At 70.5% G+C, this 54,985-nt stretch carries 59 protein-coding genes, 1 pseudogene and 1 riboswitch (2 of these 61 only partly in view); of the genes and pseudogenes, 48 read left to right on the forward strand and 12 right to left on the reverse strand.

From position 1 onward, the window contains the following. The 32 genes from rplC to truA form a co-directional block, all read left to right on the forward strand. Nucleotides 1-424 carry the 3' portion of a 50S ribosomal protein L3 gene (rplC, locus tag ACIBEF_RS08585; protein WP_357206399.1) on the forward strand. 242 nt of this gene lie to the left of the window's left edge, so the window shows 424 of its 666 coding nt (coding positions 243-666); its start codon lies off the left edge, out of view; its stop codon occupies nt 422-424. Continuing rightward, entirely contained in the window at nt 421-1,071 is a 651-nt protein-coding gene (gene rplD, locus ACIBEF_RS08590) for a 50S ribosomal protein L4 (RefSeq protein WP_030489587.1), read from the forward strand. The genes rplC and rplD overlap by 4 nt, the downstream gene beginning before the upstream one ends. Continuing rightward, nucleotides 1,068-1,370 (forward strand): 50S ribosomal protein L23, encoded by a 303-nt coding sequence (gene rplW, locus ACIBEF_RS08595; protein ID WP_007465304.1) that lies wholly within the window; start codon nt 1,068-1,070, stop codon nt 1,368-1,370. The genes rplD and rplW overlap by 4 nt, the downstream gene beginning before the upstream one ends. 12 nt (nt 1,371-1,382) lie before the next feature. Next, the gene (rplB, locus tag ACIBEF_RS08600) at nt 1,383-2,222 is read left to right on the forward strand and encodes a 50S ribosomal protein L2 (RefSeq protein WP_053653944.1); all 840 of its coding nucleotides are present in this window, start codon (nt 1,383-1,385) and stop codon (nt 2,220-2,222) included. Nucleotides 2,223-2,234: 12 nt separating this feature from the next. Then, nucleotides 2,235-2,516 carry a 30S ribosomal protein S19 gene (rpsS, locus tag ACIBEF_RS08605; RefSeq protein WP_007465299.1) on the forward strand — a complete coding sequence of 94 codons (282 nt, stop codon included), beginning with the start codon at nt 2,235-2,237 and terminating at the stop codon, nt 2,514-2,516. A 42-nt stretch (nt 2,517-2,558) separates the two neighbouring features. Then, a complete protein-coding gene (gene rplV / locus ACIBEF_RS08610; protein WP_007465297.1) occupies nt 2,559-3,017 on the forward strand; it encodes a 50S ribosomal protein L22 in 459 nt (152 codons plus the stop codon). Continuing rightward, on the forward strand, nt 3,017-3,886 hold the full coding sequence (gene rpsC / locus ACIBEF_RS08615) for a 30S ribosomal protein S3 (RefSeq protein WP_091402401.1): 870 nt from the start codon (nt 3,017-3,019) through the stop codon (nt 3,884-3,886). The genes rplV and rpsC overlap by 1 nt, the downstream gene beginning before the upstream one ends. A 3-nt stretch (nt 3,887-3,889) precedes the next feature. Continuing rightward, nucleotides 3,890-4,315 (forward strand): 50S ribosomal protein L16, encoded by a 426-nt coding sequence (gene rplP, locus ACIBEF_RS08620; protein WP_053653940.1) that lies wholly within the window; start codon nt 3,890-3,892, stop codon nt 4,313-4,315. Beyond that, nucleotides 4,315-4,551, forward strand: a complete 237-nt coding sequence (gene rpmC, locus ACIBEF_RS08625; protein ID WP_007465283.1) for a 50S ribosomal protein L29 — start codon at nt 4,315-4,317, stop codon at nt 4,549-4,551. Before rplP ends, rpmC begins: the two co-directional genes overlap by 1 nt. Next, the gene (rpsQ, locus tag ACIBEF_RS08630) at nt 4,548-4,826 is read left to right on the forward strand and encodes a 30S ribosomal protein S17 (protein ID WP_030489590.1); all 279 of its coding nucleotides are present in this window, start codon (nt 4,548-4,550) and stop codon (nt 4,824-4,826) included. The genes rpmC and rpsQ overlap by 4 nt, the downstream gene beginning before the upstream one ends. Nucleotides 4,827-4,923: 97 nt before the next feature. Then, on the forward strand, nt 4,924-5,292 hold the full coding sequence (rplN, locus tag ACIBEF_RS08635) for a 50S ribosomal protein L14 (RefSeq protein WP_007465279.1): 369 nt from the start codon (nt 4,924-4,926) through the stop codon (nt 5,290-5,292). Next, nucleotides 5,289-5,609, forward strand: coding sequence for a 50S ribosomal protein L24 (gene rplX, locus ACIBEF_RS08640; protein ID WP_172899047.1), 321 nt, complete (start codon nt 5,289-5,291; stop codon nt 5,607-5,609). The genes rplN and rplX overlap by 4 nt, the downstream gene beginning before the upstream one ends. Then, nucleotides 5,609-6,175 (forward strand): 50S ribosomal protein L5, encoded by a 567-nt coding sequence (rplE, locus tag ACIBEF_RS08645; RefSeq protein WP_196919809.1) that lies wholly within the window; start codon nt 5,609-5,611, stop codon nt 6,173-6,175. The genes rplX and rplE overlap by 1 nt, the downstream gene beginning before the upstream one ends. A gap of 1 nt (nt 6,176) precedes the next feature. Next, a complete protein-coding gene (locus ACIBEF_RS08650) occupies nt 6,177-6,362 on the forward strand; it encodes a type Z 30S ribosomal protein S14 (protein ID WP_007465272.1) in 186 nt (61 codons plus the stop codon). A 116-nt stretch (nt 6,363-6,478) separates the two neighbouring features. Then, the gene (gene rpsH, locus ACIBEF_RS08655; RefSeq protein WP_007465270.1) at nt 6,479-6,886 is read left to right on the forward strand and encodes a 30S ribosomal protein S8; all 408 of its coding nucleotides are present in this window, start codon (nt 6,479-6,481) and stop codon (nt 6,884-6,886) included. A gap of 16 nt (nt 6,887-6,902) precedes the next feature. Continuing rightward, nucleotides 6,903-7,445 carry a 50S ribosomal protein L6 gene (gene rplF, locus ACIBEF_RS08660; protein ID WP_357206396.1) on the forward strand — a complete coding sequence of 181 codons (543 nt, stop codon included), beginning with the start codon at nt 6,903-6,905 and terminating at the stop codon, nt 7,443-7,445. Then, entirely contained in the window at nt 7,442-7,831 is a 390-nt protein-coding gene (gene rplR / locus ACIBEF_RS08665) for a 50S ribosomal protein L18 (protein WP_030329901.1), read from the forward strand. The genes rplF and rplR overlap by 4 nt, the downstream gene beginning before the upstream one ends. Nucleotides 7,832-7,864: 33 nt before the next feature. Further along, on the forward strand, nt 7,865-8,479 hold the full coding sequence (rpsE, locus tag ACIBEF_RS08670) for a 30S ribosomal protein S5 (RefSeq protein WP_357206394.1): 615 nt from the start codon (nt 7,865-7,867) through the stop codon (nt 8,477-8,479). Next, nucleotides 8,479-8,661, forward strand: coding sequence for a 50S ribosomal protein L30 (rpmD, locus tag ACIBEF_RS08675; RefSeq protein WP_007465262.1), 183 nt, complete (start codon nt 8,479-8,481; stop codon nt 8,659-8,661). The genes rpsE and rpmD overlap by 1 nt, the downstream gene beginning before the upstream one ends. Next, nucleotides 8,661-9,104 (forward strand): 50S ribosomal protein L15, encoded by a 444-nt coding sequence (gene rplO, locus ACIBEF_RS08680; protein WP_030329906.1) that lies wholly within the window; start codon nt 8,661-8,663, stop codon nt 9,102-9,104. Before rpmD ends, rplO begins: the two co-directional genes overlap by 1 nt. A 232-nt stretch (nt 9,105-9,336) precedes the next feature. Then, the gene (secY, locus tag ACIBEF_RS08685; protein ID WP_357207564.1) at nt 9,337-10,665 is read left to right on the forward strand and encodes a preprotein translocase subunit SecY; all 1,329 of its coding nucleotides are present in this window, start codon (nt 9,337-9,339) and stop codon (nt 10,663-10,665) included. Next, nucleotides 10,666-11,319 carry an adenylate kinase gene (locus ACIBEF_RS08690; RefSeq protein WP_088950228.1) on the forward strand — a complete coding sequence of 218 codons (654 nt, stop codon included), beginning with the start codon at nt 10,666-10,668 and terminating at the stop codon, nt 11,317-11,319. Nucleotides 11,320-11,406: 87 nt separating this feature from the next. Next, nucleotides 11,407-12,258: a type I methionyl aminopeptidase gene (map, locus tag ACIBEF_RS08695; RefSeq protein ID WP_396792369.1), complete on the forward strand. Its 852-nt coding sequence runs from the start codon at nt 11,407-11,409 to the stop codon at nt 12,256-12,258. 111 nt (nt 12,259-12,369) lie between these two features. Next, entirely contained in the window at nt 12,370-12,921 is a 552-nt protein-coding gene (locus ACIBEF_RS08700) for a DUF1707 domain-containing protein (RefSeq protein WP_396792371.1), read from the forward strand. Between the two features lie 339 nt (nt 12,922-13,260). Continuing rightward, nucleotides 13,261-13,482: a translation initiation factor IF-1 gene (infA, locus tag ACIBEF_RS08705; RefSeq protein WP_007073013.1), complete on the forward strand. Its 222-nt coding sequence runs from the start codon at nt 13,261-13,263 to the stop codon at nt 13,480-13,482. A gap of 91 nt (nt 13,483-13,573) precedes the next feature. Then, on the forward strand, nt 13,574-13,687 hold the full coding sequence (gene rpmJ, locus ACIBEF_RS08710) for a 50S ribosomal protein L36 (RefSeq protein ID WP_043965539.1): 114 nt from the start codon (nt 13,574-13,576) through the stop codon (nt 13,685-13,687). Nucleotides 13,688-13,953: 266 nt separating this feature from the next. Beyond that, a complete protein-coding gene (gene rpsM, locus ACIBEF_RS08715) occupies nt 13,954-14,334 on the forward strand; it encodes a 30S ribosomal protein S13 (RefSeq protein WP_030329917.1) in 381 nt (126 codons plus the stop codon). A gap of 87 nt (nt 14,335-14,421) precedes the next feature. Beyond that, nucleotides 14,422-14,829 carry a 30S ribosomal protein S11 gene (rpsK, locus tag ACIBEF_RS08720; RefSeq protein ID WP_030329919.1) on the forward strand — a complete coding sequence of 136 codons (408 nt, stop codon included), beginning with the start codon at nt 14,422-14,424 and terminating at the stop codon, nt 14,827-14,829. 13 nt (nt 14,830-14,842) lie between these two features. Then, entirely contained in the window at nt 14,843-15,469 is a 627-nt protein-coding gene (gene rpsD, locus ACIBEF_RS08725; protein WP_030329921.1) for a 30S ribosomal protein S4, read from the forward strand. A 98-nt stretch (nt 15,470-15,567) separates the two neighbouring features. Next, nucleotides 15,568-16,590 (forward strand): DNA-directed RNA polymerase subunit alpha, encoded by a 1,023-nt coding sequence (locus ACIBEF_RS08730; RefSeq protein WP_007465227.1) that lies wholly within the window; start codon nt 15,568-15,570, stop codon nt 16,588-16,590. 34 nt (nt 16,591-16,624) lie between these two features. Further along, entirely contained in the window at nt 16,625-17,182 is a 558-nt protein-coding gene (gene rplQ / locus ACIBEF_RS08735; RefSeq protein WP_053653920.1) for a 50S ribosomal protein L17, read from the forward strand. A gap of 68 nt (nt 17,183-17,250) precedes the next feature. Then, nucleotides 17,251-18,081 carry a tRNA pseudouridine(38-40) synthase TruA gene (gene truA, locus ACIBEF_RS08740; RefSeq protein ID WP_396792374.1) on the forward strand — a complete coding sequence of 277 codons (831 nt, stop codon included), beginning with the start codon at nt 17,251-17,253 and terminating at the stop codon, nt 18,079-18,081. Nucleotides 18,082-18,093: 12 nt separating this feature from the next. On the opposite strand, the gene ACIBEF_RS08745 is transcribed toward truA, so the two are convergent. Beyond that, on the reverse strand, nt 18,094-19,203 hold the full coding sequence (locus ACIBEF_RS08745) for a hypothetical protein (RefSeq protein ID WP_396792376.1): 1,110 nt from the start codon (nt 19,201-19,203) through the stop codon (nt 18,094-18,096). Between the two features lie 102 nt (nt 19,204-19,305). On the opposite strand from ACIBEF_RS08745, the gene ACIBEF_RS08750 reads away from it, so the two are divergent. The 3 genes from ACIBEF_RS08750 to ACIBEF_RS08760 are packed head-to-tail and all read left to right on the forward strand — an operon-like array spanning nt 19,306 to nt 22,631. Next, nucleotides 19,306-19,911: a class I SAM-dependent methyltransferase gene (locus ACIBEF_RS08750; protein WP_396792378.1), complete on the forward strand. Its 606-nt coding sequence runs from the start codon at nt 19,306-19,308 to the stop codon at nt 19,909-19,911. Between the two features lie 41 nt (nt 19,912-19,952). Beyond that, nucleotides 19,953-21,632, forward strand: coding sequence for an ABC-F family ATP-binding cassette domain-containing protein (locus ACIBEF_RS08755; protein ID WP_396792380.1), 1,680 nt, complete (start codon nt 19,953-19,955; stop codon nt 21,630-21,632). A 36-nt stretch (nt 21,633-21,668) separates the two neighbouring features. After that, complete coding sequence (locus ACIBEF_RS08760) at nt 21,669-22,631, forward strand: aldo/keto reductase (RefSeq protein WP_396792381.1); 963 nt, start codon at nt 21,669-21,671, stop codon at nt 22,629-22,631. Nucleotides 22,632-22,874: 243 nt separating this feature from the next. Here ACIBEF_RS08760 and ACIBEF_RS08765 read toward each other — a convergent pair whose 3' ends face one another. Together ACIBEF_RS08765 and ACIBEF_RS08770 are read right to left on the reverse strand one after the other, a co-directional pair. Then, complete coding sequence (locus ACIBEF_RS08765; RefSeq protein ID WP_396792383.1) at nt 22,875-23,534, reverse strand: hypothetical protein; 660 nt, start codon at nt 23,532-23,534, stop codon at nt 22,875-22,877. Nucleotides 23,535-23,600: 66 nt separating this feature from the next. Continuing rightward, the gene (locus ACIBEF_RS08770) at nt 23,601-29,432 is read right to left on the reverse strand and encodes a ThuA domain-containing protein (RefSeq protein ID WP_396792385.1); all 5,832 of its coding nucleotides are present in this window, start codon (nt 29,430-29,432) and stop codon (nt 23,601-23,603) included. Between the two features lie 312 nt (nt 29,433-29,744). Then, nucleotides 29,745-29,854, forward strand: a riboswitch (TPP riboswitch). Between ACIBEF_RS08770 and thiE the strand changes: the two genes are divergently transcribed. The 7 genes and pseudogenes from thiE (at nt 29,849) to thiC (ending at nt 35,767) form a co-directional block, all read left to right on the forward strand. Next, entirely contained in the window at nt 29,849-30,475 is a 627-nt protein-coding gene (thiE, locus tag ACIBEF_RS08775) for a thiamine phosphate synthase (RefSeq protein ID WP_396792387.1), read from the forward strand. It overlaps the preceding riboswitch by 6 nt. After that, on the forward strand, nt 30,469-31,635 hold the full coding sequence (thiO, locus tag ACIBEF_RS08780; protein ID WP_396792389.1) for a glycine oxidase ThiO: 1,167 nt from the start codon (nt 30,469-30,471) through the stop codon (nt 31,633-31,635). The genes thiE and thiO overlap by 7 nt, the downstream gene beginning before the upstream one ends. Then, nucleotides 31,626-31,826 carry a sulfur carrier protein ThiS gene (thiS, locus tag ACIBEF_RS08785; RefSeq protein WP_238667543.1) on the forward strand — a complete coding sequence of 67 codons (201 nt, stop codon included), beginning with the start codon at nt 31,626-31,628 and terminating at the stop codon, nt 31,824-31,826. Before thiO ends, thiS begins: the two co-directional genes overlap by 10 nt. Further along, on the forward strand, nt 31,823-32,602 hold the full coding sequence (locus tag ACIBEF_RS08790; RefSeq protein ID WP_396792391.1) for a thiazole synthase: 780 nt from the start codon (nt 31,823-31,825) through the stop codon (nt 32,600-32,602). The genes thiS and ACIBEF_RS08790 overlap by 4 nt, the downstream gene beginning before the upstream one ends. Then, nucleotides 32,599-33,177: pseudogene (locus ACIBEF_RS08795) on the forward strand (thiamine phosphate synthase); the annotation flags it as partial. The gene ACIBEF_RS08790 and the pseudogene ACIBEF_RS08795, both read left to right, overlap by 4 nt. Nucleotides 33,178-33,371: 194 nt before the next feature. Next, nucleotides 33,372-34,157, forward strand: a complete 786-nt coding sequence (gene thiD / locus ACIBEF_RS08800; RefSeq protein WP_396792392.1) for a bifunctional hydroxymethylpyrimidine kinase/phosphomethylpyrimidine kinase — start codon at nt 33,372-33,374, stop codon at nt 34,155-34,157. Nucleotides 34,158-34,174: 17 nt separating this feature from the next. Beyond that, on the forward strand, nt 34,175-35,767 hold the full coding sequence (gene thiC / locus ACIBEF_RS08805) for a phosphomethylpyrimidine synthase ThiC (RefSeq protein WP_396792395.1): 1,593 nt from the start codon (nt 34,175-34,177) through the stop codon (nt 35,765-35,767). A gap of 160 nt (nt 35,768-35,927) precedes the next feature. Here thiC and ACIBEF_RS08810 read toward each other — a convergent pair whose 3' ends face one another. From ACIBEF_RS08810 to ACIBEF_RS08825, 4 genes are all read right to left on the reverse strand, one after another. Continuing rightward, entirely contained in the window at nt 35,928-38,900 is a 2,973-nt protein-coding gene (locus ACIBEF_RS08810; protein ID WP_396792397.1) for a hypothetical protein, read from the reverse strand. Between the two features lie 76 nt (nt 38,901-38,976). After that, nucleotides 38,977-39,285, reverse strand: a complete 309-nt coding sequence (locus ACIBEF_RS08815; RefSeq protein WP_396792398.1) for a cupin — start codon at nt 39,283-39,285, stop codon at nt 38,977-38,979. After that, complete coding sequence (locus tag ACIBEF_RS08820) at nt 39,282-40,232, reverse strand: LLM class F420-dependent oxidoreductase (RefSeq protein WP_396792400.1); 951 nt, start codon at nt 40,230-40,232, stop codon at nt 39,282-39,284. Before ACIBEF_RS08820 ends, ACIBEF_RS08815 begins: the two co-directional genes overlap by 4 nt. 2 nt (nt 40,233-40,234) lie before the next feature. Beyond that, nucleotides 40,235-41,020: an ABC transporter ATP-binding protein gene (locus ACIBEF_RS08825; protein ID WP_238687817.1), complete on the reverse strand. Its 786-nt coding sequence runs from the start codon at nt 41,018-41,020 to the stop codon at nt 40,235-40,237. A gap of 270 nt (nt 41,021-41,290) precedes the next feature. Here ACIBEF_RS08825 and ACIBEF_RS08830 point away from each other — a divergent pair, with 270 nt between their 5' ends. Together ACIBEF_RS08830 and ACIBEF_RS08835 are read left to right on the forward strand one after the other, a co-directional pair. Continuing rightward, the gene (locus ACIBEF_RS08830; RefSeq protein WP_396792402.1) at nt 41,291-42,322 is read left to right on the forward strand and encodes an ABC transporter substrate-binding protein; all 1,032 of its coding nucleotides are present in this window, start codon (nt 41,291-41,293) and stop codon (nt 42,320-42,322) included. Nucleotides 42,323-42,425: 103 nt separating this feature from the next. Next, nucleotides 42,426-43,283 (forward strand): ABC transporter permease, encoded by an 858-nt coding sequence (locus tag ACIBEF_RS08835; protein WP_396792404.1) that lies wholly within the window; start codon nt 42,426-42,428, stop codon nt 43,281-43,283. A 137-nt stretch (nt 43,284-43,420) separates the two neighbouring features. Here ACIBEF_RS08835 and ACIBEF_RS08840 read toward each other — a convergent pair whose 3' ends face one another. Further along, nucleotides 43,421-44,599: an ABC transporter substrate-binding protein gene (locus ACIBEF_RS08840; RefSeq protein WP_396792406.1), complete on the reverse strand. Its 1,179-nt coding sequence runs from the start codon at nt 44,597-44,599 to the stop codon at nt 43,421-43,423. Nucleotides 44,600-45,043: 444 nt separating this feature from the next. On the opposite strand from ACIBEF_RS08840, the gene ACIBEF_RS08845 reads away from it, so the two are divergent. From ACIBEF_RS08845 to ACIBEF_RS08860, 4 genes are all read left to right on the forward strand, one after another. After that, nucleotides 45,044-48,166, forward strand: a complete 3,123-nt coding sequence (locus ACIBEF_RS08845) for a nitrate- and nitrite sensing domain-containing protein (RefSeq protein WP_396792408.1) — start codon at nt 45,044-45,046, stop codon at nt 48,164-48,166. Next, nucleotides 48,163-48,570, forward strand: a complete 408-nt coding sequence (locus ACIBEF_RS08850; RefSeq protein ID WP_007465177.1) for a roadblock/LC7 domain-containing protein — start codon at nt 48,163-48,165, stop codon at nt 48,568-48,570. The genes ACIBEF_RS08845 and ACIBEF_RS08850 overlap by 4 nt, the downstream gene beginning before the upstream one ends. Nucleotides 48,571-48,659: 89 nt before the next feature. After that, complete coding sequence (locus ACIBEF_RS08855) at nt 48,660-49,025, forward strand: DUF742 domain-containing protein (protein ID WP_007465174.1); 366 nt, start codon at nt 48,660-48,662, stop codon at nt 49,023-49,025. Next, a complete protein-coding gene (locus ACIBEF_RS08860) occupies nt 49,006-49,629 on the forward strand; it encodes an ATP/GTP-binding protein (RefSeq protein WP_030329978.1) in 624 nt (207 codons plus the stop codon). Before ACIBEF_RS08855 ends, ACIBEF_RS08860 begins: the two co-directional genes overlap by 20 nt. Nucleotides 49,630-49,673: 44 nt before the next feature. On the opposite strand, the gene ACIBEF_RS08865 is transcribed toward ACIBEF_RS08860, so the two are convergent. The 4 genes in view from ACIBEF_RS08865 to ACIBEF_RS08880 are tightly spaced (each overlapping or abutting the next) and all read right to left on the reverse strand, a layout consistent with a single transcriptional unit that may run on beyond the window. Further along, nucleotides 49,674-50,762, reverse strand: coding sequence for a uroporphyrinogen-III synthase (locus tag ACIBEF_RS08865; RefSeq protein WP_396792410.1), 1,089 nt, complete (start codon nt 50,760-50,762; stop codon nt 49,674-49,676). Then, nucleotides 50,762-51,109 (reverse strand): nitrite reductase small subunit NirD, encoded by a 348-nt coding sequence (gene nirD, locus ACIBEF_RS08870; RefSeq protein WP_396792412.1) that lies wholly within the window; start codon nt 51,107-51,109, stop codon nt 50,762-50,764. The genes ACIBEF_RS08865 and nirD overlap by 1 nt, the downstream gene beginning before the upstream one ends. Then, entirely contained in the window at nt 51,106-53,643 is a 2,538-nt protein-coding gene (nirB, locus tag ACIBEF_RS08875; protein ID WP_396792414.1) for a nitrite reductase large subunit NirB, read from the reverse strand. Before nirB ends, nirD begins: the two co-directional genes overlap by 4 nt. Further along, nucleotides 53,640-54,985 carry the 3' portion of an FAD-dependent oxidoreductase gene (locus tag ACIBEF_RS08880; RefSeq protein ID WP_396792416.1) on the reverse strand. 103 nt of this gene lie beyond the right edge of the window, so the window shows 1,346 of its 1,449 coding nt (coding positions 104-1,449); its start codon lies off the right edge, out of view; it ends in the stop codon at nt 53,640-53,642. The genes nirB and ACIBEF_RS08880 overlap by 4 nt, the downstream gene beginning before the upstream one ends.

Raw genomic sequence — 54,985 nt, forward strand, 5'->3', positions numbered from 1 at the left:
CATCGTCGAGCTGCGCACCACTGACGCCGGGGAATACTCGCTCGGGCAGGAAGTCACTGTCGAGGAGTTCCCGGCCGGCGTCATCATCGACGTCACCGGCAAGACCAAGGGCAAGGGCTACGCCGGCCCGATGAAGCGGCACGGCTTCCACGGCCTGGGCGCCGGGCACGGCGTCGAGCGCAAGCACCGCTCGCCCGGCTCCATCGGCGCCTGCGCCACTCCGGGGCGTGTCTTCAAGGGCACCCGGATGGCCGGCCGTATGGGTGGCGTTCGGTACACCGTGCAGAACCTCACCGTCCAGGCGGTCGACACCGAGAACAACCTGCTGCTCGTCCGGGGTGCCATTCCTGGTCCCAAGGGCGCGCTCGTTCTGGTCCGTACCGCGGCCAAGAGCAAGGTGAAGAAGGGCGGTGCGGCCAAGTGACCACCGTTGACGTGCGCACCGTCGAAGGCACCACCAGCGGCTCCGTGGAGCTGCCGGAGGACATCTTCGACGTGCAGGCCAACGTCGCGCTGATGCACCAGGTCGTGGTGGCCCAGCTCGCGGCGGCCCGACAGGGCACGCACAAGGCCAAGACCCGCGGCGAGGTCGCCGGTGGCGGCAAGAAGCCGTACAAGCAGAAGGGCACCGGTCGCGCCCGGCAGGGCTCGATCCGCGCGCCGCAGTTCGCCGGCGGTGGCGTCGTGCACGGTCCCGTGCCGCGCGACTACAGCCAGCGGACCCCGAAGAAGATGAAGGCCGCCGCTCTGCGGGGTGCCCTCTCCGACCGGGCCCGCGCCGGGCAGGTGCACGTCGTCGAGGCGTTCGTCTCGGGCGAGAAGCCGTCGACCAAGGCGGCCCTGGCCACGCTGACCAAGCTCACCGAGGCCCGTCGGGTCCTGGTCGTGCTGAGCAGCACCGACGAGCTGAACTGGGTGTCGCTGCGCAACGAGCCGCGGGTGCACCTGATCGAGTCCGGCCAGCTGAACACGTACGACGTGCTCGTGGCCGACGACGTGGTCTTCACCAAGGACGCCCTGGACGAGTTCCTGGGCGTGCCCGCCGAGACCACCGAGGAGGGTGGCAAGTGAGCACGATCGCCGACCCGCGCGACATCATCGTGGCGCCGGTCGTCTCGGAGAAGAGCTACAGCGAGCTGAACCGGAACTGGTACACCTTCCTGGTGCACCCGGACGCGAACAAGACCGAGATCAAGATCGCTATCCAGCAGATCTTCAACGTCCGCGTCCTGACGGTCAACACGCTCAACCGCCAGGGTAAGCGCAAGCGCACCAAGACCGGCTTCGGTCAGCGCAAGGCGACCAAGCGGGCGATCGTGAAGCTGGCTGACGGTGACCGTATCGAGGCCTTCGGCGGCCCGGTCAGCTGAGGGGTGTAGACAATGGCTATCCGTAAGTACAAGCCGACGACGCCGGGCCGACGTGGCTCGAGTGTCGCTGACTTCGCCGAGATCACCCGGTCCACGCCGGAGAAGTCGCTGCTGGCTCCGTTGCCGAAGAAGGGCGGGCGTAACGCCCACGGCCGGATCACCACGCGGCACCACGGTGGCGGTCACAAGCGTCAGTACCGTCTGATCGACTTCAAGCGGGTCGACAAGGACGGCGTGCCGGCGAAGGTCGCTCACATCGAGTACGACCCGAACCGCACGGCGCGCATCGCGCTGCTGCACTACGCCGACGGTGAGAAGCGCTACATCCTCGCGCCGAAGGACATGAAGCAGGGCGACCGCGTCGAGTCCGGTCCGGGCGCCGACATCAAGCCGGGTAACAACCTGCCGCTGCGCAACATCCCGGTCGGTACCACGATCCACAACGTGGAGCTGCGTCCGGGTGGCGGGGCCAAGCTGGCCCGTTCCGCCGGCGTCGGCATCCAGCTGCTCGGCCGCGAGGGCGCGTACGCGACCCTGCGTATGCCGTCCGGCGAGATCCGGCGCGTGGACGTGCGCTGCCGCGCGAGCGTCGGCGAGATCGGCAACGCCGATCAGTCGAACATCAACTGGGGTAAGGCCGGCCGGATGCGGTGGAAGGGCAAGCGCCCGACCGTCCGTGGTGTCGCCATGAACCCGGTCGACCACCCGCACGGTGGTGGTGAGGGTAAGACCTCCGGTGGTCGCCACCCGGTCAACCCGCAGGGTAAGCCCGAGGGCCGCACCCGCCGTAAGGGCCAGCCGAGTGACCGGCTGATCGTCCGCCGTCGCTACGCCACGCGTAAGCGCGGCTGAGGGAGATAAGACATGCCTCGCAGCCTGAAGAAGGGCCCGTTCGTAGACGACCACCTGCTCAAGAAGGTGGAAGTTCAGAACGACAAGGGCTCCAAGAACGTGATCAAGACCTGGTCGCGGCGCTCGACGATCATCCCCGAGATGCTGGGGCACACGATCGCCGTGCATGACGGACGCAAGCACGTCCCGGTGTTCGTGACCGAGGCGATGGTCGGGCACAAGCTCGGCGAGTTCGCGCTGACCCGCACGTTCAAGGGTCACGAGAAGGACGACCGGAAGAGCCGTCGGCGCTGACGCCGCCAGGCATACGGATAGAGGGAACAAGGGGTTACAGCGATGCCAGGAAAGGGCGACGCTCCGGTGCTTCCGGGCGCGCGGGCGGTTGCGCGGCACGTGCGCATCTCGCCGATGAAGGCGCGCCGGGTGGTCAACCTCGTCCGCGGCCTGCCCGCGAAGGAGGCGCTCACGGTGCTGCAGTTCGCGCCGCAGGCTGCGAGCGAGCAGGTGTACAAGGTGCTCGCTAGCGCGATCGCCAACGCGGAGAACAACGAGCGGCTGGACCCCGACGCGCTGCTCGTCAGCGAGGCCTTCGTGGACGAGGGCCCGACGATGAAGCGGTTCCAGCCGCGGGCGCAGGGTCGGGCGTACCGAATCCGCAAGCGCACCTGCCACATCACTGTGGCGGTCGAAGCGGTCGCGCCGGCAGCGCCGAGGAAGGCCGCGGCGAAGAAGGCCGCCCCGGCCACGGAGGCCGCACCGGCCGAAGCGCAGAGCAAGACGGAGGACGCCGAGTAATGGGTCAGAAGGTTCACCCCACTGGGTTCCGGCTCGGCATCTCGACCGACTGGAAGTCCCGCTGGTTCGCGGACAAGCTCTACAAGGACTACATCGGCGAGGATGTCAAGATCCGCCGCATGATGTCCAAGGGCCTCGAGCGTGCCGGGATTTCCAAGGTCGACATCGAGCGCACCCGCGACCGGGTCCGGGTCGACATCCACACCGCCCGGCCGGGCATCGTCATCGGCCGTAAGGGTGCGGAGGCCGACCGGATCCGTGGCGAGCTTGAGAAGCTCACCGGCAAGCAGGTTCAGCTGAACATCATCGAGGTGAAGAACCCCGAGTCGGACGCTCAGCTGGTCGCGCAGGGCGTGGCCGAGCAGCTGTCCAGCCGGGTCAGCTTCCGTCGGGCGATGCGCAAGGCCATGCAGTCGGCGATGAAGAACCCGGTCTGCAAGGGCATCCGGGTTCAGGTCTCGGGTCGCCTCGGCGGCGCCGAGATGAGCCGGACCGAGTTCTACCGTGAGGGCCGGGTTCCGCTGCACACGCTGCGGGCCAACATCGAGTACGGCTTCTTCGAGGCCCGTACCACGTTCGGTCGGATCGGTGTGAAGGTCTGGATCTACAAGGGCGACGCCGTCCCGGGCCGGGAAGCTCCGGCCGAGGCCGGTCCGTCCCGCCCGCGTCGTGGTGAGCGCGGCGACCGTCCCGAGCGTCCGCGCCGTGGCCGGTCGGGTTCGTCCGGCACCACGGCTGGTGGCACCGAGGCCGGTCGGGCTGCTGCGACCACCATCGCGCAGCAGGCCGAGACGCCGAGCGGCGAGCCGGTCGACAGCGCAGCTGTCGCCGCCACTGCTGCTCCGGCAGAAACGCAGCAGGAGGGCTGACAGATGCTGATGCCGCGCAAGCCCCCGAAGGGCTTCCGCAAGCCGCACCACCCGGACCGCAGTGGCGCGTCCAAGGGTGGTAACCGGGTGGTGTTCGGCGAGTTCGGGATCCAGGCTCTCGAGCCGGCGTACGTGACGAACCGGCAGATCGAGTCGGCACGTATCGCGATGACTCGCCACATCAAGCGTGGTGGCAAGGTCTGGATCACGATCTTCCCGGACCAGGCCCTCACCAAGAAGCCTGCCGAGACCCGGATGGGTTCCGGTAAGGGTTCGCCCGAGTGGTGGGTTGCCAACGTCAAGCCGGGGCGGGTCCTCTTCGAGATGTCCTTCCCCAACGAGCAGACCGCGCGAGAGGCCATGCGTCGCGCGATCCACAAGCTCCCGATGAAGTGCCGCATTGTTACGCGCGAAGTGGGTGAATCCTGATGGCAGCGGGCGTTAAGGCGACCGAGCTGCGTGAGCTCTCCGAAGAGGAGCTGGTCACGAAGCTGCGGGAGGCCAAGGCGGAGCTGTTCAACCTCCGCGTGCAGGCCGCAACCGGGCAGCTGGACAACAACCGGCGGTTGCAGGTCATCCGTCGGGAGATCGCCCGGATCTACACGATCATGCGTGAGCGCGAGCTGGGGCTCTCGGCCGCGCCGACTGAGGTGACTGCATCATGACCGAAGAGACCGCCACCGCCGCCGCGCGGTCGCGCCGCAAGGTCCGCGAGGGCCTGGTGATCAGCGACAAGATGGACAAGACCGTCGTTGTCGAGGTCGAGGACCGGGTTCGGCACGCGCTGTACGGCAAGATCATGCGCCGTACGGCCAAGCTGAAGGTGCACGACGAGCAGAACGCCGCTGGCACCGGTGACCGGGTTCTCATCATGGAGACCCGGCCGCTGAGCGCCACCAAGCGTTGGCGGATCGTGGAGATCCTGGAAAAGGCCAAGTAGCGAAGGCTCGAGCTCGCCCGGCGTTGCGTCGGGCGTTGGTTCCGCCAGGCTCCGGCCGCTACGGCGGCCGGAGAACCGGCAGACATAGGAGATAGACGTGATTCAGCAGGAGTCGCGACTGCGCGTCGCCGACAACACGGGTGCTCGGGAGATCCTGTGCATCCGGGTTCTCGGCGGCTCGGGTCGGCGCTACGCGAGTATCGGCGACGTCATCGTGGCCACGGTCAAGGACGCAATCCCGGGTGCCGGTGTGAAGAAGGGCGACGTCGTCAAGGCTGTCGTCGTTCGCACGGCCAAGGAGAGGCGGCGTCCGGACGGCTCGTACATCCGCTTCGACGAGAACGCCGCCGTCATCATCAAGGACGGCGGGGACCCGCGTGGAACCCGTATCTTCGGCCCGGTGGGCCGGGAGCTGCGGGACAAGCGGTTCATGAAGATTATTTCCCTCGCGCCGGAGGTGTTGTGACCGTGAAGGTCAAGAAGGGCGACACGGTCGTCGTCATCGCCGGCAAGGACAAGGGTGCCAAGGGCAAGGTCATTCAGGCCTACCCGCGGCAGGACAAGGTCCTGGTCGAGGGCGTGAACCGGGTCAAGAAGCACACCCGCATCAGCACCACCCAGCGTGGCGCCAAGACCGGCGGCATCGTCACCCAGGAGGCCCCGATCCACGTCTCGAACGTGCAGGTCCTGGACTCCGACGGCAAGCCGACCCGCGTCGGTTACCGGATCGACGACAACGGCCAGAAGGTCCGCATCGCGCGTAGCACCGGTAAGGACCTGTGATGACCACGGCTACCGAAAAGACCCTGCCGCGCCTCAAGGAGCGGTACCGCAACGAGATCGTGGCCCAGCTGCGTGAGCAGCACAGCTACGGCAACCCCATGCAGGTGCCGCGGCTGGTCAAGATCGTCGTCAACATGGGTGTCGGCGAGGCTGCTCGCGACGCCAAGCTGATCGACGGCGCGGTCCGCGACCTCGCCACGATCACCGGCCAGAAGCCGCAGGTGCGGCGGGCGACCAAGTCCATCGCGCAGTTCAAGCTCCGCGAGGGCATGCCGATCGGCGCGAAGGTCACCCTTCGCGGCGACCGGATGTGGGAGTTCATGGACCGGCTGCTCTCCATCGCGCTGCCGCGTATCCGCGACTTCCGCGGTCTGGACGGGCGCAAGCTGGACGGGCACGGCAACTACACGTTCGGTCTGACCGAGCAGTCGGTGTTCCACGAGATCGACCAGGACCGGATCGATCGCCAGCGGGGCATGGACATCACGGTGGTCACGACCGCCACGACCGACGACGAGGGCCGGGCGCTGCTCAAGCTCCTGGGCTTCCCGTTCAAGGAGAACTGAGATGGCCAAGAAGGCGCTGATCATCAAGGCGGCCGCGAAGCCGAAGTTCTCGGTTCGCGCGTACACCCGCTGCCAGCGGTGCGGGCGTCCGAAGGCGGTCTACCGCAAGTTCGGGCTCTGCCGGGTCTGCATCCGGGAGATGGCTCACCGCGGTGAGCTGCCGGGCGTGTCCAAGGCTTCCTGGTAAGGGCGACCGCGTCCCGGCCGTCGGCCGGGAACTCCTGCACCGATTAGGTATTGCTCTTCGCCGTAGGCCCGGGGCTGATGCCCCGGGAACCCCGGCGAGAAAGGCTGACGAAATCCATGACGATGACCGACCCGATCGCAGACATGCTCACGCGTCTGCGTAACGCCAACCAGGCGTACCACGATCAGGTGAAGATGCCCTACTCCAAGATCAAGGCGAACATCGCCGAGGTCTTGAAGGCCGAGGGTTACATCGCCACCTGGTCGGTCGAGGAGCCCGAGGAGGGCGCCGTCGGCAAGCGACTGGTCGTCGAGCTGAAGTACGGCCAGAACCGCGAGCGGAGCCTGGCCGGCATCAAGCGCGTGTCCAAGCCCGGTCTCCGGGTGTACGCCAAGTCGGACGGGCTCCCGCGGGTGCTCGGTGGGCTGGGCGTGGCGATCATTTCGACGTCCCAGGGGCTGCTGACCGACCGGCAGGCCCGCAAGCGGAGTGTTGGCGGGGAAGTCCTCGCCTTCGTCTGGTAACGGGAGACAGGTAGAAATGTCGCGAATTGGACGTAAGTCGATCCCGGTGCCAGCCGGCGTCGACATCACGATCGACGGGCAGACCATCAAGGTCAAGGGCCCCAAGGGCCAGCTCCAGCACACCCTCGCCGAGCCGATCACGGTCGAGCGGGCCGAGGATGGGCAGCTGAGCGTCAACCGGCCGAACGACGAGCGCAAGGCCAAGGAACTCCACGGCCTGAGCCGTACGCTGGTTGCCAACATGATCGTCGGGGTCACCGAGGGCTACCGCAAGAGCCTGGAGATCGCCGGCACCGGTTACCGGGTCACCGCCAAGGGTTCGGACCTCGAGTTCGCGCTCGGGTTCTCGCACCCGGTGGTCGTCCCCGCCCCGGCGGGCATCACCTTCACGGTGGAGCGGCCGACCCTGTTCCACGTGGCTGGCATCGACAAGCAGCAGGTCGGTGAGGTCGCCGCCAACATCCGGAAGATCCGCCCGCCGGAGCCCTACAAGGGCAAGGGCGTCAAGTACCAGGGCGAGGTCATCCGCCGCAAGGCTGGAAAGGCAGGTAAGAAGTGAGCGCCACGCTGCTCAAGCGCCGCCGCGGTGTCGCCGCCAAGCGCGCCGTCGGGCGTGCGCGTCGACACTTCCGCGTCCGCAAGAACGTCAGCGGTACGGCCGAGCGTCCGCGCCTGGTCGTCACCCGCTCGCTGCGGCACATGGTCGCCCAGATCGTCGACGACACCAAGGGTCACACCCTGGCGTCGGCGTCGACCCTGGACGCCTCGCTGCGCGGTGCGGAGGGCGACAAGAGCGCCCTGGCTGGCAAGGTGGGCGCGCTGCTCGCCGAGCGGGCCAAGGCCGCCGGCGTCTCCAAGGTCGTCTTCGACCGCGGCGGCAACCGGTACGCGGGGCGAGTCGCCGCGCTTGCCGACGCCGCCCGCGAAGCCGGGCTCGAGTTCTAACAACCCCGTCACGAGAGAGAAGGAAGGCTGCTGATGCCAGGTCAACAGCGCCGTGGCGGCGGGTCCGGTGGCAACGAGGGTGGTCGCCGCGACAACCGCCGTGAGGGCGGCCGCGGAAACGCGCCCGTCGAGAAGACCCCGCACCTTGAGCGGGTCGTCGCGATCAACCGCGTCGCCAAGGTCGTGAAGGGTGGTCGTCGCTTCAGCTTCACCGCCCTGGTGATCGTGGGCGACGGCGACGGCACGGTCGGCGTGGGCTACGGAAAGGCCAAGGAGGTGCCCGCGGCCATCGCCAAGGGTGTCGAGGAGGCCAAGAAGCACTTCTTCAAGGTCCCGCGGATCGGTCAGTCGATCCCGCACCCGGTGACGGGTGAGGACGCCGCTGGTGTGGTGCTGCTCAAGCCGGCCTCGGCCGGTACGGGTGTCATCGCCGGTGGACCGGTGCGTGCCGTGCTGGAGTGCGCTGGGATCCACGACGTGCTCTCCAAGAGCCTCGGTTCGTCGAACCCGATCAACATCGTGCACGCCACCGTGGCGGCCCTGAAGGGGCTTGAGTCCCCCGAGCAGGTCGCGGCGCGTCGTGGCCTGCCGGTGGAGGACGTCGCGCCGGCCGCCATGCTCGCGTCGCGTGCGGGGGTGGCGAACTGATGGCACGCCTGAAGGTCACCCAGCTCCGGTCCGGTATCGGGACCAAGCACAACCAGCGTGAGTCGCTGCGTTCGCTCGGTCTCAAGCGGATCAACGACGTGGTGGTCAAGGAGGACCGGCCCGAGATCCGCGGCATGATCTTCACTGTGAGCCACCTCGTGAAGGTCGAGGAGGTCGAGTAATGACGATCAAGGTGCATCACCTGCGCCCGGCGCCCGGTTCCAAGACCGCGAAGACCCGTGTGGGTCGCGGTGAGGGTTCCAAGGGCAAGACCGCTGGTCGCGGTACCAAGGGCTCCAAGGCCCGCAAGAACATCTCGGCGGCGTTCGAGGGTGGGCAGATGCCCATCCACATGCGCCTGCCGAAGATGAAGGGCTTCAAGAACAAGTTCAAGGTGGTCTTCCAGGTTGTCAACCTGGACCGACTCGCTGAGCTGTTCCCGAATGGTGGTCAGGTCGGCCCGCTGGAGCTTGTTGAGTCCGGCGCGGTCCGCAAGGGTCACCCGGTCAAGGTCCTCGGTACCGGGGACCTCGGCGGTGTGGCGCTCCAGGTGTCCGCGCACGCGTTCAGTGCGTCGGCCAAGGAGAAGATCGCTGCCGCCGGTGGCTCCGTCACCGAGCTGTAAGGCGTACGACCATGGCGCCCGTCCAGTTGAGAGCAACTGGCGGGCGCCATGGTCTGCCTGGGCCGTGAGCGCCCGGTAACATCGGAATCGATTTATGTAGTCGGGCACATCTGCCCGGACCGGGGTGAGGCTGTTAGAGTCCCATCCCAGCCATGGATTGCGGGCACTCGCCCGTGATCCACCCCGACCCGCCAGGGATCACCGGCGGCCCGCCTCGCGCAGGAGGAAGAAGTTGCTGTCCGCCTTTCTCAGTGCGTTCCGTACGCCTGACCTGCGCAAGAAGCTGCTGTTCACAGTAGGCATCATCGCGGTCTACCGGCTGGGTGCAACGCTCCCCAGCCCAGGCGTCTCGTACGGCAACGTGCAGAAGTGCCTCGACACCATCCAGGGTGACACCACCGGGGTGGTGAACCTTCTCAACCTCTTCTCCGGCGGAGCGCTGCTGCAGCTCTCGGTCTTCGCGCTGGGCATCATGCCCTACATCACCGCGTCGATCATCCTGCAGCTGCTGACCGTCGTGATCCCCCGCCTGGAGCAGCTCCGCAAGGAGGGCCAGGCCGGGCAGGCGAAGATCACCCAGTACACCCGCTACCTGACCCTCGGTCTCGGTGTGCTGCAGGCCTCGGCGTTCGTGGCGCTGGCCCGCTCGGGCCAGCTGTTCCAGAACCGCTGTGACCAGTTCCCGATCATCCCCACCGGCACCGGCATCCCGGACTGGCTGACCCTGACCATCCTGGTGATGACGATGACCGCCGGCACCGGCATGGTCATGTGGCTCGGTGAGCTGATCACCGACCGCGGCGTCGGCAACGGCATGTCCGTCCTGATCTTCACCTCGATCGCGGCGCGGCTGCCCAGCGAGGGCTGGCAGATCAAGACCAGCAAGGGCTGGGACATGTTCGCCCTGGTCATCGCGTTGGTCCTGGTGGTCATCACCGCTGTCACCTTCATCGAGCAGTCGCAGCGCCGGATCCCGGTGCAGTACGCCAAGCGGATGATCGGCCGGCGGATGTACGGCGGCACCTCGACCTACATCCCGCTCAAGGTCAACCAGGCGGGTGTGATCCCGGTCATCTTCGGCTCGTCGCTGCTCTACCTGCCGCAGTTGGCGCTGCAGTTCTTCGACCAGACCGACCCGGGCAAGACCCAGTCGTGGATCCAGAACAACCTGGTCAACCCGAGCAGCCCGATCTACATCGCGGTCTACTTCCTGCTGATCATCTTCTTCACGTACTTCTACGTCTCGATCACGTTCAACCCGACCGAGGTCGCGGACAACATGAAGAAGTACGGCGGGTTCGTGCCGGGTATCCGCCCGGGCAAGCCGACCGCCGACTACCTGGACTTCATCCTCAGCCGGATCACCCTGCCGGGCGCGCTCTACCTCGGCATCATCTCGATCCTGCCGAACTTCTTCTTCATCTGGCTGGACAACCAGCAGTACCAGAACTTCCCGTTCGGCGGCACCGCTGTGCTCATCATGGTCGGCGTCGGTCTGGAGACCGTGAAGCAGATCGAGAGCCAACTCATGCAGCGGAACTACGAAGGGTTCCTGCGGTAGATGAGACTCGTTCTGGTTGGCCCGCCGGGCGCGGGCAAGGGCACGCAGGCCGAGTTCATCGCCGCGCACCTCTCGGTGCCGAAGATTTCGACCGGAGACATCTTCCGGTCGAACGTCACCCAGGGCACGCCGCTCGGTGTCGAGGCGAAGCGGTACATGGATGCGGGCGAGCTGGTTCCGGACGAGGTCACCATCAACATGGTCCGGGACCGGCTGGCCGAGCCCGACGCCAGCGAGGGTTTCCTGCTCGACGGCTTCCCGCGGACGACTCCGCAGGCTGCCGCTCTGGACAAGCTCCTGGCCGATCTGGGCACCGCCCTGGATCTGGTCCTGGAGCTGGTCGTCGACGACGACGAGGTGATCCGGCGGCTCTCCGGCAGGCGCACCTGCCGGGGCTGCGGCAAGATCTGGCACGTCGAGTTCGACGCCACCACCCGGCCCGGCATCTGTGACCGGTGCGGCGCCGAGCTGTTTCAGCGCGACGACGACAAGCCGGAGACGATCGCCACGCGGCTCCGCGAATACAGCGAGAAGACCGCGCCCCTGGTCGACTACTACGGCGCTCAGGGCAAGCTGGTCGGGATCGACGCCACCGGGCCGGTGGAGGACGTCACCACCCGGGCCATCGACGCGCTGCGGTCGTACGGCGGCTGAGGTCCGGCCGGGCCACGGCGGATAGAGTGCGAACAGCGGGGTACGCGGTATGTGCCCCGCTGTTCGGCAACGAAAGGTAACCGCTCCATGCGTCGTCCCCAGCTGGACATCCAGCTGAAGACCCCTGACCAGATCGAGAAGATGCGGGCCGCCGGGCTGGTGGTGGCCGAGGCGTTGCGTCGTATGCGCGAGGCTGTCGCCCCCGGTGCGAGCACGGCCGATCTGGACGCCATCGCGGAGGCGACCATCCGCGAGGCGGGTGGTGTTCCGTCGTTCAAGGGCTACCACGGTTTTCCGGCGTCGATCTGCTCGTCGGTCAACGAGCAGATCGTGCACGCCATCCCGTCGCCGAAGCAGGTGCTCCAGGCCGGTGACCTGATCTCCATCGACTGCGGCGCGGTGCTGGACGGGTGGCACGGCGACTCCGCGATCACGGTCGGGGTCGGTGACGTCGATCCGGCGCTGCTGAAGATGGCCGAGGTCGCCGAGGACGCCATGTGGGCCGGTATCGCCGCCGCTGCGCGTGGTGCGGCCAGCGGCAAGGGCCGCCTCACCGACATCTCGCACGCTGTGGAGACCGCCGTCCGCAAGGGCGGCCGGTACGGCATCGTCGACGGCTACGGCGGTCATGGCATCGGCACCGAGATGCACCAGGACCCACACGTGCTCAACCATGGTCGGCCGGGCAAGGGCCCGCGACTGGTCACCGGGATGGCCCTGGCCATCGAGCCGATGATCACCATGGCGTCCCCGCGTACCGTCGAGTTGGCCGACGGGTGGACGGTCGTCACCCGGGACGGCTCGGTGGCCGCGCACGTCGAGCACTCGATGGCCCTGCTGCCGGACGGCGTCTGGGTGCTCACCGCGTTCGACGGTGGCCGGGCCCGCCTGGGTGACCTGGTGACCGCCCGCCAACCCGCGGCCACAAAGACTCTCTAGTCCGATCCCGGCCCGCGCGCCGCGCCGCGCCGTTGATCATGAAGTTGCAGCTCATGATCCACCGCTGTCGGGGGCGGGCGGGAGTGGCGCGACGGTGGCATGCTTGCCGGCATGGACGGGCGCGACGGGATGCGAGCCGCGGACTCGGACCGTGCGGCGGTGGCTGACCGGTTGCGGGTCGCCCTCGACGAGGGCCGACTGGATCTGCACGAGTACGACGAGCGGTTGCAGCAGGCTTACGCGGCACGCACGTACGCCGACCTCGAGGCCCTGCTGACCGACCTGCCGCCGGTGACGCCGGCGCAGCGGTCGGGCCTGGCGCCGGTCGCCGGGTCGACGATGAGCCCGCTGGGTGACCAGCTCGATCCGGCCCTCAGTAGGGGCGTGACCGCCCGCTGGTTGGCCGAGGTGTGGTTCCCGTACCTGCGGGTGATCGCCATCGTGGTGACCATCTGGGCGGTGACGTCGGTGCTCAGCAAGGACCTGCTCTACTTCTGGCCGGTCTGGGTGGCCGGGCCGTGGGGCGCGGTGCTGGTGGTCCGCACGGTCAGCGGGCTGGCTGCGAAGGAGCCCCAGCGCCAGGCCGTCAAGCGCCAACGCCGCCGGGAGCGCAAGCAGGCAAAGCGCGCCCTCGAATCCGACAACGACGAACCAACCCCCTGAACCCCACCAACCCCAACCCGCAGTCGGACCCGCCGCGATCCGTTGATCATGAAGTTGTCGCCGCCGAGCACGGCGTGTCGTGACAACAACTTCATGATCAACGGGGCTGAGGGTGGGGGTTCGGAGGGACTCGCGCCGGTTGGTGGGTGGTCGGTTTGGCGGGGGACTGCAGGCCGGCGTACACTTTCAGATCGGCGCACAGCGTCCACTCCGGCATGCCCACCCTGCGCTTCGGTGGGAGCTGGAGCCGCGGCTGGCGCGGGCTTCTGATTCTGATCAGATTTCCGTGTAAGACGTTGTGGGCCGCCCGGAGCAATCGACGTCAGGACAGCGGAGGACATGCCGAAAAAAGACGGAGCCATTGAGATCGAGGGTCGGGTCATCGAGCCCCTGCCGAACGCCATGTTCCGGGTGGAGCTCGCGAACGGCCACAAGGTGTTGGCTCACATCAGCGGGAAGATGCGGCAGCACTACATCCGTATCCTTCCGGAGGACCGGGTCGTCGTCGAACTTTCGCCGTACGACCTGACCCGCGGGCGCATCGTCTACCGCTACAAGTAGTCCTGACGACGGCCGGGAAGTCCCGTGTCCGTCTTCGACGTCCGGTGCCGCGCAGAGCGCGTGACCGGGCCAGATGGGAAGTAAGGCAACCGTGAAGGTCAAGCCGAGCGTCAAGAGGATCTGCAACAAGTGCCGGGTTATCCGCCGGCACGGCCGGGTCATGGTCATCTGCAGCGACCCGCGCCACAAGCAGCGCCAGGGCTGACTCAGCCCGTCCGGCCGGAGCACGGCCGGGTGGCGTTGGTCCAGGCAGATCCCCAGCGACACACACATCACACATGCTCGTCCCAGCCGCGAGCGGTACGCGAGACGTACCTCTGCGTGGCTGACCCCCGGTCGGAGGCCGGGGCCCGCTCGGGCAGCGACCGATCCCGGTCGCCGGCGCTCACCGCGTCGGAAGGACGGGACGGCCGGTAGCGGGGTGGGACGGGTCCACACCTCCGCCACACATCACGAGGAGTACGCCCGCACATGGCACGTCTAGTCGGCGTGGATCTCCCCCGCGAAAAGCGGTTGGAGATCGCGCTCACCTACATCTTCGGGGTCGGTCGCACCCGCGCCCTGGAGACACTCGCCGCCACCGGCATCTCGCCGGACAAGCGCGCTCGGGACCTCACGGACGAGGAGCTCGTGCAGCTCCGCGACCACATCGAGGGCAACTACAAGGTTGAAGGCGACCTGCGCCGCGAGGTCGCCGCTGACATCCGCCGCAAGGTTGAGATCGGCTGCTACGCCGGCATCCGGCACCGCCGGGGCCTGCCCGTGCGTGGCCAGCGGACCAAGACCAACGCCCGGACCCGCAAGGGCCCGAAGCGGACCGTCGCCGGCAAGAAGAAGCCCGGCAAGAAGTAGTTCTTAACCGGATGACGGGATCGGCCGCCGCCGAGGTGGGTCAGGCCGCAACCCAGTCCGGAAAGTCAACTAGGAGCGCACAGACTTATGCCACCGAAGGCTCGTGCCGGAGCCGCTGTAAAGAAGGTCCGGCGCAAGGAACGCAAGAACGTCGCCCACGGGCAGGCGCACATCAAGAGCACGTTCAACAACACCATCGTGTCCATCACGGACCCGACCGGTGCGGTCATCTCCTGGGCCTCCGCTGGCCAGGTCGGCTTCAAGGGCTCCCGCAAGTCGACTCCGTTCGCTGCGCAGCTGGCCGCCGAGGCTGCCGCGCGTCGCGCCATGGAGCACGGCATGCGCAAGGTCGACGTGTTCGTCAAGGGCCCCGGCTCCGGCCGGGAAACCGCCATCCGTTCGCTGCAGGCAGTGGGCCTCGAGGTCGGGCAGATCGCCGACGTCACCCCGCAGCCGCACAACGGGTGCCGTCCGCCGAAGCGTCGCCGGGTCTGAGAGGTAGAGAGAGATGGCTCGTTACACCGGTGCAGACTGCCGCCGTTGCCGGCGGGAGAAGATGAAGCTGTTCCTCAAGGGCAGCAAGTGCGATGGTCCGAAGTGCCCGTTCGAGTCCCGGCCGTTCCCGCCCGGGCAGCACGGCCGCGGCCGCACGAAGGAGACGGAGTACCTGCTCCAGCTCCGCGAGAAGCAGAAGGCCCGTCGGGTTTACGGCGTGCTGGAGAAGCAGTTCCGCGGTTACTACGAGGAAGCCGTTGGCAAGCAGGCCAAGACCGGTGAGGTCCTCCTGCAGATCCTCGAGTCGCGGCTGGACAACGTCGTTTACCGGGCCGGCTTCGCCCACTCGCGGGACATGGCCCGCCAGCTGGTCAAGCACGGTCACTTCACGGTGAACGGCAAGAAGGTCGATATCCCGTCGTACCGCGTCAAGGAGCACGACATCATCGAGGTTCGGGGCAAGAGCAAGGAGCTCACCCCGTTCATCGTCGCGCAGGCTCAGGCCGGCTCGAAGACGGTTCCGGCGTGGCTTGAGGCCATCCCGAGCCAGATGAAGGTGCTCGTGCACTCCCTCCCGGCCCGGCAGGTCATCGACACGCAGGTCCAGGAGCAGTTGATCGTCGAGCTCTACTCCAAGTAGTCCGAGCTCGTTCGGTGGCCCGCCCTTCGGGGCGGGCCACCGGAACAGTTTGTGTCGTGGGCGTCAAATAGCGGGCGCCCCGGAAGAGAAGAGAAAAGATGCTCATCAGCCAGCGACCCTCCCTCTCCGAGGAGTCGATCAACGAGACCCGTTCCCGGTTCGCCATCGAGCCGCTGGAGCCGGGCTTCGGCTACACCCTGGGCAACTCGCTGCGGCGTACGCTGCTGTCGTCGATCCCGGGCGCGGCCGTCACCTCGATCAAGATCGACGGTGTGCTGCACGAGTTCACCACGATCCCCGGTGTCAAGGAGGACGTGGTCGAGCTCGTCATGAACATCAAGGAGCTGTGCGTCAGCTCCGAGCACGACGAGCCGGTCAGCATGTACCTGCGTAAGCAGGGTCCGGGCGACGTGACCGCGGGCGACATCCAGCCCCCGGCCGGCGTCTCGGTGCACAACCCGGATCTCAAGCTCGCCACCCTGAACGGCAAGGGCCGGCTCGACATGGAGCTGACCGTCGAGCGGGGCCGGGGCTACGTGACGGCGGCGCAGAACAAGCAGTCCGGCGCCGAGATCGGCCGCATCCCGGTCGACTCGATCTACTCGCCGGTGCTGAAGGTGACCTACCGCGTCGAGGCGACCCGTGTCGAGCAGCGCACCGACTTCGACCGGCTGATCATCGACGTCGAGACCAAGCCGTCGATGGGTCCGCGTACCGCGCTGGCCTCCGCCGGTTCGACGCTGGTGGAGCTGTTCGGGCTCGCCCGGGAGCTGGACGAGACCGCCGAGGGCATCGACATCGGGCCGTCCCCGCAGGACGCCCAGCTGGCGGCGGACCTCGCTCTGCCGATCGAGGAGCTGGACCTCACCGTCCGCTCCTACAACTGCCTCAAGCGCGAGGGCATCAACTCCGTTGGTGAGCTCATCGGGCGTACCGAGGCCGACCTCCTCGACATTCGCAACTTCGGTCAGAAGTCGATCGACGAGGTCAAGATGAAGCTCGCCGGGATGGGTCTCGGGCTGAAGGACTCGGCTCCGAACTTCGACCCGGCGCACGTCGTGGACACCTTCGGCGAGGCCGACTACGACACCGACGACTACCGCGAGACCGAGCAGCTCTAGTCCGCGCTGCCGCCACAACTGAGGAGCACCAAAAATGCCCACGCCCACCAAGGGCCCCCGCCTCGGCGGCAGCCCCTCGCACGAGCGGCTGATGCTGGCCAACCTGGCGACCGCGCTGTTCCAGCACGGGAAGATCCAGACCACCGAGACGAAGGCCCGGCGGCTGCGCCCGCTGGCCGAGCAGCTCATCACCAAGGCCAAGCGCGGTGACCTCGCCTCGCGGCGTCGGGTGCTGGGTGTCGTCAAGGACAAGGACGTGGTCTACGCCCTGTTCGACCAGATCGCGCCCCGGTACTCCAACCGCCCCGGCGGTTACACCCGGATCGTGAAGACCGGTCCGCGCAAGGGTGACAACGCGCCGATGGCCATCATCGAGCTGGTGGAGGAGCTTCAGGTCGCCGAGCCGAAGGTGAACAAGAAGACCGCCGCCCGCAAGGCCGCGCAGCAGGACAAGGTCGAGGCGCTCGCCCCGGCCGACGAGGCCCCGAAGTCGGCTCCGGCCGACCAGGACTCCGAGGCGCCGGTGTCGGCGTCCGGTGACACCGACGCCGCCCGCGAGGACAGCGACGAGGCCACCGAGAACAAGGCCTGATCAAGGGCATCGTCGGGCCCGGCACCCCATCGGGGGTGCCGGGCCCGACCCGTAACAGGAGGTACGAGGTGGACGAGCGGATCCGGCTGCGGCTGGACGTCTCGTACGACGGCACCGACTTCTCCGGCTGGGCAGCCCAGCCGACCAGGCGCACCGTGGCGGGGGTGCTCGTCGAGACCCTGGACCTGGTCCTCGGCGTCGGTACCGCCACCGGGCTGACGGTGGCCGGGCGGACCGACGCGGGAGTGCACGCCACCGGTCAGGTCTGCCACGTGGACCTGCCCGTGGACGTGTGGCGCCAGCACGAGGGGCGGCTGCTGCGTCGCCTGGCCCGGCTGCTCCCCACCGACGTGCGGGTACGGGCGATGACCGAGGTGCCGGCCGACTTCGACGCCCGGTTCTCGGCCACCTTCCGGCGCTACGAGTACCGGGTCACCGACGCGCCCTTCGGCGCCGAGCCGCTGCGCCGCCACGAGGTGCTGGCCTGGCCGAAGCCGTTGGACCTGGCCGCGCTGAACGCCGCCGCCACCGGGCTGGTGGGGGAGCACGACTTCGCCGCGTACTGCCGGCGCAAGGAGCACGCCACCACACTGCGCGAGGTGACCCGGCTGGACTGGCATCGCGACCCGGACGGCATCCTGGTCGCCACCGTGCAGGCGGACGCGTTCTGTCAGGCGATGGTGCGCAGCCTGGTGGGGGCCATGCTGGTGGCCGGGGACGGCCGCCGCCCGGTCGAGTGGCCGGGAACTCTGCTCACCCAGCGGGAGCGGTCCAGCGAGGTGACGGTGGCCCCCGCGCGTGGGCTGACCCTGGTCGCCGTCGGCTACCCGGCAGATCCGGCCGAGTACGCCCAGCGGGCGACCCTCACCCGCCGGTTGCGGGTCCCGATCGAGGGTTGACCGTCCGCGGGGTCAGTCGCCGGGCAGATCGCCCTGGTTGGCGTTGCTGCCGGTAGGTGCCGCCGTCGGTTGCGAGGCGGTGCCACCGTCGGCCCGGCTCTGGAGTACGCCCCGGCTGAGGTGCAACTCGATCATGTCGAACAGGATCTCGCGGACCTTGGCGTCTCCCGCCTTGACCGCCGCCCCGTCCTTGCGAACCACCAGCGCGTACGCCAGGTAGTGGCCACGGACCTGCCAGCCGACGCGTGCCGGGGCGTTGGCCAGGACATCGGTGCCGTCGCCGTCGTCGGCGGTGAGGCCACGGAAACGGCCCTGCCGCTCGTCGAGCAGTTGCCGGAGCCGGTCTCGGGCCCGTTCCGCGCTGACCTTGTCGGTGAGGTTGAACAGGCCGGCGGTGACCAGGTGGTCGCCGCCGGGCGTGCTCAGCGTGCCCCGGACGACCTGGTTGCAGCCGAGTAGGACCAGCAGGTCAGCGACCTCGTCCGTGGCGGCGACCGCGCAACTGCCGCTGGACTGTGTCTTGAGCACCTGGTAGCTCGGTTGGCCGCTGGTGAGCTTCAGTTCTTTGGTGGGGAAGAGTTCCTTGGCGGTGAGCGGGGCCCGGTCGGACTCCCGGGAGTCGAGGGCCAGCCGTTCCGCCGGTGCCGACGTCGGGGCGGCGTTCGGCTGGTACGTCGGGTTGCTCTGCGGCTGCTCGCCGCGGTCGATGAGCAGCGCGGCGGCGCCGAGGCCACAGAGGGCGAGCAGCACCAGGACGGCTGCGCCGCCGATCAGTGCCTGCCACAGTCGACCGCCGCCGCGCCGGGCGGGCGGCTCCGCCGCCGTCGCCGAGGTGTAGATCTGGCTGCGCGGCGGTGCGGGTGGGATGTCGGCGCGTGTCGGCTCTGCCTGCGGCGCATCGGTGTGAGAGGCCGGCCCGAGCTGTGGCACCCCGGCACGAGCCGGTGCCGGCTGCGACGAGGGCAGCGAGAGCTGGTTCGGGCGGGGCAGCGACGGCGTGGGGAAGCGTGACGGAGAGGGCCCGGCCGCCGGGGGCGGACCGGCGCCGAGCACCGACAGGTCGGACCCGGGCTCCGGGTACTCCTCGAAAGCATCCTCATCGGACTGGTACCGATACACCATGTCGCCCAGAGTAGGAGTCATTGTCCCTTTAGGTGGTAATTTCGGGGAAATGTACGTGCGGGCCGTGTCAGGTCCGCCCCGGACCGGTGCGAGAATTGTCGGGTGACCGGCGACCACTACTTCACCGCTCAGCCCACCGGCGACGCCCCGACGCGCGAGGTCGAGTTCACCGTCGCCGACCGCGACTACCGGCTCACCTCGGCCGGCGGGGTGTTCTCCGCCAGCCGGCTCGACCCGGGCACCGCGGTGCTGCTGCGCAAGGCCGAGTTGCCCGCCGACGACACCACCGGTGACCTGCTCGACCTCGGCTGCGGGTTCGGGCCGATCAGCTGCGTACTGGCCGACCTCGCGCCCACCAGCACCATCTGGGCCGTCGACGTCAACGCCCGGGCCCGCGAACTGACCGCCGCCAACGCGGCTCGGGTGGGTGCCGCCGACCGGGTCCGGGTCAGCGCGCCGGACGACGTTCCGGACGACGTCCGCTTCGCCCAGATCTGGTCGAACCCGCCCATCCGGATCGGCAAGGATGGCCTGCACGACCTGTTGCTGCGCTGGCTGCCCCGACTCGCCCCGGACGGCGTCGGCTGGTTGGTCGTCGCCCGACACCTCGGCGGCGACTCGCTGCAACGCTGGCTCACCGAGCAGAGCTGGCAGGTCGAGCGGTACGCCAGCCAGAAAGGCTTCCGGGTGCTGCGCGTCACCCGGTAATTGGATGTACCCCCCCACCCTCACTGGGGCAGGATCCCGGCGTGGGATACGTGGACGTGGCAGCGGTCGGGCACATCCTGCCCGACGGTCGGGAACTCTTCGCCGACGTGTCGTTCCGGGTCGGGGAGGGCAGCAAGGTCGCCCTGGTCGGGCCGAACGGCGCGGGAAAGACGACGCTGCTGAGGATGGTCGCCGGCGACCTGCCGGTGCGCAGCGGCGTCGTCGCGCGGGCCGGCGGGCTGGGTGTGATGCGCCAGTTCATCGGCATGATCGGTGACGAGTCGACCCTCGCCGACCTGGCGTTGTCGCTGGCCCCTCCGGTGCTTCGCGACGCCGGCCGGCGGCTCGGCGAGACCGAGGCGGCCATGCGGGCGGCCGAGGCCCTCGGCAAGTTCAGCAACGCCGCGGGCAAGGCCCAGCTGGCGTACGCCGATGCGCTCGGCGCCTGGGGCGAGGCCGGCGGGTACGACGCCGAGGTGCTCTTCGACACCGTCGCGACCATCGTCCTCGGTAAGCCGTGGGACGCCGTGCGGGACCGTCCGGTGCGTACCCTCTCCGGCGGCCAGCAGAAGCGCTTCGCCCTGGAGTTGCTGCTGCGCGGCCCGGACGAGGTTCTGCTGCTCGACGAACCCGACAACTTCCTCGACGTGCCCGGCAAGCGCTGGCTGGAGGCGCGACTGCGCGAGTCGACGAAGTCGGTGCTCTACGTCTCGCACGACCGCGAGCTGCTGGCCCAGAGCGCCGACCGGGTGGTCGCCGTCGAGGGTGGCAGTGCCTGGGTGCACCCGGGCGGCTTCGCCAGCTGGTACGAGGCTCGGGTGGCTCGGCACGCCCGCCTCGACGAGCTGCGCCGACGCTGGGACGAGGAGCACCAGAAGCTCCGCGAGCTGATGCTGATGTACAAGCAGAAGGCCGCGTACAACGACGGGTTGGCCTCGCGTTACCAGGCCGCGCAGACCCGGTTGCGCAAGTTCGAGGAGGCCGGGCCGCCGCCCGTACCGCCGAAGGACCAGGACATCCGGATGCGGCTCAGCGGCGGGCGGACCGGCAAGCGCGCGGTCGTCTGCGAGCAGCTGGAGCTCGACGGCCTGACATTCCCCTTCGACCTGGAGATCTGGTACGGCGACCGGGTGGCGGTGCTCGGTGCCAACGGCACCGGCAAGTCGCACTTCCTGCGGCTGCTGGCCCGCGGCGGCACCGACCCGGACCCGGCGAACGGCCCGGTCGACGGCGCGGGCGCGCTCGCTCCGGTGATGCACGAGGGGTCGGCCCGCCTCGGTGCCCGGGTCCGCCCCGGACACTTCTCCCAGACTCACGACCGGCCGGAGCTGATGTCGAAGACGCTTGTCGAGATCCTCTGGCGGGGCGACGAGCACCGCACCGGGATGGACCGGCACGCGGCGATGGGTGTGCTCAGTCGCTACGAGCTGGCCGCGCAGGGCGACCAGCGCTTCGGCACGCTCTCCGGTGGGCAGCAGGCCCGGTTCCTGGTGCTGCTGCTGGAGCTGTCCGGGGCGACCCTGCTGCTGCTCGACGAGCCCACCGACAACCTCGACCTGGCCAGCGCGGAAGCTCTCGAAACGGGCCTGAACGCCTTCGAGGGGACGGTGATCGCTGTCACCCACGACCGCTGGTTCACCCGCTCCTTCGACAGGTTCGTGCTGTTTCGAGGCGACAGCGAGGTGGTGGAGACTCCGGAACCGGTCTGGGACGTGGGGTGAGCGGTCCTCGGCGGCGGTGCGTCCGGCCGGCATAGGGTGGATCGCGTGACTGAAATGACCTATCGCCGGCTGGGCGACTCCGGGCTCGTGGTGTCCGTGGTCGGCATCGGCTGCAACAACTTCGGCCGTAAGTTGGACCTCGACGGCACCCGGGCGGTGGTGGACGCGGCCCTGGACGCCGGGATCACCCTGTTCGACACCGCCGACATCTACGGCGAGCCGCAGGGCGGCTCCGAGGAACTGCTCGGGCAGGCGCTCAAGGGCCGCCGGGACGACGTGGTGGTGGCCACCAAGTTCGGCATGGACATGTTCGGTCTCAACGGACCGGACTACGGCGCGCGGGGTGCGCGGCGCTACATCGCCCGCGCGGTGGAGGCGTCGCTGCGCCGGCTCGGCACCGACCACATCGACCTGTACCAGATGCACGAGCCCGACCCGGGCACCCCGATCGACGAGACCCTCGCCGCCCTGGACGACCTGGTCCGTGACGGCAAGGTGCGCTACCTGGGCAACTCCAACTTCGCCGGCTGGCAGATCGCGGACGCGGACTGGGTCGCCTCGTCCAACGGCCGGTCCCGCTTCATCAGCGCGCAGAACCACTACAGCCTGGTGGAGCGGTCCGTGGAGGCCGAGGTGATCCCGGCGTGTGAGCGGTTCGGCCTCGGCATGCTGCCGTTCTTCCCGCTCGCCAACGGCCTGCTCACCGGCAAGTACAAGCGGGAGGGTCAGCCGCCGGCCGGCAGCCGGCTCTCCGGTGGTGGCCGGTACGCGGAGCGGCTCGCCGCAGCCGACTGGGACACCATCGAGGCGATCGAGGCGTACGCGGCCGAGCGGGGTCTGACGATGCTCCAGGTGGCGATCGGCGGGCTGGCCGCCCAGCCGGCGGTGACCTCGGTGATCGCCGGTGCCACCACGCCCGAGCAGGTGCGTGCCAACGCCGCCGCTGGCGTCTGGGAGCCCAGCGACGACGATCTGGCGGCGCTGCGCGCCATCCTCTGAGCGCGGGGCGTCGCGTGCGGGGCGTCGCGTGCGGGGCGTCGCGTGCGGGGCGCGCGCCACGCATGATCCACTCGCGTTCCTTGAAGCCGGGGTGACCTGCGGTCCGGGAAGCCCCGACTTCAAGGATGCCGAGTCGATCACCAGGCGATCGAACGACACCGGGCCGGGCCGCTCGTCGCGGCCCGGCCCGGTCCTGTGCATGGGCGCCGGAGCGCCCGTCGGTCAGCTGGTGCGCTGGTCGGTCTAGCTGGTGCGGCGGCGGCCGAACAGCATGGCCACCCCCATCGCGACGGCGACGAGCACGAGACCGGCCGCCGCGAACGGCCACCAGGCGGCGCTGCCGGCGTCGTCCGTCGGCGTGGTCACCGCGACCGGCGCGGGCGCCGGCGGCGACTGCGCCGCCTTGGCCTGCACCGTGGCGGTGGCCTTGCCCGCCAGGGGAGCGGGGGAGTTCACCGACACCTTCCAGGTTCCGGTGGAGAGCACCGGGCCGCTGCTGTAGAAACCCTGCCCCTCAGGCTGCGGTTCGAGCTGCACCGGCCCGACCCGCTGCCCGTCCGGACCGGTCGCGGTGAGGACCAGCCGCACCACCTGCTCCAGCCGGCGGCCATCGGCGTAGGTGGCCTGGATGGTGACGCCCTGAGCCCCGTCGCCCGCCACAGTGAGTTTGAGCTTGTCGGCCTGCGCCGCCGGGGCGGCCTGGGCTGCTTGCGCCGCCGGGGCGGCCTGCGCTGCTTGCGCCGCCGGGGCGGCCTGCGCGGCCTGCGCCGCCGGGGCGGCCTGCGCGGCCTGCGCCGCCGGGGCGGCCTGCGCGGCCTGCGCCGCCGGGGCGGCGGCGGACAGGGTCAGGGCCAGCCCGACGAACACGGCGGCCAACGCCTTGCGGATACCGGTCACGGACATCTCCCTTCCTACCGATGAGGGAGGCCCCTCCCCGACGCCGCAGCGCCGGGGAGGGGCCTCGTCGGATCAGAGCTGGCGACCGGGTGCCAGCCGGGTGGCGTCGCCACCAAGCCGTCCGGTGCCCTTGACCGAGTCACCGTCGTTCGCCTTGACCCCGGCCTTGCTGGCCGCGCCGCCGAGCCGAACGATCATGGCATCGGCGTCCCGGATCAGGACGTCCCGGACCTCCGCCTCGCCCACCAGCGCGGTGTCGGAGGCGAGCGTCCGGAACGCGGTCAGCTGCCGGACAGCCGCCTTGTCGTCGCCGGCCGCCTCGGACGCACGGACAGCGTCGAGCTTGTTCGACAGCTGCTTGTGCGCCTTGGTCGAGAGCCGCCCCGTCGCCTTGAACCGGTCCAGCAGACTCTGCATGTCCCGGAACGAGGTGGTGACGAAGAACCGGACCGTCGAGGTGGTCTTGTTGCCCGCCTTGTCGGTCGCGGTGACGGTCAGCTCGTGCAGGCCGAGCGACAGGTCGTACATGGCCTGCAGGGTGCCACTGGTGTACGCCTGGCCGTCGAGCTGACCGACCACGCTCGCGATACCCGAGCTCGGGTCAACGGCCTGCCAGGCCACCCGGACGTCCTGGCTGTCGCCGTAGAGCTGGCCGTCGGCCAGCCCGGACACCAGCAGCGTCGGCTTGGTGCCGTCGATGCGCAGCACCGCCGACTTCAGCGTCTCGACGTTGCCCGCCTTGTCCGCCGAACGGAACAGCAGCTCGTGCTGCCCGTCGCCGGTCACCTCGATCGGCGTCGAGTACGGCGCCCACGCGCCACCGTCGAGCGACCACTCCACCGTCTTGACGCCGGAACCGGCGTCGGTGGCGGCCAGCACGACCGGGATGGTCCCGTTGTGCCAACCGGCGTCGTTCGCCGGAGCGAACGTCGCCGAGGTCACCGGCGCGGTGGCGTCGATCTTGACCGAGACGGTCCTGGTCGCCTCCACGTTGCCGGCCTCGTCCGTCGAGCGGAACCGGAGCTCGTGCTCGCCGTCCCCGCTGACCGCCACCGGAGCGGTGTACGCCGTCCAGGTGGTGGCCCCGTCCAGCTGGTACTCCGTACCGGCGAGCCCGCTACCGCCGGCCTCGTCGGCACCGGTGAGCGTGATCGTCACCGGCCCGGTGTGCCACCCGTCGGTCGGGGTGCCGGAAACCGCCGCGGTGGTCACCGGTGCCGTCTCGTCGGCCACCTTCGTGCTGAGCCGGAAGTAGTCGAACGAGGCGGTCTTCGACGCCGTCTGGTTGGCGCCGAGGGTGAACAGCCCGACCTTCGGGGTTGCCCCGACGGCGCTGTTGGTCAGCGCCGTCAACGCGGTCCAGGTCGTGCCGTCGGCCGAGTACGACGCGGTGAACGTGTCGCCCGTGCGGGCCAGCCGCAGGTGCCACACCGCCGAGGTCAGGTTGCCCGCCTCGGGCTGCGGGTTCTGGACCGCCCCGGCGATCTCGCTGCGGAACTCGATCCGCCGCGTCACCGCCTGGCCGGCCTGGTTGTCCGCGATGAAGTCGAGCTTCAGGTAGTTGTCGTCGTCCGCCTGCACGAGCAGACCGGCCTGCTGGTACTGCTCGTTCAGCAGACTGCCGTCGACCTTCGTCTCCAGGGTCCAGTCGCCCGACGGCGCGGTCTGGAGGATGAAGTTCTTCGGCCCGGTGTTGTCGGTGCCGTAGATGTCACCGTTGGGCACGTCGATGCGCAGCGCGCCACCGGTGACCCGGTAACCGTTCGGGTCCTCCCGAAGGATCGCGTCCCACCGGCACTTGTTTAGCGTGCTGCCGGTGAACTCGTCCGACGGGTCGACCGGCCCGGCCGGGGCGTCCGGCGTCACCTGGAACGAGTCGAAGGCCGCGTCGACAACGGGTGCCTCAGTGCCACCGTTGAGCGCGAAGACCCCGATCCGCGGGTTGGTGATGCCGGCGAGCGCGGCCGAACGGCCAACCGGGGTGAACGTCTGACCGTCGCCCGAGGCGGACGCGGTCAGGTTCGTCCCGTCGCTGGTGATCCGCAGGTACACGGTGTCACCGGCAGGTGCGTTGGTGGCGTCGGCGGCCTCGTTGCGAGGAGTGGCCGCCGTCTCCCGGATGAACTCCACCCGACGGCTGCCGTTGTACAGCAGGTCCACCTTGGCGTAGTTGTCGTCGTCGCCGTACACCAGCAGGCCTGCCTGCTGGTAGTTGGCCGTCACCGGCAGGGTGACCTTGGTGGTCATCTCCCACGCGCCGGTCGGGGCCGCCTGGAGCACCAGGTTCGTGGCGTCGTTGCGAGCGCCGTAGAGGTCACCAACGCCAGTGGGCAGCCGGAGCGCGCCGCCACTGAGCGAGTAGAGCTGGTTCTCCCGGATCACGCTGGTCCAGCGGGCCTTGTCGAGGCTGTTGCCGTTGAAGTCGTCCGAACGCGCCCCGAAGCAGGACGTGTCCGGAGCGTCGACCCGCACCGGCACCGTGGCGTACGACTTGGCGCCCTTGCTGTCGGTCACCGTGAGGGTGGCCGTGAAGGTGCCCGCGGTGGTGTAGGTGTGGCTGGCGTCCACTGTGGTCGCCGTGCCTCCGTCACCGAAGTCCCAGGCGTACGTGAGCGGGGTGTCGCCCTCGGCGTCGGTGGCCGTGCCGTCGAAGGCGACGGTGACCGGTGCGGTGCCGGTGCCCGGGGTGGCCGTGGCGCTGACCACCGGCGGCCCGTTCTCGGTGACACCGCGGCCGACGAAGTCCATCCAGTTGACGTTGAACAGCGAACCACTTCCGCCGTTCGGATCGCGCGCCACGAAGTACAGCGAACCGCTCGCGGCACCGGTGACCGGCGCGCTCACGTCCGTGTACGTCTGCCACGCCCCGGTCGACGGTACGACGGCCGTGGCGACCACCGGTCCGTCGACAGCACCGGCGCGCACCTCGATCCGACCGCCAGCGGCGGCGGAGGCGGCCCGGAACCGGATCTCGGTGATGTTGGTCAGGTTCGCCGGGGCGACCGACCACCAGTCGCCGTCCTCGATGAAGGCGATGTTCTGACCGCCACCGGCGGTGTCGGCGCCGGCCTCGCGCTGCACGCCGGGGTCTCCACCGCCGGTGCTCACCGGGGCGCGCCCGGTGGCGGTGAAGTACTCGGCCTGCTTCTGCTTCGGCTGCAGGACCTCGATCTGCCGGCCGGTCAGGGCACCGGAGCCACCGGCACCACCCTCGTCGGTGTAGGTGGCCTCGAAGACCGCGAAGACGTTCGCCTCGGCGCCGTGCCCGGAGGCGAGCGACGTCTGGACGGTGCCGGTGCAGCCGGTGTGCTGCTCCAGCGGGTGGGCGTGCTCGTCGTGACCGAGCAGCACCTGCAGCCCGACCCGGGAGCAGTCGATCTCCCCGTCCTCGGGGTCGGTCACCTTGATGGTGTACCGGACCTGGTCACCCCAGTTGAAGAAGCCACCGTCCGGCGGGAACTCGATGGTGACCGTCGGGGCGGTGTTGCCGACCGTCACCGGCACGTTCGCCACCGCGGTACGGCCCTTGGGGTTGGTGACGGTGAGCTGGGCGGTGTAGTTGCCCGCCGTGGCGTACGTGTGGGTCGGGTTGGCCTCGGTCGAGGTCTGCCCGTCGCCGAACGTCCAGGCGTAGGTGAGCGTGCCACCGTCCGGGTCCCGGGAGCCGGCGCTGGAGAACGTGACGGCCAACGGGGCCGGACCCGAGGTCGGGTTGGCGGACGCCGCCGCGATGGGCGCACGGTCACCGGCGGTGTAGTCGATCCGGTAGACGCCGGAGTTGTCGTTGTTGCCACCGAAGCCGCTGCCCCACTCGATCAGGTACAGCGCGCCGTCCGGGCCGAACTCGAAGTCCATCGGCCGGATCATGCTCATGCCGGTGAGCAACTGGTTGATGTCCACAAGCGACTTGCCGTCGGGGGTCACCTGCATGGTGTACATCTTGTTCTGGTTCCACTCACCGAGCAGAGCCTTGCCGTCGTAGTACGCCGGCCACTTGCGGTTCGAGTTCAGGTCGGCGTCGTAGCGGTAGACCGGGCCACCCATCGGGGCGCCGCCGCCGCCGATCTCCGGGTAGCGCGCGTCACCGGCGTACCCGTAGTCGACGGTCGCCGGGACCACCGGCGGGAGGTTGGTCAGGCCGGTGTTGTTCGGCGAGTTGTTCACCGGTGCGGCGCAGTCGAACTTCGGGCCACTCGGACCGGACGGGAACGTGTAGTCGTTGTACGCCTCGTTCGTGCCCGTGCAGTACGGCCAGCCGTAGTTGCCCGGAGTGACGATGTTCCACTCGACCAGACCGCGGGGGCCACGGTTCGGGTTGTCGGTGTTGGCGTCCGGCCCGTAGTCCGCCACGTACAGCGTGTTGGTCTTCGGGTCGGTGCCGATCCGGAACGGGTTACGGAAGCCCATCGCGTAGATCTCGGGACGGGTCTTCTCGGTGCCCGCCGCGAAGAGGTTGCCGGTCGGAACCGTGTACGTTCCGTCGTCCTCGGGGTGGATCCGGATCACCTTGCCGCGCAGGTCGTTGGTGTTCGCGGAGGTGCGCTGCGCGTCGTAGTCCTGGCGGCCCGCCCGCTCGTCGAGCGGCGAGTACGAGTTCGACTCGAACGGGTTGGTGTTGTCACCGGTGGCCAGGTACAGGTTGCCGTCGCCGTCGAAGGCCATGCTGCCGCCGGCGTGGCAACAGGTGTTGCGCTGGGTGTCGACCCGGAGCACCTGCTTCTCGCTGGCCAGGCTGATGGTGTCGCCAGTGACCGTGAAGCGGGACAGCAGGTTGCGGGTGACCCCGTCGTTCGGGGCGTAGTACAGGTACACCCAGTTGTTCGTGGCGAAGTCCGGGTCGAGCCGGATGCCGATGAGACCGTCCTCGTTGCCGGTGAAGACGTCCAGGTCGACGGCGGTGACGGTGTTGCCGGTGTCCGGCTTCACGATCTGCACGCGACCGTCACGCTCGATGTAGAAGACCCGCCCGTCGGGGGCGATGTCCAGCTCCATCGGGTTGCTGGTGTTGCTGTCCAGCGTGACCTTCTCGAAGTTCGAGGTCTTCGAGGCGCCGCAGTCGGCGTTCTCGACGCCGGCCGCGGTGCGGATGCCGCCGAGCAGGTGGGACAGGAACTCGGGCTCGGCGTACGACTCCCGGGTGTGGCCCAGGCCGGTGTACCAGGAGCGGCCACCGTCGTAGTCCTGACACCAGGCGACCGGGTGGTCCGCACCCATCGCGCCAGCGCCGGGGGTGTAGCTCTTCTCGTCCAGGCTGGCCAGCACGTGCACGTCCGGCCGGGGGTTGCTCTGGTAGTTGTACCACTCGTCGAACCGGGACCACCGGTCCGGCAACCCGGCCGTGGACGGGTGGGCGTGGTCTTCCACCTTGACGGTGGCCGTCTGGTTCTGCGGGTGGTTGGCGAAGTACGCGCCGACCAGGTCGCCGTACCAGGCCCAGCTGTACTCGGTGTCCGACGCGGCGTGGATGCCGACGTAGCCGCCGCCGGCCTTCACGTAGCGCTCGAACGCCGCCTGCTGGTCGGCGTTGAGCACGTCACCGGTGGTGGAGAGCCAGATCACCGCCTTGTACTTCGCCAGGTTGGCGTCGTTGAATGCTGCGCCGTCCTCGGAGTTGTCCACGGTGAATCCGTTGGCGGCGCCGAGCTGCTGGATGGCGGCGATGCCGGTGGGGATCGAGTCGTGCCGGAAGCCGGCGGTCTTGGAGAAGATCAGGACGGAGAAGGGATCGGCCGCGGCCTTTGGCGCCTTCGGCGCCACCTGGCTGACCGGGGCTGCGGCTTTCACATCCCGTGGGGGAACCTGGGCGGCCGCCTGCGCGGGCGCGCCGAACAGGGTGGTCGAGGCCATGGCCAGGGAGATCAGGGTTGCGGTGATTGGTACGCGGGCACGACGAGAACGGGACACGCCGCCTCCTGTGTCGTAGTGACAGGGCTCGCGGGAGTCGGCTCGCCGAAGGCCGTCCCTGATGGAGCCGGTGGTCACACCGTGCCAAGGTGCCCCCACCGACATTTTGTCGAATCGCTGAACAAATTAATTCGGCTGGTTCGATGTCGGGCAAGATGCGGACGGGTAACGGTTCTGCAACGGGGGGCGACATTCCGAACAGGACCGTATGAAGTGCCCCATTGGATCTCGGTCGTTTTGACGCGCCGGCCCGGCCGGCCACCGCCGACCCCGCGCCTTGGCAGGCCGACGGATCTGTCGTACGGTGACACGCAAGTAACCCACGGGAGCCCGGTGTACCGGGCTGAGAGGGGGGCTGACAGCCCCCGACCGTCGAACCTGATCCGGATAATGCCGGCGCAGGGAGGAGCGTTGCCGTGCCGTCCCTGGGGCGATTGCATCTCATCACCGACACCCGACCCGGTCGCGACCCACTCGCCGTGGTCCGCGCCGCCCTCACCGTGGCCCACGCCGACCTGGTGGTGCAGGTCCGGGTCGAGGATTCCGCCACCGACCGCGAGGCGTACGACCTGACCGGGCGGGTGTTGGCGCTCTGCGCGCCGTACCGGGCGACCTGCCTGGTCAACGACCGGTTGCACGTGGCGCTGGCGCTCGGCGCGACAGGTGGACACGTCGGCGCCGACGACCTGCCGGTCGCCGCCGCCCGCCGGGTGCTCGGCCCCACCGGTGTGCTGGGCGCCACCGCTCGCGCGCCGGGCCCGGCGGCCGAGGCCGTCGTGGCGGGCGCCAGTTACCTGGGCGTCGGTCCGTGCCACGCCACCAGCACCAAGACCGGCCTGCCGGACCCCATCGGGCCCGCCGGAGTACGCGCCGTCGTCGACGCCGTCGACGTTCCGGTCATCGCGATCGGCGGAGTGACCGCGGCCCGGGTGCCGGCGCTGCGGGCCGCCGGGGCGTACGGGGTGGCGGTGGTCGGTGCCGTCTCCTCCGCCGCCGACCCGGCACGGGCAACCGCCGAGCTGATCGAGGCCCTGACGTGCTGACCGGCCGGTCCCCGTCACCGCCGTCGAGCGACCGGGTCCGGCCGAACGTGGCAGTGGTGGGGGCGGGGCCGATCGGGCTGGCCATCGCCTGGCGTTGCGCCGCTCGCGGACTGCGGGTGGTGGTGCACGATCCAGCACCCGGCTCGGGGGCGTCGGCGGTGGCCGCCGGCATGCTCTCCCCGGTCGCCGAGGCGTACTTCGGTGAGCGGCAGCTGACCGGGTTGTTGCTGGCATCCGCTGCCCGCTGGCCGGCGTTCGCCGCCGAGTTGACCGAGACGACCAGGGTCGAGATCGGCTACCGGACCGAGGGCACCCTGATGGTCGGGCTCACCGGCGACGACCTCGCCGAGGCGCGCCGGCTGTGGGCGTACCAGCAGGGGCTGGGCCTGCCCGTGACGCCGCTGCGCCCCAGCGAGCTGCGCGACAGCGAACCGGCGCTCGCCCCACGGGTGCGCGGCGGCGCGCTCGCGCCCACCGACCACCAGGTCGACCCCCGGCTGCTGGTGCCGGCGCTGCGCACGGCCGCGCAGCGGGCCGGCGCGGTGCTCGTGCCCCGGCCGGTCCGGGTCCTGTCCGATGTGGACGCGACGGTCACCGTTGTCGCCGCCGGCTGCGGGGCCACAGCGCTCACCGGCCTGCCCGTGCGGCCGGTGAAAGGTCAGATCCTCCGGCTCCGCGCGCCCGACGGCGTCACGCCGGGCTTCCGGCACGTGATCCGGGGGTACGCCGACGGCGAGCACGTCTACCTGGTGCCCCGCGCCGACGGTGAGGTGGTGCTCGGCGCGACGGTCGAGGAGCGCTCGGACACCACTGTCACCGCCGGCGCTGTGCAACGGCTGCTGCGCGCCGGGGTCGACCTGCTGCCCGAGCTGGCCGAGTACGACCTGGTCGAGGCGGTCGCCGGGCTGCGTCCGGGCACCCCGGACAACGCGCCGATCCTCGGGCCGCTGCCCGACCGACCGGACGTCCTGGTCGCCACCGGGCACCACCGGCACGGCATCGTGCTCACCCCGATCACCGCCGACCTGATCGCCGACCTGGTGCTCGGCGGCGTACCCGACCCGCTGCTCGCGCACTTCCGGGCCGACCGCTTCGGCGGTGCCACGGTGGCCGCGTCGGACGGACCGGAACCGAGTGTGGAGGGGGACCTGTGGAGTTGACAGTGAACGGGGCCGGGCGCAGCGTCGCCGCCGGCGCGTCAGTGGCGGACCTGGTCCGCGACATCGTGGCGCACCCACGTGGGGTGGCGGTCGCGGTCAACGGCGAGGTGGTGCCCCGGACCGGCTGGCCGGCCCGGGCACTGCGCGACGGTGACCGGGTCGAGGTGCTCACCGCGGCGCAGGGCGGGTGAGTGGCGTGCCGTTCGAGCTGGGTGGGGAGACCTTCACCTCACGGCTGATCCTCGGCACCGGCGGTGCCGCGAACCTGTACGTCCTGGAGCAGGCGATCCGGGCGTCCGGCACCGAGCTGGTCACAGTGGCGCTGCGCCGGGTGGGCACGGCACCGGGCTCCACAGGTGGGCTGCTGGAGTTGCTGGACCGGTGCGGCGTACGCCTGCTGCCGAACACTGCCGGCTGCCACACCGCGACCGAGGCGGTGAAGGTGGCCCGGTTGGCCCGGGACGCGTTCGACACCGACTGGGTCAAGCTGGAGGTGATCGGTGACGAGCGGACGCTCCTGCCCGACGGGGTGGAGCTGCTCCGCGCCGCCGAGGAGTTGGTCGCCGACGGTTTCACAGTGCTGCCGTACACCAGCGACGACCCGGTGCTCGCCCGCCGCCTCGCCGACGTGGGCTGCGCCGCGGTGATGCCGGCCGGCTCCCCGATCGGCTCGGGGCTCGGCATCGGCAATCCGCACCACATTCGACTCATCCGGCAGGGTGTGGACGTGCCGGTGATCCTCGACGCCGGCATCGGCACCGCGTCCGACGCGGCGCTGGCCATGGAGCTGGGCTGTGACGGGGTGCTGCTGGCGAGCGCTGTCACCCGGGCGGCCGACCCGGTGGCGATGGCCACCGCGATGCGGTACGCCGTCGAGGCGGGCCGGCTGGCGGCCCGGGCCGGCCGGATCGAGCGCCGCTTCCACGCGCTCGCCTCCACCCCGGACGAGGGAAGACCCGAGCTGTGACACCGCCGTCCGGGGTTGTCGTGTTGACCGATCGGCTCGTCGCGCGGGAAGGGCTCGACCGGGTCGTGGCGGGAGCCGTGGCCGGGGGAGTGCGCTGGGTGGTGCTGCGGGAGAAGGACCTGCCCCGCGCCGAACGCGCCGCTCTCGCCGCCGATCTGCGCGCGATGCTCGCCGACGTCGGCGGAACCCTCATCGTGGCCGGCCCCGACCCGCTCGGCGGCGACGCCGTGCACCTGCCCGCCGCCGGCCCGTACCCGCCGCCAACCCACAACCTGGTCGGCCGTTCCTGCCACAACCGAGCCGAGCTGAACCGCCTGACCACCGAGCACTACGCCACCATCTCCCCGGTATGGCCCACGAAGACCAAACCGGGCTACGGCCCACCGTTGCTCGTTGCAGGCCTGGGCGGCCTGGTTCGGGCCAGCCCGGTGCCCCTGCTGGCCCTCGGCGGAGTCGAAACCCCACAACAGGTAACCGCCTGCGTCCAAGCGGGAGCCGCCGGAGTGGCAGTGCTGGGCGCACTAATGCGAGCGAAAGACCCCACCGAACCAGCGGCGAGCCTGACCAGCGCTTTCCAAGAGGCGGTCACCCCTGAGCTGACCCAAACCCGGCGCGGGGTCACCCAGGTCCCCACGTCAGGGCTGCGGCCGACCGTGCCCACGCAGGGATCAAGCCTGACCGCCCGGAGTGGGCACGGTCGGCCGCAGCCCCCAACCGCAACCAGCAACGGCCCACCGCAGCCCCCAACCGCAACCAAAGAGGAGGAGAAGTGACCCCGAGCACCATCCTCACCATTGCCGGCTCGGACTCCGGCGGCGGCGCCGGCATCCAGGCCGACCTCAAGGTCTTCGCCGCGCTGGGCGCGTACGGCACCAGCGTCCTCACGGCCGTCACCGCGCAGAACACCCGGGGTGTCGACGCGGTGCTGCCGCTGCCTCCGCGCACCGTCACCGAGCAGTTGGACAGCGTGCTCACCGATTTCACCGTCTGCGCCGTGAAGACGGGGATGCTCGGCACGCCGGCGATCGCCGACGTGGTGGCCAAGGCCGCCCGGGACGACCGGCTGCCCCAACTCGTCGTCGACCCGGTGCTGGTCGCCACGAGCGGTCACCGGCTCGGCGTGGTGGGCGCGGTGGAGCGGCTGCTGCCCTACGCCACCGTGGCGACCCCGAACTGCGCGGAGGCCGCGGCGATCACCGGACGCCCGGTGGACGACGTGGCCGCGATGGTCGTGGCCGCCGAGGCCCTGGTGGCCGGCGGCCCGGAGTACGTGGTGGTCACCGGCGGTGACCTGGACGGGGGCGAGGCGGTCGACGTGCTGCACGGCGGCGGCGTCACCACCGTGTTGCGCGCACCCCGGGTGAGCACCCGGCACACCCACGGCACCGGGTGCTCGTTCTCGGCGGCGATCGCTGTGCGGCTCGGTCTCGGCGACCCGGTGCCGGACGCCGTGGGGGCCGCCAAGGAGTACGTGCTCCGTGCGCTGACCGGCGCGCGGGGCTGGGAGCTGGGCGCGGGACGCGGGCCGCTGAACCACTTCGGCTGGTCCGCTTGATCACCAGGGAGGCTGTCATGCACGCACGAGGCAAGGTGTACGTCGAGGGTTCACGGCCGGATGTCCGGGTGCCGTTCGCGGAGGTGGGGCTGACCGGTGACCTGCCGCCGGTGCGGCTCTACGACACGTCCGGCCCAGGGTCGGACCCGTTGGTGGGGTTGCCCGCACTGCGGGGCCGGTGGATCGCCGAGCGGGGTGACGTGGCGCCCGTACGGGGTGCGGGTACCCCGCTGGCCGGGGTGGGCAATCGCCGACCCACCCAGTTGGCGTACGCGCGGGCCGGCGTGGTGACGCCGGAGATGGAGTTCGTGGCGATCCGGGAGAACGTCGAACCGGAACTCGTGCGGTCCGAGATCGCCGCCGGTCGGGCGGTGCTCCCGCTCAACGTCAACCACCCGGAGTGCGAGCCGGCGATCATTGGCAAGGCGTTCCTGGTCAAGGTGAACGCCAACATCGGCACCTCGGCGGTCAGCTCGTCGGTCGCGGAGGAGGTGGAGAAGCTGACCTGGGCCACCCGCTGGGGCGCGGACACCGTGATGGACCTGTCCACGGGTAAGCGGATCCACGAGACCCGGGAGGCGATCGTACGGAATTCGCCGGTGCCGATCGGGACGGTGCCGATCTACCAGGCGCTGGAGAAGGTCGGCGGCGACCCGGTGAAGTTGAGCTGGGAGGTGTTCCGGGAGACAGTCATCGAGCAGGCCGAGCAGGGCGTCGACTACATGACCGTGCACGCCGGGGTGCTCCTGCCGTACGTGCCGTTGGCCGTGGACCGGGTGACCGGGATCGTGTCCCGAGGCGGTTCGATCATGGCGGCGTGGTGCCTGGCGCACCACGAGGAGAACTTCCTCTACACCAACTTCGAGGAGCTGTGCGCGCTGCTCGCGCGTTACGACGTGACGTTCTCCCTCGGCGACGGGCTGCGCCCCGGGTCGATCGCCGACGCCAACGACGAGGCGCAGTTCGCCGAGCTGCGCACCCTCGGTGAGCTGACGAAGATCGCCTGGGCGTACGACGTCCAGGTGATGATCGAGGGCCCCGGCCACGTACCGATGCACAAGATCAAGGAGAACGTGGACCTTCAGCAGGAGTGGTGCCACGAGGCGCCCTTCTACACGCTCGGTCCGCTGACCACCGACATCGCGCCCGCGTACGACCACATCACCTCGGCGATCGGCGCCGCGATGATCGGCATGTTCGGCACCGCGATGCTCTGCTACGTCACCCCGAAGGAGCACCTCGGCCTGCCGGACCGCGACGACGTCAAGGCAGGCGTGATCGCGTACAAGATCGCGGCACACGCGGCGGACCTGGCCAAGGGGCACCCGGGCGCGCAGGCCTGGGACGACGCTCTGTCGAAGGCGCGGTTCGAGTTCCGCTGGGAGGATCAGTTCAACCTCTCGCTGGATCCGGAGACCGCGCGCTCGTACCACGACGCGACACTGCCGGCGGAGCCGGCGAAGACCGCGCACTTCTGCTCGATGTGTGGCCCGAAGTTCTGCTCCATGAAGATCACCCAAGAGCTCAAGGAGTACGCGGCGCGCGGCATGAAGGACAAGTCGGAGGAGTTCGTCTCCGGCGGGAGCCGGGTCTACCTGCCGCTCGCCTGACCTCCCTGCGGGCGTAGGCCGTCCCTGTGGCGCCCCGGTGTGACGAGGCGCCACAGGGATGGCCCGCGTGGCCCGGTGTCGGCCGGCGCGGCCCGCCGCGTGGGGAGTCGCAGGGTCGGTCAGACGACCGGTCGGTGCGTCTGCGCACTGCGTGGTGGAGTCATTCGCGGTGGTGTCGACCGGTGGAGCGCAACGACCGGCGGCTGTTCTCCTGCTCGGGCTCGTTGTCCGACACCGGCTTGCTCAGACCGGCGACCCAGTCGACGAATTCCTCGTCCTGGGACGCCAGCGGCTCCGCTTCCTCCGACGTCTTCGGGCTCTCCTCGTCGGCGCGGGAGCGGTTGCGGCGGAACAGCCCACCGAGCCGCCCTCGCCGGGAGGGCTGCTCTGCCACCTTCGGCTGCGTCGGTTCTGCCGACGTGGTGTCGGAGGGCGTCAGATCACCGGTGCCGGTGCCGGTGGCGGCACTGGCGGGCGCGCCCTCCGGCCGGCCCGGGTGTTCGGCCGGAGCGCTCTCGCCGGCTTCGGTTGGCGCTGTCCGTGCCGTCGAGCTGTCCTGCGGTTCCGCGGACCCGCGGCGTCGAGAGGTGTCGAACGCGTTCCAGGTGCCGGCCCGGCTCAGGTCCGGCAACGGTGCCCGATGCCGGGGCCTCGGCGTCGGCCCGGTCGGCGCGTCAGCACTGCTCGACCCCTCCGATGCCGTTGCGCCCGGCTCGGAGGCCTGCGGTGGCACCGTCCACGTCGAGGTGACCGGCCAGGCCGCCGGCGCGGGCGTCCACCGGCCCGTGTCCGGGTCGTTGGCGGCGGTGGCCGCGAACAACCCGGCGGTGGGAACGTCCTCGGCGGCGGACCGCGCGCTGTCGGTGCCACGAGCCCCGGCGATCGCGGAATCGCTGGTCGCGTCGGCCGCTGCTGCCTTGCTGCCCGTACCGGCGTTCGGGACGCGCGGGGTGTCTTCCGCGCCAACCTGGCCGGCCGTGGTGGTCGGTGCTGGTGTCGCTCCGGTCCCGGTGGTCGGGGTCTGTGTGGCGTCGGTCGGCGTGCTGGGGGACTCCGGGTTGGCCGGCACCTGCGTCGCGCCGGTTTCGGCGGTCGTGGACGCGGCCGGTGCTCGCTTCGTGCCGGTGCCGGAGGTGGCCGGTGCTCGCTTCGCGCCGGTAGCGGTGGTCCGGGCTGCGGCCGTGCCGGGGGCAACAGCCGAGGCGACCTCGGAGGTTGAACTCGACAGCTCACCCAGACTTCCCTGGCTGGGCGCCGGAGTGTCGGTGGCGGTGCTGTCGGCGGACCTGCCCGGCCGGGTGCCCTTCGTGGCGCGGCCGGTGGTCGTCGCGGGGGTGGCCGTCGCGTCGGTGGTCGTTTCGCGAGCGGTCGTCTTGCTCGCGGTCGTCGCGTCGGTGGTCGTCGCGTCGGTGGTCGTCTCGCTGGGGGTTGCCGAACCGGCAGAGGAGGTGTCGTCGGCCACGCCGGAGGCGGTGGCGTCCGGGTTGGCTTTCGGCTTGCGGCTGCGTCGCGGCTTGATCGTCAGCGGCGCGTCAGGCGTGCCCTGGTCAGGCGTGCCAGCGGTGCTCGGGGCTGGCCCCGTACCCGTCGAGGCCGTGGCGTCGGGACTGGGGGCGTCAGTGTCAGGCGACGCCGTGCTGGTCGCCTCGGTGCCGCTGCCCGCGCTGGTCGGGCCGGAACCGGGTGCGCCCGTGGCGCTCGCCGTGTCGGCGGACCTGCGGGTGGTGCGTCCACCGGTCGGCCTGCCACTGGTCGACGTGCTGCCGCTCGGGTCCGTCGCCGTGCTGCTGGTCGGCTCGTCGACAGCCCGGCCGCCCGCCGGGGTCGCGGCGTCGGCGCGTCCGGCCGTCGTGCCGGTCGCGGTGGCGTCGGTGACGGCCGAGGGCTCGGTCGTCGCCAGGACGTCATCCTGACGCGGGGGCGTCTGCCCAGCGGCGGTGAACTCACCGGTCGGCGCGGTCAGCCAGGCCGCGGGCTGAGCCGGTGCGGTGGCAGTAGCCGGTGCGGCGGGAGCCGGACCGTGCTGTCCGCTCGCTGTGGTCTCCGGCCAGTCCCAGTGGGCCGGGACGGTGCGTACGGCATCGGGATCGCCCGTCGCCCACGGACCCGCAACGACGCCGGCGGGCTTCGTGCGGGTGGCCAGCTCCGTGTCGGCGTCCTCGGCGCTGTCCCGGTCGTTCGCCGCGCTGTCAGTATCGTTCGGCGCGCTGGTCAGCGCCGGGCCGGCGGACAGCGGGCGCAGGATGGCGGTGGGCTCGATCGCCTGCGAATCGGTGGTACGGGTGCCCATCGGCCAGCGCAGCAGCGCGGCGGCGGCCGCGCCGAGCGCTCCGGCGAGGATCGCGATCAACGAGCCGTAGTAGGGGGCGGTCTGGTAGCGGTCCACCGCGTCGCCCGGACCGGCGGTCAGGTAGGCGAACGCCACCAGCACCGGACCGGCCACCCCGGTGGCTCCGCTGACCAGTGGAGCCTGACCCCGCGAGCGAGCCAGCCCGGCGGTCGCCGCGCCGGCCAGCAGCGCCACGATGGGCAGCAGGAGCATCGCCAGCCGCTGTGCGGCAGCGTCGTCGAGCCAACTCGGCTCCAGTACGCCGAGCCGGACGGTCGGCAGTGGGCCAGCCGTGCCGAGCGACGGTAGGACGGAGATCAGCGCCAGCAGCCAGACCGTGCCGGCCACGGCCGCCATGTTCCACCCCAGCTCGGGCCGGAACAGGACGGCGATCGCCGCGCCCGCCCCGATCACCGCACCGACCATGGCGCAGATGCCCACCGCCCAGACCGGGTCAACGGAGATCAGTTCCGCAGCGCGGGCGGGCTGCATGCAGAGCGGGGCGATGACCGTGGCACCGAGCGCCGCCGCGCCGCCGACCGCCAACTGCCGGCCGGTGCTGGCCGCCGGAGCGTCACGGCGAGCGAGGCGTCCGGTCAGGACGGCACCGGCGACCGCTGCGTTGGCGGCGAACCAGCCCACCCAGACCAGCTGGGCCGGCCACTGGTTGACTGTCGTACCGGTGAATGCGCCGGTCAGGCGGACGATGCCGAAACCGTATGCGACGCCGAGCTGGCCGGCTCCGGCCAGCACGCTCACCCCGAGCGCCGTGAGCAGCAGTCTGCCCCAGGTCCGAAAGGCCATGTCCGGCACGTTACGCACCCGGTACACCCGATAGCCAACGGCGCGCCGCGCGGCACGCCGGTGGCCATCGGCGGGTCTACTTGAGTTCGACCAGCCGAGCCAGGTAAGTCGTATCCCCGACATTGGTCAGCATGTGCACCGCGCCCGGGTCCCGGTAGACGACTCCACCGGTGGGCTCGTCGGCGTCGATCAGGGTGCCGTCGATGGTCTGCACGACGTTCTTGGCGCCCTCGATCGCCACCACCAGGTAGGGGTGGTCGTGCCGGTGCAGCGGTTGCCGCTCGCCCGGCTCGAGGCGGATGTGCCAGACCCGGACCCGGTCGTTCTCGTACACGATCTCCTGGCCCACCGGTCCGAGGTCGGTCCCGTCGATCACGTCGGTCATCGTGCTCCGTCCAGTTGGGGCAGCACCTCGGCGGCGATCAGCTCAAGGTGGTCGAGATCATCGAAGTCGATCAGGCGCAGGTTGACCCGGGTGGTACCGATCGCGGCGAACTCGCCGAGCCGCTGCGCGAGCTGCGCGGGGGAGCCGACCACCGGGTCCTCCGGTGGCAGAGCGCTCTTCTCGTGCAGAGGGGCGGCCCGACGCTGGGCCTCCGCGTCGGTCCGGCCAATGGCGACGACGATCCCGGCGGACAGCACCAACGGGGCGCGCCCGGACTCTGTCCGTCCGGTGCGCTCACACGTCTCGCGCACCCGGTCGTACGCCGCGGCGGTGGCGGCCACGGACTTGAACGGCATGTTGAACTCGTCGGCGTACCGGGCGGCCAGTTCGGGTGTGCGCTTGGGGCCACGCCCGCCCACGATGATCGGCGGACCGGGCACCTGCACCGGCTTGGGCAGGGCGGGAGCGTCCACCAGCCGGTAGTGGTCGCCGGTGAAGCTGTAGGTCTCGCCGGGTGGGGTTCCCCACAGCCCGGTGATCACCTCAAGCTGCTCGGCCAGCCGGTCGAAACGCTCGCCGACCGCCGGGAACGGGATGCCGTACGAGGTGTGCTCGCGCTCGTACCAGCCGGCGCCGATGCCGAGGTCGACCCGGCCACCACTCATCTGGTCGACCTGCGCGACCATCACCGCGAGGGGGCCGGGCAGGCGGAACGTGGCCGACGTCACCAGGGTGCCGAGTCGGATCCGCTCGGTTTCCCGGGCCAGCGCGGCGAGGGTCAGCCAGGCGTCGGTGGGGCCGGGCAGGCCCGGGTCCGCGCCCATCGACTGGTAGTGGTCGGCGCGGAGGAAACCTTCGTAGCCGCAGGCCTCGACCAGCCGGGCGAACCGGAGCTGGGTGTCGTAGCTGGCGCCACGGTTCGGCTCGGTGAAGACCGACACCCGCATGGTCAGTGTCCTTCCGCGCCGGCGGTGGCCGGCTGTTCGCGTTCCATCAGCAGTTCGTGCAGGTCGGCGCTGACCTGGGCGACGTCGGCCAGGTGGGCGTTGCGGCCCAGGGTGCGGGGCCGGGGGATGGTCACGTCGACGACCTTGCGGATCCGGCCGGGGCGCGGGCTCAGCACGACCACCCGGTCGGCGAGCAGCACCGCCTCGTCGATCGAGTGGGTGACGAAGACTATGGTCGGCTTGTTCTCCATGTGCACCCGCTGGAGTTCGCCGGAGAGTTCCTCGCGGGTGAGCGCGTCCAGTGCGGAGAACGGCTCGTCCATCAGCATCACCCGGGGCTCACCGATCAACGACCGGCACAGCGACACCCGCTGCTGCATCCCGCCGGAGAGTTCGTGCGGCAGCCGCTTCTCGAAGCCGGCCAACCCGGCCACGTCGAGCAGTTGCCGGGCCCGCTCCCGGTGCTTGGCGCGGCTCCAGCCGAAGATCTCCACCGGCAGCAGGACGTTGTCCAGCACGGTGCGCCAGGGCAGCAGCGCCGGCTTCTGGAACAGCATGGCGATGTCCTGGCGGGGGCGGGCGATCGGCGTACCGGCGACGGTGATCTCACCGGCGCTCAGCGGGAGCAGCCCGGCGATCAGCCGCAGCAATGTGGACTTGCCGCAGCCGGAGCGGCCGAGCACGGCGACGAACTCGCCCTCGGCGACGTCGAGGTTGATACCGCGCAGCGCCTCCACCCGGCCGGATCGGCCCTCGAAGGTACGGGACACCCCGGACAGTCGGATCATCTCCGGCGTACCTCCGCTGAGTGGACGGTCAGGAATCCGACAAAGGCTAGCCGCCCTGTCGAGGTATCGCACCGGCTGGGGTGGTCGTCAGGTTGTTTCCGTTCCGCGACCCGATACGCCTGGCGTCGCAACTGTGGGTTTCTCGTACGCTGTGCCCGCGAAGAGTCCCCCCACGACGGCGGCGCCCGGCTTCCACCCCTCCCGCCGGCCCGTCACGACAACCCCCTCCGGTGGCCTGTCGGCCCCGGTCGGAAAGGACATGGTGCACTGATGAGAAGGCTGACCCGTACGGTCGCTACGGCCGCGCTGGCCACCGCCCTCGCCCTTGTCTCCGCCTGCAGCAGCGGGTCGGATTCGGCCGACGATGCCAAGGGCGGCGACGGGGCGACGCTGACGAAGGTGACCTACCTCACCTCGTTCGGTAACTTCGGCCGTGACTCCTACGCCTGGGTGGCGAAGGACAAGGGCTTCTTCAAGGAAGCCGGCTTCGACGTCGAGATCAAGGCCGGTCAGGGCACCGGTGGTGTGATCCAGACCGTCGTCGGCGGCCAGGCCGACTTCGGCCCGATCGACCTCACCGGCGGCCTGCTCCAGCTCGGCAACGGCCAGGCGAAGGACTTCACCGCGGTGGCCGCGATCCAGCAGCGCACCATGGCGGGCATCGCCACCGTCGAGGGCAAGAACATCAGCTCGCCGAAGGACCTGGAGGGCAAGAAGCTCGCCGACACTCCCGGTTCCGTGGTCCGCAACCTGTTCCCGACGTACGCCCGGCTCGCCGGTGTGGACGCGACCAAGGTGACCTGGGTCAACGGTGAGGCGCAGGCGCTGATCGGCACGCTGGCCTCCGGCTCGGTGGACGGCATCGGTCAGTTCGTCGTCGGTCAGCCGACCATCGAGGCGGTGGCCAAGAAGAAGGCCGTCATGCTGCCGTACAGCAACGTGATGCAGGATCTCTACGGCAACGTGCTGATCACCTCCTCCAAGATCGCCAAGGAGAAGCCCGAGATGGTGAAGAAGTTCACCGCGGCGCTGCTCAAGGGCCTGGAGTACAGCCTGGCGAACTCGAAGGAGGCCGCCGACATCCTGAAGAAGAACATCGACGCCACCAATCCGGTCTCCGCCGCCGCCGAGCTGGAGCTGATGGCCGCGTACGTCCGTTCCGGCAACACCGGCACCGCGATCGGCACCCTGGACAGCGGTCGGGTCGCCAAGAGCATCGCCATCCTGCAGGGCGCCGGCGCGCTGAAGCAGAACATCACCCCCGAGCAGATCATCGACTTCAGCCTCGCGCCGAAGGCCTGATCGTCCGGTCGTCATCAGGGGGTACGTCCCGCCGATCCCGGTGGGGCGTACCCCCGTCGCTCGTCGGCCCCCGGCGGGCCGTGGGATTTCGAGGAGGACAGAGATGACCGACGTCCGGTCAGCGGACCCGGCGGTGGCGGAACCCACGCCCCCGAGTGCCGGCCCCGAGGTGGGGCGCACGGGTCGAGGTGCCGGTCTGCGGGCCGGGGCCGAGGCGGTGCTGCCCGCGGTCGGCATCCTGGTCGCGCTGGCGGCGTGGTGGCTGATCGCCCGGCTGGAGCTGGTCCACCCGGCAGCCCTGCCCCCACCCGGCGACGTGCTCACCGCGTTCGTCGACAAGCCGGCGCAGCTGCTGGAGCACACCTGGGACACCACGTTGGAGATCCTGACCGGGTTCGCCCTCTCGGTGGCCGCCGGTGTGCTGATCGGGCTCTCGCTGGCCAGCTCCCGCACCGTGGAGCGGATGTTCACGCCGCTGCTGGTCGCCGTGAACGCGGTGCCGAAGATCACGCTGGGTCCGCTGCTGGTGGTGGCGCTCGGCTGGGGTCAGAAGCCGATCCTGACCATGGTGTTCCTGCTCTGCTTCTTCCCGATCGTGCTCTCCACCGCGACCGGGTTGACCACCACGCCGGCCGACCTGGCCGAACTGGTGCGGTCCTGGAACGCCTCCCGCTGGCAGGCGTTCCGCAAGGTGCGCTTCCCGGCCGCGCTGCCGCAGATCTTCGTCGGGCTCAAGGTGGCCATGCCACTGGCCGCGATCGGCGCGGTGATCGGTGAGTTCCAGGCCGGCGAGAGCGGCCTCGGTTTCGTCATCACGCAGTACGCCGGTGTCGGCGACACCGCCACCGCCTGGGCGGCGATCATGCTGGTGGCGCTGGTGAGCATCCTGCTCTACTCGGCGCTCCTGCTGATCGAGCGGTTCGCCCTGCCCTGGGTGCGAGAAACCACAAGCAGCCGCTAACCCATGGAAGAGATCCACCACAGGAAACGCGAAGGGCCGGCCTCCCGGTGGGAGGCCGGCCCTTTTTCATCGACGCTGCCGCCACACCCTTTGCGGCACCCCGACGAACCCGCGAGCTACACGAGGGCCAAGAAGCGTTACCCCGCCAACCGCCAGCGCCCGTTGCGGGCGACCAGCGTGGTGAGTGCCTGCGGCATCAGGCCGCTGTGGTTGTCCGGCGTCATGCGGATCGGGCCGGAGAGGCCGTCCATCTGGGACGTCTCCAGCACGTCCCGGATGCCGTTGCGGTCCACCTTCCCGATCTCACCACCGGCGCGCAGTTCGGCGTCGGCGATGAGCTGGACGGCGTCCGCGGCGAACGACGAGGACCCGTTGTAGCCGCCGAAGCGGGCCGTGTAGTCCTGGAACCACTGCCGCCGCGCCGCCTTGGCCGGCGTGGTCGCGATCACGTCATCGATCACCATGGTCTGCGTGAAGATCAGCGTGGCCTTCTCGGTCGCCTTGGCCGCCGCGCCGAGGAAGAGGTCCCCGGCCGCTCCCGCGTCAAAGTAGATCGACCCACGGAAGATGGTCTGCTGGACGCTGGTGGCGGCCAGTGTCGCCTGCTCCGGCGGGGTCCAGAAGACCATCGCGTCCGGCTTGCCCGACGCGAGCTGCTGGACCTGCTGGCTGACGTCGGTGTCGGTGGTCTTGATCCGCTGCTGTCGGAGCGTGATCCTGGCCTTGTCGAGCTCGCTCTTGAGCGCTGTCGCGCCCTCCTGCCCGTAGTCGTCGTCGCTGACCAGCATCCCCACCTTACGGACGTTGTTGCGGCGCAGTTCGGTGGTCAGTGCGGCAGCGCTGTCCGGGGCGTTGGGGCCCAGCTTGAACACGTAGCGCCGTTCGGCGGCCGGCGCGGCGATCGCGCCGGAAGCGGCTAGCGCAATGGTGGGAATCCGCTTCTCGTTGATGGTCCCGACGGCTCCGACCGCGCATTCGTTGCAGCCACCCATGATGATGGCGCTGACCTTCGAATCGCTGCTGAAGTCGACGATGTTGCGAAGTGACTCGGCCGAGTCGGAACGGTTGTCCTTCACCTTCAGGTCGATCCTCCGGCCGTTCAGTGCTCCGGAGGCGTTCAACTGATCGACCTTGAGTTCGAGGGCGCGCTGGTATGTCCGGCCAACTGTGGCTGCGGCGCCGGACAGTTCGAGATCGGCGGCGATCACGATCGGACTCGTGTCCTTCTCCGCCTCACCAAACTGGCAGCCGGTGAGCGTGGTGGCCACTACGGCCGATGCGAGCGCCGCGATGGTCGCGGAGCGGATGGGGCTCAACTCAGTCCTCCAGGTGCGGGCGCGGGCGCTGCCCGGTCACCGCCGCTAATCCGTCCTCATTGGAGGACGGGATCTCCTCTGCCGTACGGTGTGCGCGAAGCCTGCAAAACCTTGCCAATGGCCGGCGCTGTGGTCAAGCGCGGACCCCGGCAGCATTTTCGGGACGGCCATCCCACATGCTGGGGTAACGCAATGTTTGCAAAAGCTCACTTTGCACACACGCGTGACCACTCTGGAGTTACATGCCCTGTTCAGGGGCTTGCGGAAATGAAGGTATCAGTTGCCCGGATCACGGGATGCGCTCCGTCCGACCGTTTCCTACCTCACTGCGGCTTCCCAAACACGATCATCTCTGATGAAATCGCGGCCGTGCCGCGCGTGGTCCCCTCCGCTTACGGCATGGCTCGGCGGCTCAGGCGGGGAAGAAACGACGGAGGCGATGTCGTGAGCACCGGACCGACGACTCTGCCCGCACTCGGCGATAGCGGTCGGCCTGCGCGCCGACGGATGCCGAGACTGCGTGACGCCCGGATCCGGTCCAAGTTGGCGTTGATTCTGGTCGTCCCGGTGGCGGCGGTGATCGCGCTGGCCACGGTCCGCCTGATCTCCGTCGGCGAGGGCGCGTTCGACGCCACCCAGGCCCGGTCACTGACGGCCCTCTCCGTCGACGTGAGCGCCCTCACCCAGGACCTCCAGTCCGAACGGATGGCGGCGGCCGCCTACCTCGCCGCTCCGCAGCAGCCGGCCGACGCGTACAACCTGCGGGTCCGCCAGACGCAGCAGCGGGTGGACGAGTACCGCGCCGAGAGGGGCCGGATCGGCGACATACCGGCCGCCCTGCGGGACCGGCTGGTCGCCATCGACGACCACCTGGCCACCCTGGACGGCACCCGTCAGGAGGTGTTGGACCGCCGGCAGATGGCGGTCGCCGAGGCGGTGCTCCGCTACGGAGTCATCCTCACCGACCTGGTCTCGTACGGTGACGGTCTGGCCCAGCTGCCCGGCTCGGAGAGCCTGGCGGACAGCCGCCGCGCGGTCGCCGCCTTCGCCCGCGCCAAGGCTTCCGTCGCCGAGGAAGAGGCCGTCGCCTTCACCGCGCTGACGGCCGGCCAGCTCGACTCGGAGCAGTTCTCCTCCTTCGTGGCAACGTTGACCGGTCAGCAGGAGGCCCTGGTCGCCTTCTCGCTGGCCGCCGACCCGGTGCAGCGCGCCCTGGTCGACAGCACCGTCTCCGGCGACGCCGTCGGCCTGGCCGACCGGGTGGCCACCGACATCACCCGCTCGGTCGGGCAGCGCCCACTGGTCACCGCCCAGGACGCCACCGCGGCGATCGGCGCCGTGAACGACCTGATGCGCTGGGCCGAGATCCAACTGCAGGACCGACTGCTCCAGCAGGCCGACCAGGCCCGCTCGGACGTCATCCGGCAGGCAGTGGTCGAGTCGATCCTGGTGCTGTTGACCCTGATCATCGCCGTGTCGCTGGCCGTGGTGCTGGCCCGCTCGCTCAACCACTCGCTGCGCCGACTGCGCGAGGGCGCGCTCTCGGTGGCCAACCACGACCTGCCCGACGCCGTCCAGCGGCTGCAGAACATGGGCAGCGTGGGTGACGGCGGGGTGGACGAGATCGTCCGCCAGGTCCGGGACCCGATCCAGTTGAACAGCCGCGACGAGGTCGGTCAGGTGGCGCTGGCCTTCAACGTCGTACACCGGGAGGCGGTGCGGGTCGCCGCCGAGCAGGCGGCACTGCGTACCAGCGTCTCGGCGATGTTCCTCAACCTGGCCCGCCGCAGTCAGACCCTGGTCGACCGGATGATCGGCGAGCTGGACGCGATCGAGCGCGGCGAGGAGGACCCGAAGCGGCTCGCGCAGCTCTTCGAACTGGACCACCTGGCCACTCGAATGCGCCGCAACGACGAGAACCTGCTCGTCCTGGCCGGTGCCGACTCCGCCGCACCGCGTCACGACGACGCGCTGGTGGTGGACGTGCTGCGCGCCGCCCAGTCCGAGGTCGAGCTCTACAACCGCATCGAGTTCGGCACCGCGGACACCGACATCTCGGTGGCCGCGCACGCGGTGAACGACGTGGTACGCCTCGTCGCCGAGCTGCTCGACAACGCCACCCGGTTCTCACCGCCGAACACCACTGTGGTTGCCGACGGTCGCCGGATCCGTGACTACGTGCTGATCCAGATCGAGGACCGCGGGCTCGGCCTCACCGACGACCAGCTCGACTCGCTCAACCGGCGGCTCGCCGCCCCGCCGAGCGTGGACGTCGCCGCGTTCCGACTGATGGGTCTGGCCGTGGTGAGCCGGCTCGCCTCCCGCTACGGCATCCGGGTGGAGTTGCGCCGCAACGTCGAGGGCGGCACCGTCGCCCAGGTGACGTTGCCCGCCGCTACCGTGTTGCTGCCCAGCAACCGGGGTCGCGAGCAGGTGCTCACCCGGCCGCGTCAGCCGATGGCAGTTGAGCAGGCGCCGCTCTCCTCGGCCGGCCACGCCGAGCAGTTCGCCGGTGCTGCCACGACGGCGGCGACGCTGCCCGACCAGTGGCGGACCAGCCCGCCGGCGCCCGCCCAGTGGCAGTCGCCGCTGGACTCGCGGGACACCACCCCGGCCGTGCAGGCCGGTGGTTACCCCGGTCCGCGCTCGACGATGCCGCCGGCACCCGCTGCCCCGGCACCCGTCGCGCCGGCGCCCGCTGCCCCGCTGCCGCCGGCCCGGCCGGCCTACAGCAGCGGTGCGGGCGCCTCGCTGGGCAGCCCGACAGTGGCGTACCCGACGGTCGACCCACTGCCTCGGCGTAGCTCCACCCCGGACACCGCGGATGGCCGTGGAGCCCAGGGCCTCCCGGTCGGGCCGGTCGCCGGGCCGGGCGCGGTGGCACCGCCGGCCGTTCCGTCGGTGCCGGCCGCGCCGGTCAGCAACCGGCCGGACTTCCCGGCCGAAGCTCCGATCTTCCGGGAGATGGAGGCGGTCTGGTTCCGGTCGCACGGCGACGACGCCACCGCGATCTTCACCCGGCCCAACTTCGACGAGCCGCCCGCGCCCGCCACCACCGCAGCGGCCGACACCGGCCTGCGCACCGGCAACGGCGGCCAGCCGAGCGCCGGGTCGGTGCCGGCCGCCCCGCCGGCCCGACCGAAACTGCCGACCCGTACCCCGGGCGGCACCGACGGCACAGCCACCCTGGGCGACGGTCCCGGCGCCACAATGGACGGGTTCGGGACACGTCCGTCGGCGCCACCGACGTACGCCCCGCCCCCGGCCGCCCCGCCGGCGCCCGCCCCCGACCCGGCAGCATGGCGTACGGCGGCCGACGAGGGCTGGTCCCGGGCCAGCCGGGCTGCCGAGCCGGCTCCCGCCGGCACCACCCGCTCCGGGTTGCCCAAGCGGGTGCCGCAGCAACAGCTCGTGCCGGGTGGCATCGAACCGAAGAGCGGCCGGGACCGCAGCCGGCGGACCCCGGACGAAGTACGTGGTCTGCTGTCGGCCTACCACCGCGGTGTCCAGCGCGGCCGGACGGCCGGAACCGACCTGAACAGCACCTCGACCAAGGAGAGCCGATGAACAGGCCAGCTGCCATGCAGGACATGGGTTGGCTGCTCACCAACTTCGCCGACAGCGTGGCGGGCATCGCCCACGTGGTGGCGGTGTCCGCAGACGGGCTGTTGCTCGCGTCCTCCCGGGATCTGCCGGGGGACCGGGCCGACCAGCTCGCCGCGATCACCTCCGGGGTGGTGAGCCTGACCGAGGGCGCGGCCCGGATGTTCAGCGCGGGCGGGGTGTTGCAGACAGTCATCGAGATGGACAGCGGGTACCTCTTCCTGATGTCGATCAGCGACGGCTCCTCGATGGCCGTGCTGGCCGCGCGCAGCTGCGACGTGGGCCAGGTGGGCTACGAGATGGCGCTGCTGGTCGAGCGGGTGGGTGCCGCGCTGGTGCCGCTGCCGCGCGACGCGGTGCGCTCTTAGCACCGAAAGCCGGCGCTCGTTCCGAGCGCCGGACCAGGGACGAGAGGCGGCACAGTCCGGCTCAGCACGGAACGAGGAGGTGATCGGGAATGGACCAACGACGCGCTGACCCGCGCGGCGCGCTGGTGCGTCCGTACGCGGTCACCCGTGGTCGTACCGAGCCACGGCAGGACATCGCCCTCGAGGCCGTCCTGACCGCCTCTCCCACCCAGGTCGCCGAGTCCCGCTTCGCCGGGCACGACAAGCACCGCATCGCCACGGTCTGTGAGGGCCGAGCACAGTCGCTGGCGGAGATCGCCGCGTATACCCGGATGCCGCTGGGCGTCGCCCGGGTGTTGGTCGCCGACATGGTGGCCGAGAGCCTGCTGACGTTACACACTGCTGCTCCCGCCGAGGGGTTCGAGGAGCGGATGGAACTGCTTGGAAGGGTGCTAAGTGGACTTCGCAGGCTATGACCCCGCAGGGGGGCGGCCGGGCCGGGGAATCGTCTCCGCGAAGATCGTCGTCGCGGGCGGCTTCGGCGTCGGTAAGACGACACTGGTCGGGGCGATCTCCGAGATCACACCGCTGACAACCGAGGCGTTGATGACCGCGGCGGGTGTCGGCATCGACGACCCGTCCAAGGTGCCGGGCAAGGAGACCACAACGGTCGCCATGGACTTCGGCCGTATCACCATGGCCCAGGACCTGATCCTGTACCTCTTCGGTACACCGGGTCAGACCCGGTTCTGGTTCATGTGGGACGAGATCATCCGTGGGGCGGTGGGTGCCGCCGTGCTGGTGGACACCCGCCGGATCACCGACGCCTTCGCCCCGCTGGACTACTTCGAGAACCGCAACCTGCCGTACGTGGTGGCGCTGAACAAGTTCGACGGCGCACCGCAGTACGAGGCCGAGGAGGTCCGCGAAGCGCTGGCCATCTCGCCGCAGGTGCCGCTGGTGATGACCGACGCCCGGCAGCGGGACTCGGTCAAGCAGGTGCTGGTGACGGTGGTCGAGCACGCCATGCTCCGGCTCCAGTCCGAGCACGGGCGGGGCTTCCCGACGCCGGTCGGCTGAACCGTCGCGTCACGGCCGGCTCGCGACGGCCGGCCGTGACGCGTTCAGTCGATCCGCAGCCGGTAGCCGCGCTTCACCACGGTCTGCACCACGCGGGGCGCGCGCAGGCCGGCCCGGAGCCGGGCGACGGCCATCTCGACGGCGTGCTCGTCCGCGCCCCGGGGCAGGGTCCTCAGCAACGCCGTGCGCGACAACACCCGACCTGGGGTCTGGGCCAGCGCCCGCAGCACCGCCATCGGCGCGGGCGCGAGCGGCCGCAGCTCGCCGTCGATCACCGCGGCGTGCCCGCGCAACGTGAGCAGATGCCCGCCGGCCTTGAACGTCACGGTCCGGCGGGGCAGCTCATCGACGATGGTCCGCACCAGTGCGCCCAACCGGGCCCGGCCGGGCGCGCTCACCGGCACCCCGTGCCGCAGCAGCGGCTCGGCGGTCACCGCCCCGACGCAGCTGGCCAGCACGTCGCCGCGCAACGCCGACAGCACCGCCTCGGTACGGTCGCCGGCGGCCCGCAGCAACGCCTCGGCCGCCGGCGCCGAGGTGAACGTCACCGCGTCCACCAGCCGACCGGCGATCAGGTCGATCAGCCGGTGCAGCGGCGCCGAATCGGTCGGCGGCGCCCAGCGGTAGACCGGCACCTCGATGACCGTGGCGCCCGCCGCCTCCAACGCGAGCGTGCACTCGGGCTGCCGCTCGCCGTGCAGCTGCATGGCGATGACCTGCCCGGCGACGCCACGTCGGCGCAGGTGGTCGACCACCTCGTCGCAGCTCTCCGAGGCGGGTGACCACTGGTCGTGCAGCCCGGCCGCCCGGATCGCGCCGCGAGCCTTCGGGCCGCGCGCCACCACGTACGAGCTGGCCAGCACCGAGCGCAGTGGCTCGGCCAGCCCCCAGCCCTCGGCCGCCTCCAACCAGCCGCGCATGCCGATGCCGGTGTTGGCCATCAGGATGTCCGGCGGCTGGTCGAGGCAGGCGCGGGTCGCCTCGCGCAGCTCGGTGTCGTCGGACAGCGGCACGATCCGCAGCGCCGGGGCGAGCACCACCCGGGCGCCCCGCCGTTCGAGCAGCGCGGCCAACTCGTCGCGCCGCCGGTCGGCGGTCACCCCGATGGTGAAGCCCGCCAGTTCTTCGCGCATCAACCCTCCGGTCGCAGCCGCACCTCGACCAGCCCGTTCCGGCACCGTGCGTCGTGCCGAGCCACCGCCACCCCGGGCAGGTCGAGACAGTGCCCGCTGCGCAGGTCGTACACCTGCTTGTGCAGCGGTGACGCGACGGTCGGCGCTCCGTCGCGGCTGCCGACGATGCCCCGGGACAGCACGTACGCCCCGGAGACCGGATCGCGGTTGTCGATCGCGAACAGCTCGTCGGCGGTCCGGAAGAGAGCGATCTGCACCCCGTCGACCAGGGCGGCGACGCCCCGGTCCGGCTCCAACCGGTCGAGCGGGCAGACGGTGGTCCAGGTCAGCGTGAGGGTCTGGGTCATCGCCGTACCTCCGGTAGGCCGAGGGTGACCGGTTGCCGACGGTGACCGTTGGTCGGCTCGGATCCGGTCGGGGACTGGTCGCGTACGGGAACCGGCTGGCCGCGTTCCCGGATGAAGGTGATCGACGGGTCGGGTACGTCGGGGGCGTTGACGAAGGAGGTGTAGCGGCGCAGCCGATCCGGGTCGTCCAGGACGTCGCGCCACTCGTCGGAGTACGACGAGACGTGTCGGGCCATCGCCGCGTCGAGGTCCTCGCAGAGCCCGAGCGAGTCGTCCACGATCACCGAGCGCAGGTGGTCCAGGCCACCGTCCATCGCCTCGATCCAGCCGGCGGTGCGTTGCAGCCGGTCGGCGGTACGGATGTAGTAGACGAGGAACCTGTCGATGAGCCTGATCAGGGCGTCAGTGGTCAGGTCGGTGGCGAACAGGTCGGCGTGCCGGGGTCGGAAACCGCCGTTGCCGCCGACGTAGAGATTCCAGCCGGTCTCGGTGGCGATGATGCCGAAGTCCTTGCTGCGTGCCTCCGCGCACTCCCGGGCGCAACCGGAGACCGCCGACTTCAACTTGTGCGGAGCACGCAGCCCGCGATAGCGCAGCTCCAGCGCGACGGCCAGCCCCACCGAGTCCTGCACCCCGTACCGGCACCAGGTCTCGCCCACGCACGACTTCACGGTGCGCAGCGCCTTGCCGTACGCGTGCCCGGACTCGAAGCCGGCGTCGACCAGCCGCCGCCAGATCTGCGGCAGCTGCTCCACCCGCGCCCCGAACAGGTCGATCCGCTGCCCGCCGGTGATCTTCGTGTAGAGCTGGAAGTCCCGGGCGACCTCGCCGATCACGATCAGCTTCTCCGGGGTGATCTCGCCGCCCGGTATCCGGGGCACCACCGAGTAGCTGCCGTCGCGTTGCAGGTTGGCCAGGAAGTGGTCGTTGGTGTCCTGCAACGACGCCTGTTCGCCGTCGAGCACGTGCCCGCTGCCCAGCGAGGCGAGGATGGACGCCACCACCGGTTTGCAGATGTCGCAGCCGCGGCCCCGACCGTGCTCGGCGACCAGCCGGGAGAAGGTGCGGATGCCGCGGACGCGGACGATCTCGAACAGCTCCCGCCGGCTGACGTCGAAGTGCTCGCAGAGCGCGCTGGACTGCGCCACCCCGGCCGCGTCCAGGAGCTGCTTCAGCATCGGCACGCAGGAGCCGCAGCTGGTGCCGGCCCGGGTGCACGCCTTCAACGCCGGTACGTCCGCGCAACCGTCGGCGATGGCGGCGTCCACGTCGCCCCGGGTAACCGCGTTGCAGGAGCAGACCTGCGCGGCGGCGGGCAGCGCCCCGGCGTCCGCGCCGCCGCCGTCCGGGGCGAGCAGCGCCAACGGCGCGGCCGGCAGCGGGCCGCCCACGCTGGCCCGCAGCGTCGGGTACGAGCTGGCGTCACCCACCAGCACCCCGCCGAGCAGTGTGTGCGCGTCGTCGGAGAGGACCAGCTTCGCGTAGACCCGGGTGGCCGGGTCGGTGAACGTGACGTCCAGGCAGCCCTCGGTCGCGCCGTGGGCGTCGCCGAACGAGGCCACGTCGACCCCGAGCAGCTTGAGTTTGGTGGCGGTGTCCGCGCCGGGGAAGGTCGCCGCGCCGCCGACCAGCCGATCGGCCACCACCTCGGCCGTCGCATACCCCGGCGCGACCAGACCGTGGCAGGTGCCGTCGACCGCCGCGCACTCTCCGACGGCCCAGATCCGCTCGTCGGCGGTACGACAGGTCGCGTCGACCAGCACCCCGCCGCGCGGGCCCAGCGGCAGACCGGCGTCCCGGGCCAACTGGTCCCGGGGCCGGATGCCGGCGGCCACCACCACCAGCTCGGCGTCGAGGGCGGTGCCGTCGGACAGTTCCAGGGCCGCGACGCCTCCGTCCGGGCCGGGCCGGATCGCTGTGGTCGCCACCCCGAGATGGGTCCGTACGCCCAGTTCGTCGACGTAGCGGCGGAGCATCGCGCCGCCGGCCTGGTCCACCTGCACCGGCATCAGCCGGGGCGCGAACTCGACCACGTCGGTGCTCAGGCCGAGCAGTCGCAGGGCATTGGCGGCCTCCAGGCCGAGCAGCCCACCACCGATCACCGCGCCGACCCGTCGACCCCGCGCGTACGCCCGGATCGCCGCCAGGTCGTCCAGGGTCCGGTAGACGAAGACCCCGGGCAGCTCCGTGCCGGCCACCGGCGGCACGAACGCGTACGACCCGGTGGCGAGCACCAGCGCGTCGTAGCGGTATTCGCCGACGGCGGTGGTCACCACCTGGCGGTCCCGGTCGACGGCGGTGGCGGGCTCGCCGAGGCGCAGCCGCACCCCGTCGTGTGGGGTGTGCAGGTTGAGTTCGCTCTCACTGACCCCGTCGAAGTACGCCGAGAGCCGCACCCGGTCGTACGCCGGGCGCTCCTCCTCGGCCAGCACCGTGACCTGCCAGTCGCCCTGTGGGTCACGGGCGCGCAGCGCGTCCACGAAACGCTGCCCGACCATGCCGTTGCCGATGACGACCAGTTCGCCGCCGCTCATCGCGTCACCTCCACCGATTCCGCCTGGCTCAGCCAGTCGACGATGCCGCTCACCGCGTCCCGGCATCCGCCGCATCCGCCGCATCCGGTGCCGGCTCGGGTCGCGGCCACCACCGCATCGACGGTTCGGGCGCCGGAGCGCCAGCTTCTGACCAGTGCGCCCTTGCTCACCGTGTTGCACTGACAGACCGTTGCCGCGTCCGGCATCAGCGCCGGTGAGGCGGCCGGCGTCGCGCCGACCGTGCCGAGCGCCCGGCCGAGCAGCAGCGCCCGGCGGTCACTCGGCACCGGCTGGGCACGGTCGAAGAGTTGGATCACCGTGCCGACCGCCGGGTTGTCGCCGAGCAGGATCGCGCCGATCAGCCGCTCGTCCCGGATCCGCAACCGGGCGTAGGTGCCCCGGGTCGGGTCGGCGAACGTCAACTCCTCGCCCGGTCCGCCACTGGCCGCGTCACCCATCGAGGCCAGGTCGATCCCGGCGGCCTTCAGCCGGGTCACCACCGGCCGGGGCCGGTACCGGGCCAGTGGGTCCGTGCCGCTCAGCACGTCCGCGAGCACCCGGGCCTGGGCCCAGGCGGGCGCGACCAGCCCGGTGAGCACGCCGTCGTGCTCGGCGCAGTCGCCGATCGCCGAGATGGACCGGTCGCTGGTGCGCAGCCGGTCGTCCACCACCACGCCGCGCCGCACGGTCAGGCCGGCGGCCTGCGCGAGCGTGGTGTCCGGGCGTACGCCACAGGAGAGCACCAGCAGGTCGGCGCGGAGCGTCCGGCCGTCGGCGAGGTCGAGGCGGACGCCGCTGGCGTCCGCGACCACGCCGGTCGCCGAAACCCCCAGTTGGACGGTGACGCCGAAACCGGCGAGCGTGCCCGCGAGCACCGCGCCGGCGGTCGGGTCCAGTTGCCGTTCCATCAGGTGTTCTCTCGGGTGCACGACAGTGGTGGCCAGCCCTCGGGTGGCCAGCCCTCGGGCGGCTTCCAGGCCGAGCAACCCGCCGCCGAGCACCAGCGCGCTGCGAGCGCCGTCCGCCGCGGCGAGGATCCGCCGGCAGTCGTCCAGGGTCCGGAAGGGCACCACCCGCTCCGGCAGGTTCGCCGGGTCGAGGCCGGGTAGTGGCGGCACCACCGCACGGGCGCCGGTGGCGAGCACCAGGTGGTCGTATCCGATGCGTTCGCCGTCGTCGGTGCGGACCTCCCGGGCGGACCTGTCGACGGCGGTCACCGGTACGCCGCTGCGCAGGTCGACGCCGTGCCCGGCGGCTTCGGTCAGCTCCACGTCCGGCTCGTCGATCCGGCCGGCCAGCAGGGTGGAGAGCAGGATCCGGTTGTACGCGCGGTGCGGCTCGG

This window comes from Micromonospora sp. NPDC050795, assembly GCF_044456785.1.
Lineage (GTDB): Bacteria > Actinomycetota > Actinomycetes > Mycobacteriales > Micromonosporaceae > Micromonospora.

What these genes read in the sequence shown, in the direction of transcription:
- rplB (WP_053653944.1), top strand. Translation starts at nt 1,383, where the DNA reads ATGGCTATCCGTAAGTACAAGCCGACGACGCCGGGCCGACGTGGCTCG.
- rpsS (WP_007465299.1), top strand. Translation starts at nt 2,235, where the DNA reads ATGCCTCGCAGCCTGAAGAAGGGCCCGTTCGTAGACGACCACCTGCTC.
- rplV (WP_007465297.1), top strand. Translation starts at nt 2,559, where the DNA reads ATGCCAGGAAAGGGCGACGCTCCGGTGCTTCCGGGCGCGCGGGCGGTT.
- rpsC (WP_091402401.1), top strand. Translation starts at nt 3,017, where the DNA reads ATGGGTCAGAAGGTTCACCCCACTGGGTTCCGGCTCGGCATCTCGACC.
- rplP (WP_053653940.1), top strand. Translation starts at nt 3,890, where the DNA reads ATGCTGATGCCGCGCAAGCCCCCGAAGGGCTTCCGCAAGCCGCACCAC.
- rpmC (WP_007465283.1), top strand. Translation starts at nt 4,315, where the DNA reads ATGGCAGCGGGCGTTAAGGCGACCGAGCTGCGTGAGCTCTCCGAAGAG.
- rpsQ (WP_030489590.1), top strand. Translation starts at nt 4,548, where the DNA reads ATGACCGAAGAGACCGCCACCGCCGCCGCGCGGTCGCGCCGCAAGGTC.
- rplE (WP_196919809.1), top strand. Translation starts at nt 5,609, where the DNA reads ATGACCACGGCTACCGAAAAGACCCTGCCGCGCCTCAAGGAGCGGTAC.
- ACIBEF_RS08650 (WP_007465272.1), top strand. Translation starts at nt 6,177, where the DNA reads ATGGCCAAGAAGGCGCTGATCATCAAGGCGGCCGCGAAGCCGAAGTTC.
- rpsH (WP_007465270.1), top strand. Translation starts at nt 6,479, where the DNA reads ATGACGATGACCGACCCGATCGCAGACATGCTCACGCGTCTGCGTAAC.
- rplF (WP_357206396.1), top strand. Translation starts at nt 6,903, where the DNA reads ATGTCGCGAATTGGACGTAAGTCGATCCCGGTGCCAGCCGGCGTCGAC.
- rpsE (WP_357206394.1), top strand. Translation starts at nt 7,865, where the DNA reads ATGCCAGGTCAACAGCGCCGTGGCGGCGGGTCCGGTGGCAACGAGGGT.
- rpmD (WP_007465262.1), top strand. Translation starts at nt 8,479, where the DNA reads ATGGCACGCCTGAAGGTCACCCAGCTCCGGTCCGGTATCGGGACCAAG.
- rplO (WP_030329906.1), top strand. Translation starts at nt 8,661, where the DNA reads ATGACGATCAAGGTGCATCACCTGCGCCCGGCGCCCGGTTCCAAGACC.
- ACIBEF_RS08690 (WP_088950228.1), top strand. Translation starts at nt 10,666, where the DNA reads ATGAGACTCGTTCTGGTTGGCCCGCCGGGCGCGGGCAAGGGCACGCAG.
- map (WP_396792369.1), top strand. Translation starts at nt 11,407, where the DNA reads ATGCGTCGTCCCCAGCTGGACATCCAGCTGAAGACCCCTGACCAGATC.
- ACIBEF_RS08700 (WP_396792371.1), top strand. Translation starts at nt 12,370, where the DNA reads ATGGACGGGCGCGACGGGATGCGAGCCGCGGACTCGGACCGTGCGGCG.
- infA (WP_007073013.1), top strand. Translation starts at nt 13,261, where the DNA reads ATGCCGAAAAAAGACGGAGCCATTGAGATCGAGGGTCGGGTCATCGAG.
- rpsM (WP_030329917.1), top strand. Translation starts at nt 13,954, where the DNA reads ATGGCACGTCTAGTCGGCGTGGATCTCCCCCGCGAAAAGCGGTTGGAG.
- rpsK (WP_030329919.1), top strand. Translation starts at nt 14,422, where the DNA reads ATGCCACCGAAGGCTCGTGCCGGAGCCGCTGTAAAGAAGGTCCGGCGC.
- rpsD (WP_030329921.1), top strand. Translation starts at nt 14,843, where the DNA reads ATGGCTCGTTACACCGGTGCAGACTGCCGCCGTTGCCGGCGGGAGAAG.
- ACIBEF_RS08730 (WP_007465227.1), top strand. Translation starts at nt 15,568, where the DNA reads ATGCTCATCAGCCAGCGACCCTCCCTCTCCGAGGAGTCGATCAACGAG.
- rplQ (WP_053653920.1), top strand. Translation starts at nt 16,625, where the DNA reads ATGCCCACGCCCACCAAGGGCCCCCGCCTCGGCGGCAGCCCCTCGCAC.
- ACIBEF_RS08745 (WP_396792376.1), bottom strand. Translation starts at nt 19,203, where the DNA reads ATGGTGTATCGGTACCAGTCCGATGAGGATGCTTTCGAGGAGTACCCG.
- ACIBEF_RS08765 (WP_396792383.1), bottom strand. Translation starts at nt 23,534, where the DNA reads ATGTCCGTGACCGGTATCCGCAAGGCGTTGGCCGCCGTGTTCGTCGGG.
- thiC (WP_396792395.1), top strand. Translation starts at nt 34,175, where the DNA reads ATGCACGCACGAGGCAAGGTGTACGTCGAGGGTTCACGGCCGGATGTC.
- ACIBEF_RS08810 (WP_396792397.1), bottom strand. Translation starts at nt 38,900, where the DNA reads ATGGCCTTTCGGACCTGGGGCAGACTGCTGCTCACGGCGCTCGGGGTG.
- ACIBEF_RS08815 (WP_396792398.1), bottom strand. Translation starts at nt 39,285, where the DNA reads ATGACCGACGTGATCGACGGGACCGACCTCGGACCGGTGGGCCAGGAG.
- ACIBEF_RS08820 (WP_396792400.1), bottom strand. Translation starts at nt 40,232, where the DNA reads ATGCGGGTGTCGGTCTTCACCGAGCCGAACCGTGGCGCCAGCTACGAC.
- ACIBEF_RS08825 (WP_238687817.1), bottom strand. Translation starts at nt 41,020, where the DNA reads ATGATCCGACTGTCCGGGGTGTCCCGTACCTTCGAGGGCCGATCCGGC.
- ACIBEF_RS08830 (WP_396792402.1), top strand. Translation starts at nt 41,291, where the DNA reads ATGAGAAGGCTGACCCGTACGGTCGCTACGGCCGCGCTGGCCACCGCC.
- ACIBEF_RS08835 (WP_396792404.1), top strand. Translation starts at nt 42,426, where the DNA reads ATGACCGACGTCCGGTCAGCGGACCCGGCGGTGGCGGAACCCACGCCC.
- ACIBEF_RS08850 (WP_007465177.1), top strand. Translation starts at nt 48,163, where the DNA reads ATGAACAGGCCAGCTGCCATGCAGGACATGGGTTGGCTGCTCACCAAC.
- ACIBEF_RS08855 (WP_007465174.1), top strand. Translation starts at nt 48,660, where the DNA reads ATGGACCAACGACGCGCTGACCCGCGCGGCGCGCTGGTGCGTCCGTAC.
- ACIBEF_RS08865 (WP_396792410.1), bottom strand. Translation starts at nt 50,762, where the DNA reads ATGCGCGAAGAACTGGCGGGCTTCACCATCGGGGTGACCGCCGACCGG.
- nirD (WP_396792412.1), bottom strand. Translation starts at nt 51,109, where the DNA reads ATGACCCAGACCCTCACGCTGACCTGGACCACCGTCTGCCCGCTCGAC.
- nirB (WP_396792414.1), bottom strand. Translation starts at nt 53,643, where the DNA reads ATGAGCGGCGGCGAACTGGTCGTCATCGGCAACGGCATGGTCGGGCAG.